This window comes from Kribbella sp. NPDC104740, assembly GCF_055583505.1.
In genome coordinates, this window is the sequence record NZ_JBVJNV010000005.1 from 281067 (window position 1) to 336385 (window position 55319).

Consider the following 55319-nt stretch of genomic DNA (forward strand, 5'->3'; position numbering starts at 1 on the left):
TGGGCGGCTCGGGCGTCATAGTGACCAGAGCAACTAAACACCCCATCCTCTCAACCTCCCCGTGGCTATGGCCCCCACCACAGCATCCCCCCCCCCCCCCCCCCCCCACCTGGGTGGTGTCCGGGGACTGAGGAGTGTCCCGGACCTTTCCGTGCACTGCTCCCTGAACGTGAGGAGACTCCAGGGCGCAGCCGCTCGGGTCTGAGGAGGACCCGAGCAGGTCTCAGCTGTCCGAACCGTCCTGCGGCCCGAGGAGGTCGTTGGTGACCCGGAGGCCGGCGAACCGGCGGCGCATCGCCTGCTCGTAGCGCGCCGCCAGCGGCGCCTCGGCGACGTACTGCGCGATCACGTGCTCGCCGAACCAGACCCGCACCCGGCGGCGGTGCTGCCTCGACGTCATCTCCGCGACTGTCACTACTCGCTCACCCCGTAACTCTCAGGCCTTGCAACCAGTTGGACTTACTGGTTGTCATGGCAGTAATGGTGCACAACCCGAGCGTGACCGCTCTAGGACCTGCGGCGGACCTTTGCCGGACCTCTTCAGGACCTCTCGCGGACATCTGGGTGACTGCACCTTGTCGTGGGGCATGAGTCGAGACAACGTCTGAACTGACGTGAACGGGAGGAACGATGGCGGGTAGGTATGCGCCAAGAACGGTCCTGGCGCACCTGATCCAGCGCCGGAACCAGACCTACTCCGAGATCGTCGCCGAGTTCGTCGAGCTGGGTGGAACCATCACCGAGCGGCACCTGCGGCGCCTCGCATCGGGCGAGCGTGCAGGGACCACTCCTCAGACCCGGCGCACCCTGCAACGCATGTTCGGCAAGCCGGTCGAGGAGCTCCTCGCCCCGTACGTCCCCGAGCAGGCAGCCCAGGTGGTGCCGGCACCTGCCGCGAGTGGACGGATCACGACAGGGAATGAGATGGAGGTACTCGACATGGCTGCCAGCCGTGCGCGGGCGTTCGCCCTCGCGGCCCAGACCGGTCTCGGGAGCGAGGCCATGGAACAGGTGTACGACGACGTGAGACACGTCGCGAAGGCCTACCCGCAGCGTCCGCTGCCGGAGATCCTCGGCCAGCTGGTCGAGACCCAGGACCTGGTCTTCGCGTTGCTGGAGAGCCGGCAGCGTCCGGAACACCTGCGGCAGCTGTACTTCCTCGGTGGCGTCACCGGCGGTCTGCTGGCCAAGGCGTCGCACGACCTGGGCAACCCGCACGCCGCCCTGACCCAGGCCCGGACGGCGTTCCTGTGCGCCGACAACGCCGACCACCACGGCCTGCGCGCCTGGGTCCGCGGCCTGCAGTCCCTGGTCTCGTACTGGGCCGGCAACCCGCACGACTCGGTCCGGTACGCCCAGCTCGGCGCCGGGTACGCCGAGCAGGCGAACAGCACCACCTCGGTCTGGCTCCCGGTCAGCGAGGCCCGCGCCTGGGCCGCGCTCGGCAACCCCGACGCCACCCGCGCCGCCCTGGAGCGCGCGGAGAACGCGTGGAACTCGGTCCGCAACGACGAGCTCGACGAGATGGGCGGCCTGTGCACCTTCGGGCGCAACCGGCAGCTGTACTACGCGGCCGACGCGCTGGCCTGGCTGCCCGGTGAGATGGAGACCGCCGAGCGGTACTCCAACCAGGCCGTCGACGCCTACACCGACCAGTCGCACCCCGAGTGGGCCTTCGGCGACGCGGCCGGCAGCCACGCCGCGATGGCGATCACCCGGATCGCGAGCGGTGAGCTGGACGGCGCGGCCGACGCGATCGCGCCGGTCCTGGGGCTGCCCGCCGAGCGCCGGATCAACGGCGTGGTGCACTCGGCCCGCCGGGTCCACCAGGCGCTGCGGCAGTCCGGGCGCGCCGACGACGCCCGGGAGCTGCAGGAGGAGATCGAGATGTTCACCCGTACGCCGATCCAGAGCTTCCCGCGGTAGCCTGCGGGATGGATCCGCTCACCGGCGACGGCGTCAGCCTGCGGGAGTTCCGCCCCGACGACTTCGACGACTTCTACTCCGTCGTCGGTGACGAGCGGGTGACCGCCTGGATGGCCTTCGCCACCCACACGCCGGAGTCGGCGCGCAAGATGCTCGACGGGATCGTCGAGCGTTCCGCCCAGGAGAGCCGGCCCGACTACATGCTCGCCGTCACCCGCCTTGACGACGACCGTGTGCTCGGGTTCATCCGGCTCGCGCCGGGCGTTCACAAGGGCGCCAAGCTCGGCTACGGCATCGGCGCCGACCACTGGGGTCACGGCTACGCCACCACCGCCTGCCGGCTGATCCTCGACTTCGCCTTCGGCCCGCTCGCCCTGCACCGGGTGACCGCCGCGATCGGCCCCGAGAACGCGGCCTCGATCGCCGTCGTCCAGCGCCTCGGCTTCAGCTACGAGGGCCTCCTGCGCGACCACGTCTTCACCAACGACGCCTGGCGCGACTCCGTCCTGTACTCCGTCCTCGCCGACGAGTGGACCGCTCAGCAGCCCTGAGCCCGGCGTTCACCTGCCGCACACACCTGCTTCACCGGCGGCCCCGACAGTGTCGTGGACACAGGGAGGTGGCGGGATGCAGTTGCCGGAGTGGGCCGACGTGGAGGTCCCCGAGGAGCGGCTGGATGCTCAGGGGGTTTCGCGGCGGGGTGTGCTGCGGGGTGCTGGGCTGCTGGGTGGGGCCGGGTTGCTAGGTGTGGCCGGTGCTGGGGAGGCTGCCGCTACGTCCGGGGGTGATCCGGAGCTGGTGTGGCTGGTCGGGGACCACCATGTGCACAGCCGGTACAGCCACGACGCGAAGTACGGGTTCGGGCAGCTGGCGCAGCGTGGGGCGCAGTTCGGGCTGGACTGGATGGCGTTCACCGAGCACAGCAACTTCGGGCACGCGGACAAGGGCGCCGCGGCCGAGCAGGACAAGGTGCTGAAGGCTCGCGCCGAGAATCCGCGGATGCTGATCTTCCAGGGGCTCGAGTGGTACATCCCGGCGGCCGAGCACGGGACCGTGCTGGTCGCGCCGGGGCCGAACGTCGTACCGCTGCTGCAGGCCTTCGAGCGCCAGTACGACGGGAAACTGACCAACCGGTCGGACAACACACCCGAGAACGAACAGCACGCGGTCGAGGCGCTGCGCTGGCTGGCCGAGCAGAAGCGGCGCGGGTACGTCGACGACGTGCTGGTGCTGGCCAATCATCCGCTCAGGCTCGGGATCGACTCACCGCACGAGGTGCGCGCCTGGCGCGACACGGGCGTGCTGATCGGTATGGAGGGCGCTCCCGGTTCGCAGGGCGACGCCGACCCGGCGTGGGTCGCGTATCGCGGGGTGACCGCGGCGCAGCGCGGCGAGTACGTGAACGCCCCGAGCGCCGCCAGCTTCCCCGGGTACCCGGCCGACGCGTACCGCACGTACGGCGGCTTCGACTGGGCCACCGCGACCGTCGGCGGGCTCTGGGACTCGCTGCTCGCCGAGGGCCGGCTGTTCTCGATCACCTCGAACAGCGACAACCACCGGACCATCTGGGACACCTGGAAGGACGGGGAGTTCCCGCCCGGTGAGAACTTCGACTCGCTCGGCTGGAAGCCTGCTCCGACCGACGCCGGTACGCCGCAGGCCGGCAGCGACTTCTGGCCCGGCCAGTTCAGCCGGACCCACGTCGGCGTGACCCGCTACTCCTACCTCGACGTGATGGCCGGGCTGCGCGCCGGCCGGGTCTGGGTCGACCACGGGCAGCTGGTCGACGGTCTGGACGTCCGGCTCAGCACTGCCGGTTCCAAGCGCCGCGGCGTCACGCTGGGCGGCCGGCTGAAGGTCAGCCGCGGTGAGCGGCTGGAGCTGACCGTCACCGTCACCAGTGCGACCCGGCCCAACTTCCACGAGCTCCTGCCGCGGCTGGCGCACCTGGACGTCATCCGCGGCGTGGTGACCGGTCCGGCGCACGACCGGGACAGCTGGAAGGCTCCTGACACCCGGGTGGTCGAGCAGCTCGACGTACGCCGTAAGTCGGGCACCTACACGCTCCGCATCCCGCTGGGCCGGGCCGAGCGCAGCCACTACCTCCGGCTGCGCGGCAGCGACGGCCGCCGCAACGGCCCGGGCTACCTGGGTCGCGCGATCGACCCGGCCGGCCCGATCCAGCACCCGGTGAACGACGGCGACCCGTGGCTGGACACCTGGCTCTACACGAACCCGATCTTCGTGGACGTCGGGAAATGATCGAGGGCTTGGAGTGGTGGGCAGACTGGCCGTATGACCGCCACGCTGCCGACCACCCTGCTCGACCCGGTGAGGGACGGACTGGCCCGGATGATCATGACGAAGGTGGCCGGCCCGGATCCGCGCGCCGAGCGGAACCGGGTCCACAACACCCCTGGGCCTAGGTGGTTCGCGCCCGACCGGCCGATCCGGCGGGTGCACGGCGACGCGTCGATGTTCGCCGGCGGGCTGCGGGCGCTGCTGCTGCAGTCGCTGCACCCGCTGGCGATGGCTGCCGTGTCCGCGCACTCCGGCTACCGCGGCGACCCGTGGGGGCGGCTGCAGCGGACCAGCTTCTTCCTGGCGATCACCACGTACGGCGCCGAGTCCGACGCCGAGGCGGCGATCGCCAAGGTCAAGTCCGTCCACGAGCGCGTCCGCGGAACCAGCCCGGACGGTACGCCGTACCGGGCCGGCGATCCGCACCTGCTCAAGTGGGTGCACCTGGCCGAGATCGACAGCTTCCTGGCGGCCCACCAGCGCTACGGCGCCAACCCGCTCGACGCCGCCGAGCAGGACGGCTACGTGGCCGACACCGCCCGGGTGGCGAAGGCACTGGGCGTCATCGAGCCGCCGACGACGATGGTCGAGCTGCGGCAGATGCTCGACGCGTATCGCCCCGAGCTCCGCGGTACGACGGAAGCGCGGCAGGCAGCGCGCTTCATCCTGATCCACCCGCCGGTGCCGCTGGCCGCGCGTCCGGCGTACGGCGTACTGACGGCGGCCGCCGTCGGGCTGCTGCCGTTCTGGTCGCGCTGGCCGCTGCGGCTGCCGTACCTGCCGCTGGCGGAGCAGACCGTCGTCCGGGCCGCCGGGGACGGGCTGACCCGCACGATCCGTTGGGCCCTGACCTCGCCGATCCTGGGAAATGTCGATATATCTACCGCGTGAATGCGCTTTCTTGCGCGCACCCACCCGGTCAGCGCGCTGAAACGGCCTCCACGCCGGTAGTTTGCTCTCATGCCCCCACGCCCGAACCGACCGCTGCCGCTGGCGACGCCGGCCGGGATCGAGGTCCTCACCAAGATCCTCACCCAGGGTCCGATCCCGCGGGTCGAGATCGCGCGCCGGACCGGGCTGTCCCAGGCGGCGGTCACCAAGGCGGTCGCGCCGCTGATCGACGCCGGCTTCGTCACGGACCAGCCGGTCACCCCGGACGAGCACGTCGAGAGCCAGCTCGGGATCGGGCGCCCGGTCAGCCCGCTGACCGTGGTCGCGAACAGCGTCTCGGTGATCGGGCTCAAGGTGACGCCGACCGACCTGATCGGCGTGACCACGGACTTCACGGCCGGGATCCGCGCCGTACGGCACCGCCGGCTGTCGGAGACCTCGGCGGACACCGTCGCCGCGAACCTGGTCGAGCTGGCCCGCGAGCTGATCGCGGAGATCGAGGAGAGCGACGCCGGGCCGCTGGCCGGGATCGGCGTCGCGGTGTCGGGCGATGTCGATGCGGAGCACGGGGTGGTACGGGACTCGCCGTTCATGGGCTGGCGGGACGTGCCGCTGGCGGCCGCGCTGACCGCGAAGCTCGACGTACCGGTGGTCGTGACGAACGACGTCCGGGCGCTGACCGTGGCCGAGCACTGGTTCGGGGTCGGGGTGAACGCCGACTCGTTCGCGGTGGTGACGATCGGGTCCGGGGTCGGGTGCGGGCTCTACATCAACGGCGAGGTGGTGTCGGGGGCGCACGGGGTGTCGGGTGAGCTCGGGCACTTGCCGCTGGCACCGGGTGAGCTGGTCTGCACCTGTGGGCGGCGGGGCTGCGTCGAGACGGTCGCGTCGTCGGACGCGATCCTGGCGCGGGCGCGGGAGACGACCGGGCAGAGCGACCTCGATCTGTCCGGGGCGATCGAGCTGGCGCACGCGGGGAACGAGGACGCCCGCGAGGCGTTCGACCGGGCCGGCGAGGTGATCGGGTCGGCGCTGGCCGCGATGGTGAACCTGGTCGGGCCGGAGCTGGTCGTGATCGCGGGTGAGGGCGTCGCGGACTACGACCTGTACGAGCAGCGGATGCGCGAGGCGTTCGCGGCGCACGCGTTCGGAGCGGCGGGCGACTGCCGCTTGATGCTGAGGTCACACACTTTTGATGACTGGGCCCGAGGGGCAGCAGCCACAGTCATTCGTTCGTACGTACGAGGCGAGCCGCCGCTCCAGCGCTGACCGCTCGCATCGCCCTGCGGGCGATGCGAGCGGGAAAAGAAGGGGCCGAGCGAGCTCGACGCTTCCGTTCAGCTGCGGGCTGCGGCCAGGATCTTGCGCCAGACCTTCTTGTAGGACTCCAGGCCGTCCTCGGCCAGTGGTCCGGTCGGGCCGGCGGTGATCGAGACGCGCTCGGGGATCGAGCCCCAGACCGGGATGTTCTCCTCGGCGTACTGCTGCATGGTCTCCTGGTACGCGCGGGTGTAGGTGCGCGCCGAGCAGATCACCAGGCCGACCGGCGTGCCCTCGGGGACCAGCTCGAGCACGGCCTTCACGCGGGGCGTCTCGACGCCGCCGACGCGGGTCGGGATGACCACGATCCGGGCCCGTTCGAGGGCCTTGTTGAGCAGGCGCTCGTGCGACGGTGGCATGTCGACGACGCCGATGCCCTCCGGTGGCACCTTGTCCAGCGCCTTGGTCAGCAACCGCTCCGTCGGCGCCTCGGCGATCTCGATCCGGGCCAGGTGGTCGTCGTCCGACGTCTCGATCCAGTCCGCGGCGGAGCCCTGCGGATCGGCGTCGACGAGGGTGGCGGTCCGGCGGTTCGACGATGCCAGCGCGGCGAGGTACACCGACGTGGTTGTCTTGCCGACCCCGCCCTTCAGTGCAGCTGTCACGATGATCATGAACCGAACCTACCCGGTTCTGTCCGATTTCCGGCGTGTCATCGGCGTTGCAAACCGGCGTCATGATAGTTGCCGACGGCCTCGGGGTGGGTACCGAGGCCGTCGCAGGGGGTTACTTCCCGAGCCAGGCGTCGACCTTCGCGCGGTTGTCGTTGACCCACTTCTCGGCGGCCGCGTCGGGCGTCATCTTGTCCTCGGCGATGTACTTGGCGACCACGTTCTGGTCGTCGTTGGTCCAGCTGAAGTTCTTCACCAGCTCGTACGCCGGGCTGCCGGAGTCGGCGAACTTCTTCGACACGATCTTGTCCAGGTCGTACGCGGGGTAGTCGCAGGCGACCTTGGCCGGGTCGGCGTCGCAGCCGGCCTTGTACGCCGGGAGGTCGACCTTGACCAGCTTCAGCTCGTTGAAGAACCACTGCGGCTCGTAGAAGTAGCCGATCACCGGCTTCTTGTTCTTCTCCGCGTCGCGGAAGGCCTGGATCAGCGCGGTCTCGCTGCCGGCATACACGACCTTGTAGTCGAGCTTCAGGTTCTTCACCAGCGCCTCGTCGTTGGTGACGAACGACGGGTCGCCGTCGAGCAGCTGGCCCTTGCCGCCGGATTCCGACGTCTTGAACAGGGCGGCGTTCTTGTTCAGGTTGTTCCAGTCCTTGAGCTCGGGCTTCTCGGCGGCCAGCCACGGCGGCAGGTACCAGCCGATCACGCCCTTGTTGCCGGACGGGCCGACCACGACGGCGACCTTCTGCTCCTCGACGTACTTCTTCTTCAGGTCCTCGTGACCCCAGTTCTCCAGCACGGCGTCGACCTCGCCGGTGCCGAAGCCCTGCCAGGAGATCTCCTCCTTGAGGTTCTTCTTGGTCACCTTGCAACCGAGGTCCTTGGTCGCGACGTAGGCGACCACCGCGGCGTTCGCCTCGTAGCCGACCCAGGGGCTGACGGCGAGGTTGAAGGTGCCGCACTCCTTGCCGCCGTCGGCCGGCTTCTCGGCCTCGCCGACCTTCGCGCCCCCGCACGCGGTCAGGGCCAGGGCCAAGGCGGTCAGCACTCCAGCGGTCCGGAGCTTGTTGGTCACCACAGGTTGTCTCCTCTGACTGTTCCTCTGAACTTCCTCGTACGCCGGGCCGCCGCCTGCGTGATCCGGTCGAGCATCACGCCCAGCAGCACGATCGCCAGCCCGGCGGCCAAACCCTTGCCGTACAGCTCGCTCTGCGCGAAGCCGGCGGCCACGTCGTACCCGAGCGCGCCCGCGCCGACCAGACCGCCGACGACGACCATCGACAGCACGTAGATCAGGCCCTGGTTGACTGCGAGGGTGATCGCCCGCCGGGCCACCGGCAGCTGGACCTTGCTGATCACCTGCCAGGTGCTGGAGCCGACCGAGTTCGCCGCTTCGACGGTGGCCACCGGTACGGCGCGGATGCCGTCGGCCACGATCTTCGTCGTCACCGGTACGGCGAACACGACCGCCGCCGCGATCGCGGTGAACCGGCTGGTCCCGAACAGCGCCAGGAACGGCACCAGGTACACGAACGGGGGCATCGTCTGCCCCGCGTCGAGGACCGGCCGGACCCAGCTGTCGACGCGCTGGTTGCGCCCGGTCCAGACGCCGAGGACGATGCCGACAGCAACCACCACGACGGTGGCCAGCAGCGTCGACGCGAGCGTCACCATCGCGTCCTGCCAGACGCCGGTCCCGACCAGGAGCAGCAGGCAGACCGTCGCCGGGAGCGCGGCCCGCCAGCCGCCGAGGATCAGGGCGAGCGCGACGACGACGCCGGTGACCAGCCACCACGGCGAGTCGGTGAGCAGGTCCTGGAGCGGGTTGAGTACGCCGAACGTGACCGCGTCGCGGACGCCGTACGTGAAACCGCCGAAGACGTCCTGCACCCAGGTCGTCACGTCGGCCGCGGCGACGGCGATCCGGGAGCCGACGTTCACGTCGGTGGGGAACTCCGCGGCCCAGACGTAGGTGCGGGAGAACCAGATCGCGACCAGGACGCCGAGCGCGCCGAGGCCGAGCAGGATCTTGCGGCGCAGGCTCGCGATCCGCCACGGCCGGTCGCCGGCGGCGGTGGTCACGCGGTCGAGCACGATGGCCAGGACGACGATCGCCAGGCCCGCGTTGAACGCGACGCCGACGTCGAGCGTCTGCAGCGCCTTGAGCACGGTCTGGCCGAGGCCGGGTGCGTCGATCAGCGCGGCGACGGTGACCATCGAGAGCGCGGCCATGATGGTCTGGTTGATGCCGACCACGACCGTGCTGCGCGACATCGGCAGCAGCACCTTGGCCAGCGTCTGGCCGCGGGTCGAGCCGAGCGACCGGGCCGCTTCGACGCTCTCGGCCGGGACCGAGCGGATCGCGTGCGCGGTCAGCCGGACCACCGGCGGGGCGGCGTAGATCAGTGTCGCGATCGTGGCCGCGGCCGGGCCGATCGCGAAGAAGAGGGTCAGCGGCGCGAGGTACACGAACGTCGGCAGCGTCTGCATCAGGTCGAGGACGAGCGTCGCGACCTTGAAGAAGCGGTCGGACAGCCCGGCCCAGATGCCGAGCGGGATGCCGGCCAGCAGCGCCAGTACGACGGCCGCGATGGTCAGCGAGAGCGTGTCCATGCTCTCCTGCCACAGCCCCTGCAGCCCGAGGAACGTGAACCCGGCCGCGGTCAGCAGCGCGACCTTCCAGTTGCCGAACGCCCAGGCCAGGAACGCCGCCACCGCGACCACGCCGAGCCAGCCGACGACCGGCACCGGCCGCCCGTACGACGGCTGGGCGATCACGCTCTGGAGCAGCACGACGAGCTGGTCGACGACGACCCGGATCGCGTCCGAGACCGCGTTGCCACTGCCGACGACGCCGGCCTGCTCGGTCAGCCAGCGGTGGAACGGCGTCGTGTCCTGCCCGCCGAGGGCGAGCGTGTGCACTCCGCGCAGGACGAACCAGAGCGCGAGCCAGACGACCAGCAGCCCGCCGACGAGCACGAGCTTGCGGGGCTTTCGTACGTGCAATTCCAGAGAACCAGTGATTGAGGCCATGTCAGGCGTCCGCTACGACGGCGAGGATCTCCTCGTCGCCGATCACGCCGAGCAGCTGGCCCTCGGCGACGACCTTCACCGGGCGGTCGGACTCGAGCACCAGCCGGGTCGCCTCGCGGACCAGGACGTCGGGGCCGAGCTCCGGCCCGTCCAGCTGCTCGCCGTCGCGCGGCGGCCGGACGATCCAGCGCAGCGTCAGCACGTCGGCGCGCGGGATGTCCCGGACGAACTCGCGCACGTAGTCGTCCGCTGGTGCGCCGACCAGCTCGTCGCCGGTGCCGAGCTGGACGGCGGCGCCGTCGCGCATCAGCAGGATCCGGTCGCCGAGCTTGAGCGCCTCGGACAGGTCGTGGGTGATGAAGACCATCGTCTTGCCGACCTCGCGGTGCAGCCGGACCACCTCGGTCTGCATCTCGCGGCGGATCAGCGGGTCGAGCGCGGAGAACGGCTCGTCGAAGAGCAGCACGTCGGGGTCGTTGGCCAGCGCGCGGGCCAGGCCGACCCGCTGCTGCATACCGCCGGACAGCTGCTCGGGGTACATGTTCTCGTTCCCGGACAGGCCGACCAGGTCGATCACTTCCTGGGCCCGGCGCTTGCGGTCCGGCTTGCTCTCGCCGCGGACCTCCAGCCCGTACGAGACGTTGTCGATCACCTTGCGGTGCGGGAGCAGGCCGAAGTGCTGGAACACCATCGAGAACTTGCTCCGGCGCAGCGTCCGCAGCCGCTTCTCGTCGGCGGCGCGCAGGTCCTCGCCCTCGAAGATCAGCCGGCCCGCGGTCGGCTCGACCAGCCGGGTCAGGCAGCGGACCAGCGTCGACTTGCCGGAACCGGACAGGCCCATCACCACGAAGACCTCGCCCGGGGCGACGTCGAAGCTCAGGTCGCGGACGGCCGCCGTACAGCCGGTGCGGTCGTAGAGGGTGGCCCGGTTGAGCTCGGCGAGCTCGGGGCGGCGGGGGACGCGGGCGGCCTTCGGGCCGAACACCTTCCACAGCCCCTGGACCGACAGCAGCGCCTCGGACTCCTGCGGTTCGGGGTACTCGAGCTGAGCGGTCACGGCGGTTCACCCTCGGTTCGTCGGAACGGCGACTGTATCGAATGCCCAGTCTCTCGGTGTCGAGTAGTTGCCGGATACATGACGATTGTGCGGTACGCGCCGGACAATCAAACCTGTGTCCGACAGCAGATACACCTACGACAACGCCCAGGAGCACGCCCGCCGCCAGGTCCGGCTGCTCGGTGAGATCCTCGACGGCCACGCCCGCGATGTGCTGTCCGGCGTCGGTCTCCGGCCCGGCTGGCAGTGCCTGGAGATCGGGCCCGGCGCCGGCACGATCACCCAGCTGCTGAGCGAGCAGGTCGGCCCGGACGGGCACGTGACCTCGGTCGATCTCGATCCCCGGTACGTCGAGCCCGGGCCGAACATCGACGTCCGCACCGACGACATCCGCACGATGGATCTGCCCGAGGGCCGGTACGACCTGATCTACGCCCGGCTGGTGCTGATGCACGTGACCGGCCGCGACGACGTCGTACGCCGGCTGGCCGCTGCGTTGCGGCCGGGCGGCGTACTGGTGCTGTCGGACTGGGACTGCACGTGGCGCGACTGGGTCGCGCACACGGCGACGCCGGAGGCGGCTGAGGCGTTCGTCACGCTGCAGGACACGCTGCTCGGGCTGATGGAGTCGAACGGGACCGAGCTGGCCTGGGCCCGCCGCGCGCCGGTGGCGATGCGGGCGGCGGGGCTGGAGGTCGAGACGACGGTGTTCAACAAGCTGTTCGCCGGGGACGAGGCGGGAGCGTTGCTGCAGCACAACAACACGTACCAGTTGCAGGACGCGCTGCTCGGGCGCGGGATGACGATGAAGCAGCTCGATCTGGTCCGGGAGGCGATGGTCGATCCGGAGACGCTGGTCTACACGTACTTGATGTTCAGCTCGGTCGGCCGGAAGGCCTGATCCTCGGCAGGCCGGCGGCCGGCCCGCCGGTCAGCTCGGCTGGTACGGCGGGGCCTCGCCCCAGCCCCAGCGCGGGACCGGCGCCTCCGGCGGCGGGGTCGCGCCGGGCTGGGAGTTGTCCAGCGCGATCCGCGTCCCCCACTCGACGTACGCGACGAACGCCGAGCGGAACTCCGGATCGCTGGGCAGCCCCGCCGAGTCGGCGCTGGCGGCGATCAGCGCCGCCCAGCGAGCGCGCTGCTGCTCGGTGAGCCCGAGATTCAGGTGGTGCGCGAGCATCGACGGGTACCCGCCGAGCTCGTCGGTGTACGTCTTCGGCCCGCCGAACACCTCTCCCAGCCAGAGCGCGACGTGCTCGCGATGCTTCGGGCTCATGTGCGCGAACACCGGCGCGAGCAGCTCGTCCTCGAGCACCCGGTCGTAGAACACCTCGGTCAGCCGCCGCAGCGCCTTCGCGCCACCGGCCCACTCGTACACCGTCGGGGTCGTCATGCCGGTAATCATGTAATCATCCCCGCCGCTCCGACAAGGCATTAACGATCGCGATCTGCACCGGCTCGACCGCGGTCTCACCGTCCTCCAGGTCCCAGAGCACGTTCTGCAGCACCCGTCCGAGCGTCCAGCCGACCGCCCGGTCCCGGTCGAGATCCAGTACGTCGACCAGCAGGTCGAACCGGCGGCGAATCGCCCGCGGCAGGTCGCCGGTCGCGACCAGATCGTCCCAGCGGTTGTTCAGCGCCGGGAACAGTTCGAAACCCGGGTCGCCCGCGAGCGGCTTCGGGTCGATCACCAGCCAGGGCGCCCGATCGGCGGCGAGCACGTTGTCGTAGTGCAGGTCCCAGTGCAGCAGGCGGTCGCCGGGCTCGCCCAACAGCTCAGCGACCCTCGCGGTGCAGCCAAGCGCGAGCTGCTGCTCTGTCCGATCGCCGAGTCGCGGGATCAGACCGGGAGCGTCCTCGACCATCGCGGCGGCCAGGTCTGCGAGCGTTCGGAGATTCTCCGGCGCCGGCGTGCTGCTGAGCCGCGCGAGCAGCCCGGCGAGGATCCGGGTCGCCTCGACGTCGTCCGCGACGGTGCTGAGCGTCTCCGGGCGCAGACGTTCGAGCAGCAGCGTCGCGGACTCGTCGTCGTGGTCGAGGACGCGCACGACGTCGGCGGCGTCCCAGGTCCGGAGCGCGAGGGCCTCGCCGGCGTTCTCGTCGTTGCGGGGCTGGAGTTTGAGGATCGCCGGCTCACCGTCAGTGCGCCGTACCGGCAGGACGAGCGACGCGGCGCCGTGCATCGGAGCGCCGTCGAGGGTCAACTGCCAGCGGCCGAGGTAGTCGGCAGCGATCGACGGGAGCTCCCGCAGCCAGCGCAGGCCGGGCTCGTCGGTGTGGGCGTCGTGCAGCGTTCGCGGGATCGTGAAGTCGGCCATCGGTCAGCACAGTAGGTCGCCCGGGGGTTTGTGTGCTTGGGTTTTCCCGTGAACGGCGAACTGGCGCGACGGCATCGCAAGGTCCAACTGGTCGTGGGCGTGATCTACCTCGGCCTCCCGGTGCTCACACTCGGCGTCAGCCTGGCGACAGCGGGCCTGGCCGGCGCGGTGGTGCCGGCCGTGCTGCTGGTGCTCGGCGGGCTGCTCTTCCCCCGGCAGCGCTTCCGCCCGCAGCGCTGGCGGATGACCGGCGCGTTCTTCGGGGCGATCTCGGCGGTCTACCTGACGCTCGTCCCGGACAACTTCGGGCTGGTGTTCATCCTGCTCGCGGTACTGGTGATCTGGTGGCTGGGCGCGGGTGTCGGCGTCGCGCTCGCGGCGTACGCCGAACGCACGCTGCTCGTCCCGGTCGATCCGGAGCTCGCCGGTACGCCGTACGAGCTGGCCTTCCGGCTGCGCGGCCTGTGGGGCACGACGCTGGTGCTCGGCACCGACACGGTGTCGATCCACACTGTTCCGCGCAAGCTGCGCGGCGCGAACCCGGAGGACCTGCGCCGCACGTACCCATTCACCAAGGTGACAGGCGTGCACGAGGTCGACCTCACCGGCTCCGAGCGCCTGCGCTTCCCGATCCCCGTCGCGGTCGTCCGTACGCCGGGCCCGGCCGTCATCCTCCAGGCCGCCGGCGACGACTGGGTGCTCCCGACCAACCTCGCCCCGACCCTCACCCAGCTCCTGAACCACCGCGTCGAGGACGCGAAGCCGGGTGAGAGTCGCGGCTGAGTTTCAGCCCTTGAACTGAGCGGGTCGCTCCGGGGACGCCTCCGCGAGCGCGGCCCGTACGCCGTCGCTGTCGAAGTCGGTCGTGTAGACCGGCGTCGCCGGCTGCTGCCGCCAGCTCTCCGCGATCGACCCGGCGTCGACCGGGTCGAACCCGAGCTCGTCCACCAGCGCCAGGACCTTCGCCTTGGCGTCGGCGTCGTCCCCCGCGACCGGCAGCGCGATCCGGCCCGCCGTACCGGCCGGAAGTCCGTTGTTCAGCAGGTGATCGGCGTAGATGTTGTTGAACGCCTTCACGACCGGCTGCCCGAGCTGCGCGGACACCCACGCACTCTCCGTCTTGCCCTCGTCCTCGATCCCGGCGATCCGCCCGTCGCGCTGCTGCGGGTAGTAGTTGCCGGTGTCCACGATCACGAACCCCGGCGCCGCTTCGTCGAACACTCCGGCCGGCAGGTCCGGGACCTTGCCCTGCGGGATGGTGACCACCACGATCTCCGCGTCCTGAGCCGCCTGCGTCGCCTCGACCGCGGTCGCGCCGGTCTCCTTCTCCAGGTCACGCAGGGACTCGGGGCCGCGGGAGTTGGCGACGCGCACGTCATGGCCGAGCGCGGTCAGCCGCCGGGTCAGGGTGCCGCCGATGTTGCCGCTTCCGATGATGCCGATCTTCATGGGTAGTTGCTCCTCTCCTTCGCCACAACGCGGGAGAGGCCGCGGATCATCCGGCGCGTTCGGATCAGACCGGAGCCTCGCGGCGTACGGCGTCCTGGCGGTCGCGGCCTTCGAACAGCTGCCGCAGTTCCGGTACGACGATCGCGCGCGGCCCGGCGACCGCGACCCGGTAGGTGCCGATCGCGTGCTCCCGCAGCGACCGCCGGACCTGCCGTCCGTACGCCGTGAGCCGGCCCGGGAGCCATCGGCTGAGCAGGCCGCGCTCGACCAGCGACGCCTTCAGCTCGGCCATCGCGGGCAGGCCGGCGACCGTGGTCAGCAGCGTCGAGAGCGGCAGCCCGGCGGCGGGCAGCGCGGCAACGACCGCGCGCTCCAGCTGGTTGCTGCCGTCGGGGCCGAGGGCCTGGACCTGGCGGCCGGTGAAGCCGATCACGCGGTCGTCGCGCAGCGCGAGGACCGCGACCAGCGCCGCCCGGCGACGGCCGCCGCACAGGTAGGCGGCCTGGGTGAGGTCGAGCGGGTTCTCGGTACGCATCGGGCCCTCCCTGATCGTCGTTCTCACCGGCTCAGACGGGGCGCACGCCGTACTGGTTGCATCGCGTAGCAACCGGTACGGACAGTGATCAGTTGCCTGCGGCTGCGCGCTCCTTGCGCGCGGTCTCCGCCTTCTCCGCCTGCCAGCCGTCCTCGTTCTTGCCGAGCCGCCAGTACCCCGACAGCGACACCCGGTCCCGCGGCAGCCCGCGCTCGGCGAACAGGTTGCGCCGGATCTGGAAGACGAACCCGGCCTCGCCGTGCACGAACGCGTGCACGTCGTCGGACGGGAACTCCAGCCCGGCGACCGCCGCGACCAGCCGCTCGCCACGGCCCTCCGCAGCGCCGGCCCGGTGGAACCAGACCACCTCGACGTCACCCGAGCCGCCGAACTTCTGCTCCTCGGTCGCGTCCTCGACCTCGAGGAACACCTTCGCCGTCGCACCGGCCGGCAGCGCCTCGACCGCCGCACCGATCGCCGGCAGCGCGCTCTCGTCGCCCACCAGCAGATGCCAGCCGGCCGCCTCGTCCGGCGTGTACGCACCGCCCGGCCCGTTGAACCAGAGCTTGTCGCCCGGCTTGGCGTTCGCCGCCCACGGCCCGGCGATCCCCTCGTCACCGTGGTGCACGAAGTCGATCGTCAGCTCCTGCGCGGCCTCGTCCCAGCCGCGGACCGTGTACGTCCGCATCGTCGGCCACTGCTCCGACGGCAGCTGCTCGCGGACCACGCCCATGTCGAGCGGCTCCGGGTACTGCACGCCGTCCTGCAGGAAGAGTAGCTTCACGTACATGTCGGTCATGTCGTTGCCGGTGAACTCGTCACAGCTCAGCACGACCCGGACCATGTGCGGCGTGACCCGCTCGGTCCGGCGGACGACACCGAGCTTGGCACGGCGACTACGGGGTGCGGGGGTGCTCACCAGGGTTCCTCTCGGGCGGACTTAGGTATACCTAACTGACCATAGCGGACCGGTGCAACCCGCCACCGGGACGCGGCCCGCCGTTCACCTGGTGGTTGCCCAGGGCACGCTTGTGGGGACGAGCCTGCGGGGATGGATCCGATCTTCGGTACGCCGCAGCGCCCGGCCGCGCCGGTCACCCGGATCGACGCGAGCGGGCGGCCGCTGTCGCTGGAGCTGCGGGCGCCGGAGCGGAACACGGTGCTGTTCACCGGCGGGCCCGGGATGGGCAAGAGTTTCGAGCTGGACAAGGTGCAGGACTTCGCGCGGGCGAACGGCTGGCCGTGCCTGAAGGTGGAGGCCTCGCCGCGGGAGCCGCTGGAGAGCCGGTTCGTGCGGGCGGCGAACCGGTCGCTCGGCGGGTTGCGCAAGCAGTACGGGTTCCTGGCGCTGCGGAAGCTGAAGAAGACGATCAAGAACCTGACCCAGCGCTCCCGCAACCAGCAGAACGGCGCCGAGGTCCGCGTCGGCGTCGCGCCGGTGCAGCTGGTCGCGAAGCGGCAGTGGGACGCACCGGGCGGGACCGGGCTGGGCTCGACACTCAACGAGCTCGCGACCGAGCTCGGTGACCTGGCCGCGAAGAAGCGCCGGCCAGTGGTGCTGCTGGTCGACAACCTCGACGTCGCCTCCGACCGCGACCTGGCCGCGCTGACCGAGCTGTCGACGCACCTCGAGCGCGCCGGGCGGCCGGTCTACCTGGTCGGGGCAGGCAGCGAGATGGCGATGACTCGGCTGATGGCGGCGTCCGGTGGGCACTCCGGTATCGCGACCGCGGCCGCCAGCCGGTACGACGTACGGGTGTGTGGTCCGCTGTCCGGCGACGAGCTGCGGCCGACGCTGACCGAGCCGCTGCGTCAGGCCGGCATCGCGTACGGCGGGGACGCGATCGACCAGCTGCTGCACGCCTCTGGCGGACACCCCGGCCGGCTGCGCGATTTGTCGGAGAAGGCGGTCGGCCTGATCCGGGACCCGCAGACCGGGCTGACCGCAGACGTCGCGAAGGCGGCGGTCACGCAGGTCAACGCGGACTCCCGCGTCGTCTACCAGGCCGAGTGGAACTCGTGCTCGGACGCCGAGAAGGAACTGCTCGCGAAGACGGCCGCCCGCGGCGCGCGCGGCCTGTCGATGCCGGCCGAGACCCAGGCCGCGGGTCCGGGCAACTGGCCGGCCGTCGACACCGCCCGGCAGATGCTGGTCGCCCGCGGCCTGGTCCGCGAGAACTCCACCGGCGACCGGATCACCGTCGCCGACCCCGGGATGCGCGACTGGGTCGAGATGCGCCTCGGCAAGACGGCGGCCACCGCGGGCGTCGCCCTGCCCGGCTCGGCCACGCCGTCGATCGCTCCCGAACAACGCGTCGGCCGGCACGCGGAAGGCCCGAACACCCGCAGCCGTCAGGTCGGCGGCACGACCTTCACCGTCAACCGTTAGGTCGCGAAGATCTGCGCCTCGTCCGCGAACGCCTTGAACTCCAGGGCGTTGCCGGCCGGGTCGAGCAGGAACATCGTCCACTGCTCGCCGGGCAGCCCCTCGAAGCGCAGGTAGGGGTCGATCACGAACGTCTTGCCGGCCGCCTTGAACCGGTCGGCCAGCGCGTGGAACTCCGGGATCGGCAGGATCAGCCCGAAGTGCGGAACCGGCACGTCGTGACCGTCGACCGGGTTGTGGATGCCCTGCGAACGGCCCGGTGCCAGGTGCGTGACGAACTGGTGGCCGTGCAGGTTCCAGTCGATCCAGGTGTCGGACGACCGGCCGCGGTCGCAGCCGATCACCGCTCCGTAGAACTCGGCGGCCGCGGCCAGGTCGTCGACCGGCATGGCCAGGTGGAAGCGCGGAACAGAAGTCATACCGCCAACCTACGGCCAGATCGACGCGACCCACTCCGGGTGGTCGACGAACGGGTTCCGGTTGTGCTGCCAGTTGTCGTAGATGACCTGGTTGCGGCGCTTCTCGAACGCGTCCGGCGGGTCGGCCTGGCTCCAGGCCTTCAGCACCGACAGCTTCCCGATGTACGGCGCGGAGCCGTTGTTCACCGAGTTGTTCGGCTCCAGGTTCGGGAAGCCGTCGCCGCCCTCGTAGCGGACCGCCATGTAGAAGATCATCCGGGCGACGTCACCGCGGACCGCCGCCCGCGGGGAGAACGAGTCGCCGTCGACCGCGCAGCCCGAGCACTCCGCGACCGTGCCGCCGCCGTTGTCGAAGTCCAGGTTGCCGCGGACGCCGTTCACCGAGACGTCCTCGGGCCGCAGGTGGTGCACGTCGGTCCCCGGTCCGGTCGCGGTGCCGAAGTCGCCGTGCGACTTGGCCCAGACGTGCTCGCGGTTCCAGTCGTTCGGGTTGCCGCCGTTGGTGCTCTTGGCCTGCGAGCGCCCGGAGTACAGCAGGATCACGTTGTTGGCGTTGTTCGGGTCCTGGTCGGTGTCCTTGAGCGCATTCCAGACCTGGTCGTAGCTGAGCTTGGTCTGGTTGCTGATGATCGTGTGCAACGCCGCCTTCAGCGCCGGCCCGGTCTTGCCCGCGGCCCCGGCGTAGTAGTCACCCGGGTCCGGCGGGTCACCCGGGTCGCCCGGGTCCGAGCCGCCGCCACCGCTGAACGCGGTCGCCCCGGTCAGGCCGGCGTGCGAGAAGTACGCCGCCAGCTTGCCGGTCACGGTGATCTTCTGCCCGACCAGCCCCGGGTTCGACTGCAGCCCGTACGCCGAACGGAAGCCGCTCGGGATCTGCACGTACAACATCGAGGAGGTCGCGGTCTGCCCGGCCGAGTCGGCCAGGGCCAGCGCGTAGTCGTTCGGGAAGTTGCTGCGGACCACCGTGTTGGTGGCGGTCGGCTGACCGACGACGTACCCGGAGACGGTGCCGGTGGCGCCGTTCTGCTGCTGGATGGCGGCGGCGACGGTCAGCGTGGCACTGGTCGCGGCCGGCGCCGGGGTGATCCCGAAGCCGATCAGGGCGAGCAGTACGCCGATCAGCACGACCGGACGGGCTTTGCGGATCACTGTCACGGCGGGTCTCCCACGGGGCGGTGTGGAACGGCGTCGCAGGTCAGTCTGCCCCGTCACAGCCGCCGCCGAACGTCGCGCCGCGGAAACCTGTGAGGCCGTAGGGTGACCGCGACATTGCAGGATGTTGCCTTCGAGCGGCGAGCGGCCCCGGAGTTCGGCAGACTGCAGGGGTTCAGCACCCGAGTCTGGGGAGTAACGCATGCGCTTGAAGAGGAGATCGCTGTCGATGGCGATCGCCGCGGTGTCGGTCGGTGCCGGTGGGCTCGCGCTCACCGTCCAGCCGTCGGTGGCCCAGCCACTCGACGTCACCGGTGTCGCGGCACCTTCGGCAGAGGGGGCCGCGCTGGCGGCCGCCCGGGCACAGAAGGAGGCAGCCGCCGCCGAGGCACCCGAGGGGCCGCAGACGGCCCAGGAGAAGAAGTTCAGCCAGGTCGACGACTACGCGACCAGGACCGGCGGCCTGGGCGTGTACTACGACCAGGCGACGGGCAAGTACGTCGTCCGGACGCCGCGTACGGCCAAGGCCCAGGCGGCCCGGTCGGTGCGGGTCGCCGGCGCCGACACCACGGTCCAGCCGAGCCGCACCACGAAGGCGGAGCTGACCTCGATCCGGACCGTGCTGGAGAGCCGGCAGTGGAAGGCCGACGCGAAGAAGTACAGCTACGCCTTCCACTACGACGCACAGCGCGACGCCATGTCGGTGACGACGGACGCGCCGGCCGCGACGATGCAGCCGCTGCTGGCCAAGTACGGGTCGGTGCTGCAGACCAAGCAGGGCGACGTCAGCCGGGACTCCCGGCAGAGCGACCCGGCACCGCACCGCGGTGGCGCGTCGATCACCAACGGCTCGTCGGTCTGCACCAGCGGGTTCACGATCACCTCGACGGCCCGCTACATGGTCACCGCCGGGCACTGCTTCGCACTCGGCCAGCGGGTCTTCTCGACCGGTGGCGAGCAGCTGTGGGGCACCGTCCGGAGCCGGCCGAGCTTCCCGTACTACGACTTCGAAGCGGTCGGCGGCGGGACGTACGGCTCGGTGATCTACCGCGGCGGCGCGGCCGGGACCACCATCCTGGTCAGCGGCGCCTCCGACCCCGCGGTCGGAGCCGCCTACTGCCGCAGCGGGCAGACGACCTACGAGCAGTGCTCGCAGGTCGTCACCAGCCTGCACGGGCAGTTCTGCGACGAGGCCGGCTGCACGGTCGAACTGATCGTCTACCGCGGTCCGGACGGCCAGGGCGGTGACTCCGGCGCACCGCTGTTCCAGTACGTGAACGGCACCGTGCAGATCCGGGGCATGCACATCGCCCACGCCGGCGACGACCAGTACGCCGAGCGGTGGACCACGATCCGGTCCGTCTTCAAGGCGAACATCGCGATCAAGTGATCACTTCAGCTCGACCGTCCAGGGTCCGCCCTGGGCCTCGATCGGCTGGCCGCCGTCGGTCGGGCTGAACAGCTGGGTCGCGTAGAACTGGTAGCTGCCCGGCGCGAGTTTCTCCCCGGCCTGCGTCGTTGCCTCACCGCAACGGCGCAGGCTGACGGTCGAGGTGATGATCTCCCGGCCGCCCGGTACCAGTGTCAGGTTGACCCCTTGGTCCCGGACCGGCGCCGGCGTCGCCACCACCTTGCCCTGCTGGGCCACCGTCAGCGCGGCGCTCTTGCCGATGGTCACCTCCAGCACCTTGTCGGTCGTGTTGGTCACCACGACATCGACCGTGCCGAAGTCGGTCGTCCCGTTGATCGGCTTCACCACCGTCGCGGCGCTCAGCTCCAGCGGCTGCCCGGCCCGCGGCTGCCCACCCGCCGTCCCTCCGCAGTCGCCGATCGCCAGCCCGCTCGCCGCGGCCGGCCCGGCCACCGGGGCGTCCTGCTCGCCGACCAGGTTCGGTACGACGGCGACCGCCGCGACCGCGATCACCGCGGCCGTGCCGAGGCTCGCCGCGCCCGCGACCAGCGCGTTGCGCCGGCGACGGCCCTTGATCCGGCCGGCCACCGCCTGCTCGTCCAGCGTGACGGTCTCCCGGCTCTCGTCCGCCACCGCGCCGAGAAGGTCCTTCAGGTCCTTCGACGTCATTGCACACTCTCCTCTGTCACGCCGAGCTGCGCGGCCAACCTCGATCTCGCATCGGCTAGATGGCGTTTCACCGTGCCCTCGGCGCATCCGAGCTGGTCCGCGATCTCCGGGACCGTGAGGTCCTCGTAGTACCGCAGCACCACACAGGCGCGCTGCTTGGGTGACAGGTCGGACAGTGCGTGGCGGACCGTGTGCGTGGTCGCGTGGTCCTCGGTGCTGGAGTCGGGCTCGACCAGCAGGTGCCTGGTCTCGCGCCACTTCTTCGCCCGCCGCCGGTCGTCGACGTACAGGTTCAGGATCGTGCGGCGCACGTAGGCCTCGAGCTGCTCGATGTCGCTGCCGACGCGGAGCCGGCCGAACACCCGCAGCAGCGCCTCCTGGACCAGGTCGGCGGCGGTCGCCGCGTCCCCGGTCAGCAGGTAGGCGTGACCGCGCAGCGCCGGGCCGCGCACCGCGACCAGCTCGTCGAACGTGCTCTTCCAGTCAGCCACCGGCACCGTCCTTCGGTTTCCCTGTCGCCAAGCTAGACGACGGACAAGTGCGGAGCGTTGGGGGTCGGACCAGGAGTTTCTCCGGTGCCCTCGACGGTGGTGCCGACTTGTAGTTCTTTCAAGTCGGCACCACACCAGACAGTCGGTCGACGCGAGAGTCGAGCGACTGATGCTTGAGTCGGTGGGGCGGGGAAGCGCGATGGTCGGACGACCGCGCTGCACCCGCCCCACCTAGGTGTCCGGGCCCCCATCAGACCCCGGCTGCTACCGGGGTCTGCTCGCCCAGCCACCAGTGAGGCGCTACTGGCGGGCAGCACCTCACCGACCGGTGGGAGGTCGGGCTCAGAGCCCTCCCTCAGGTGGTGGCGTGGTGCGGACGCCGTAACGGACCGTACTCAGTCGGGGACGGAAAGTCCATGGGTCACCGGGGGCCGTCTCACCGTACTGACCATTAACTGTTTCAGCAGCTGATCGTGTCCGCGTGCGCCGTCCCGGCCGACCGGTACGACGCCACCCGCGCGGCCGCCGCCGAGGGGCTCAGGACCTCGTTCTTCGCGTAGTACACCCAATCCGCCGACTGCGCCCAGACGCTGGTGCCGCCGGAGTGGCCGTTCAGGTCGATGAACCACTGGTTGTAGTTCAGCGTCATCGCCTGCCGTGGGTAGACCGTCCGGCCCGCGTCGTCGGTCGTGTGGTCGGCGACCAGCGCGCCGTCGACGTAGTACTTCACGTGCCCGCCGGAGACCGTCGCGACCAGCGTGTGCCAGCCGGCGTGGCTCTGCCGCCGCGCGGTGGTCGCGCGCCAGCCGTCGAAGGGGTCGGCCTGGTAGGTGTTCCAGCTGGTGAAGAAGTTCGTCGCGCTCGTCTCACCCCAGCCGCCGTTCGGCAGGTACTCCGAGATGTCGAGCTCGGAGTAGATCGGGTCCCAGTCGTAGCGCAGCGGCGAGATCGTGTAGAAGGTCTGGTTGACCGTGTCGCCGTCGTTGCCGCTGACCGGGGTGTCGCTGAACTTGAAGCGGGTCGCGTAGGTGCCTTCGAAGAATCGCTGCCGGTTCTGCTGGACCTGGGCGTGCGTCGTACCGCCCGCGGTGCCGTTCGTGGTCGCGCGCAGCTGCAGCGACTTCTGGCCGTCGACGGTCGGGAAGCTGATGTTGCTCGCCGCCCAGGTCGCGCCGCCGACGCCGGGGCCGCCGGCCGACGTACGGATGCTCCAGTCGTGGGCGGTGAACGCGGGGTCGGTGCGGGAGCTGTAGCTGAAGTCGTCGAAGAAGGCTCCGCAGGCGGCGGCCTTCTCCGGGGCAGTCCGGGCTGACGCCGGTACGGCGGCGGTGCCGGCCGCGACGGTCGCCAGGACGGCGACGGCGGCAGCGAGGCGGGATCGAGCCATGGTGAACACCTTTCTCGGGGCGGAGAGGGTGTGACCACTGGGTCACTCCTGGCAATCTGACGCGTTCAACTGGTTAAGTCAAGAGCTTGGATAAACCGTGGTATCGCTCTCAATGGTCGGACCACTGGTAAGGTTTCGGGATGCGACGGACCGAGGCGCGCGACCAACTGCTGGCCCTGATCGACTCCAGCGGACCGGGCCAGGTGCTGCCGTCGGAGCGCAGCCTGAGCGAGTCGCTCGGCGTCTCCCGGCCGACCCTGCGCGCCGCCCTCGACGACCTGGCGCGCGAGGGCCTGGTCGTCCGCGAGCACGGCCGCGGCACGTTCGTCAGCGCCCACAAGATCCACCAGGAGCTCGAACCGACCGAGACCGGCGACTTCGCGCTCCCGCCCGCCGAGGGCAGCCCGTGGCAGAGCCGGCTGATCAGCTTCGCGGTCGAGCCCGCCGGCGCCCGGATGGGCCGCCGGCTGGAGGTCTCACCCGGTGCCGAGCTGCTGTCCGTGGTCCGGCTCCGCCTGGTCGACGCGATCCCGATGTGCGTCGAACGCATTCACCTCCCGGCCGCGCTCGTCCCCGGCATCACCGGCTGCGACTTCGAGACCGGTTCGTTCTACGCCCTGCTCCGCGACCGGTACGGCGTACCGCCGAAGGACGCGGTCCAGGTCACCGAGCCGACCGTCACCGACCACCGCGAGTCCGCCCAGCTCGACGTCCCGCTGCACTCGCCGGCGCTGCTGATCGAGCGCACCACCCGGTCCGCCGAGCGGACCGTCATCGAGTACACCCAGGCCGTCTACCGCGGCGACCGGTACCGGATCACCACCAGATTGACCTTCCCGGACTGAAATCCTGGGCCCTCGGCCGACATAAGAGGGTCATGACGCAGAACAGTCCACCGGACGACGACCGGTTGCAGCGGTTCGAGCGCATCTTCTCGGACTGCTACGACCCCCTGGTCGCCTACCACCTCAGAAGAGTCGCCAACCGCGGCGACGTCGACGACCTGGTCGCCGAGACCTTCCTGGTCGCCTGGCGCCGCCTCGACGACGTACCGGCCGGGCCGGAGGCGCTGCCGTGGTTGTACGCGGTGGCCCGCAACACCCTGGCCAACCACCGCCGCCGGGAGGACCGCCGTACGGCCCTCACCGCGCAACTCCGCGCCGCGCCCCGCTCCCAGCCCTCGTCCACCTCCCCGGAGGCGACGGCCCTCACCGCGGCAGCCTGGAACGAGCTCCCCGACCGGGACCGCGAAGTCCTCGCGCTGATCGCCTGGGAGGGCCTGGACGTCGACCAGGCCGCCGTGGCGCTCAACTGCTCCCGCAACGCCGTCCGCATCCGGCTCCACCGAGCGCGCCGGCGCTTCGAGCGCCTGCTCCGCTCGGAACCAGCCCTCGCCACCCCGCTGGGCGCCGCTCACGAAGGAGGATCGGCATGAACACGATGGACAAGATCCGGGCCCTCGACCCGGTCACCGCTGAAGACGTCCAGCAGGCCACCCGCAACCGCGAGGGCGCCTGGCAGGGTCTGCTCGCGCGCACGTCGCTCGAGGAGCCGAAGGGCGCGGCCGGGTCCGACGAGCTGTCGGCCAGGCGCCGACCGGTCGTCCGCCGCCTCGTTCCGGCGCTCGTCGCCGCGAGCCTGATCGGCGGGATCGCGTTCACGGCGTACGAGCGCTCGGACGACGCGCGCACAGAGGCTCTCAGCCCGGCGCTCTCCTTCGCCACCGAGAAGGACACTCTCAAGATCACCGTCATCGACCTGTACGCCGACACCAAGCGTTTCAACCGCGAGCTCAAGGACCACGGGATCAACTTCGAGCTGAAGCTCCAGCCCGCGACGCCGTCCGTGGTCGGCAAGGAGGCCGCGGCCGGGTTCAGCGACGGCTCGTACGCGCGCTTCGTGACGGTCGGCGAGACGCCGGCCGGTTGCACGATCGGTGGCCCGGCACCGTGCAACATCACGATCGCCGTGAACACTGCCTTCAAGGGAGAGGGAGTCCTCGAGATCGGTCGTCCGCTCCGGCAAGGCGAGGAGCCCCTCTATGCCGGAGACCTCACCGACCGCGGCGAACCGCTGGAGGGCGCCAAGTACAGCGTGCTCCGTGTCGGCGAGGCGAAGGAGATGCTGAAGCAGAAGGGCATGCACATCAGCGGGTACACCGCGGAGTACGACGACCGCAACTTCAGCGAGGAGCGGGACTCCGTCCCCGACACCTGGTACGTCCGTGACGGTTTCCAGCTCGGCGCCGACGACGTCCGGCTGCGGGTCTCCGAGAAGCCGTAGCTGAGGAGCCGGTACGCCGCTGGTTCGGCGTACCGGCTCTTTCGTCAGCCCTTGACCGCCCCCGCCGCAACCCCCGCGGTGACCCGCCCCTGCAGCACCAAGAAGATCAGCAGCACCGGCAGCATGAACAGCGTCGCCGCCGCCATCGTTGCGCCCCAGTCGGTGCCGAACGTGTTGCTGAACGACGAGAGCCACACCGGCAGCGTTCGCTGGTCCTGGTTCTTGATGATCAGCAGGTTCGCGAACGCGAACTCGTTCCACGCGGTGATGAATCCGAACAGCGACGTCGACAGCAATCCCGGCGCGAGCAGCGGGAAGACCACTCGCCGGAACGCCTGGAACTGGTTGCAGCCGTCGACCTGGGCGGCTTCCTCGAGCTCGACCGGGATCGCGTTCAGGAATCCGCGCAGCGTCACGATCGTGAACGGCAGTGTGACCATGAAGTAGATCAGGGTCAGCATGGTGAGCTTGTCGAGCATGTCGGTGTCGCGGGCGATCACGTACATCGGGATCAGCAGCGCCTCCCACGGCGTCATCTGCGCGATGAACACCATCAGGATGAACGCCTGCCGGCCGCGCCACTTCATCCGCGCGACGGCGTACGCCGCCAGGCACGCGACCACCAGCGCCATCAGCACCGCGGACACTGCGACCAGTGCGCTGTTGCGCCAGAACAGCCAGAAGCCGTCGGCGTTCACCGCCGTACTGAAGTGCGTGAAGGTGATGTTGGTCGGGAAGAACGACGGTGTCTCGGCCTGGATGTCCTTGGTCGGCTTGAACGCGGTCAGCACCATCCAGTAGACCGGGAACACCGAGAAGGCGAACACGATCAGCGCCAGCACGTTGAGCGAGATCTTGCGCCCGATCCGCGGCCTCACAGTTGCCCCTCCTCCTTGAACATCTGCCGGAAGTAGGCCAGCAGCGCGACCGCCAGGATCAGCACGGTCACCATCGAGATCGCGGCGCCGAGGTCGTACCGGTTCAGCGACTGCGCGACCTGGAACGCCCAGACCGGCAGCGTCAGTGTCGCGTTACCGGGGCCGCCCTGGCTGATCGCCCAGATCTGCACGAAGCACTTGAAGACCCAGATGATCTCCAGGCACAGGATCAGCCCGAACATCGGCCGCAGGATCGGGAAGGTGATCAGCGTGAACGTCTTCACCCCGCCGGCGCCGTCGATCTGGGCCGACTCCGACAGCTCCTTCGGCACCGTCGTCATCGCGGCGTACAGGGTGAGGGCGGCGAACGGCACCGACTGCCAGACGATCAGCACGACGATGATCGCGAACGTCGAGGTGCCGTTCGCGAACCAGGCGTAGCCGTCGAACTGCTCGAAGCCGAGCGCGACCAGGACCCAGTTCACGACGCCGAGCTGGGACTGGAACAGCCACTGGAACACGGTCGTCGCCGCGATCACCGGGATCGCCCAGGCGACCACGAGACCGCCCATCACGGCCAGCCGCATTCGCTTGCCCAAGGCACCGATCAGTAGGGCGATCAGGGTCGCCAGCACCATGATCAGCGAGACGTTGATCGCGGTGAAGACGAAGGTGCGCAGGACGACCGACCAGAACATCCCGTCGGACAGGATCTGCTGGTAGTTGTCGAACCCGACGAAGTCGGCACCGCCGCGGATCAGCTGGGCGATACCGAACTTCTGGAACGAGATGATCAGGTTGCGGATCAGCGGGTAGACCAGCAGGTACGCCGTACCGAGCACGGTCGGCGCGACCAGCAGGTACGGCAGCAGACGCCCCGGCAGGGAACGCCCCCGCCGCCCGGGGGCCGGCGTACCGGTCCGGGCGGCGGGGGCGTCTTCCGCCGTGCGATCGACGTGGGTGACAGCCACGGCTACTTGGTGTTCAGGGCCTGGGTGATGATCTCGTCGGCCGCCTTCGCGGCGGCCGCCGGGTCACCACCGGTCAGCACCTTGGTCTGGTACTCCTTGATCGGGTTCTTGGCCTCGACCGCGGCCCAGTTCGGCGAGTTCGGGGTCGCCTTGCCGTTGGCGGCCCCGGCGGCCATCGCCGCGACGCCCTCGTCGGCACCGACCGAGCCGGCCAGCCCGGTCCGGTTCGGCACGTACTTCATCGTCTTGGCCAGGTCGGTCTGCCACTGCTCACCGGCGAGTTCCTTGATGAACGTGTACGCCGCGTCCTGCCCGTCGGAGGCCTCCGGGATGATCAGGTCCGAGCCGCCGGTGAAGACCGCGCCCGGCTTGTCGGCGGTCTTGCCCGGGATCGGGAAGAAGCCCAGCTTGTCCTTCAGCGCCGGGTTGGCCTGGGCGATCAGCTCGGCCGCGCCCGGGACCGCGATCATCTGCGCGATCTTGCCCTGCGCGAAGACGTCGGTCTGGGTCGGCTTGGCCTCGTCGGAGTCCTTCGGGCCCTTGCCGAGCGCCTGGATCTGCTTGTAGAAGTCCATTCCCTTGAGCGCCTCGGGGGAGGACAGGCCGCCCTTCCACTGGTCGCCGTCCTTGACCGCCAGGTCGCCGCCCTCGTCCCAGATGAAGCCGGACAGCACGTAGAAGTTCTGGCCCGGCAGGTAGATGCCCTGGTTGCCGCCGGTGTTCAGCTTCGCCGTGGTGGTCAGCCATTCCTCGCGGGTCTTCGGCGGGGTGACGCCGGCCGCCTGGAACAGGTCCTTGCGGTAGACGACCACGCGGTTGGCGGCGTAGTACGGGATGCCGTACTGCTTGCCCTCGTAGTTGCCCGGCCCGGCCAGACCCTCGATCCAGTCGTCACCCTTGAGGTCGGACTTCTTGTCGGACAGGTCCTTGACGCCGCCCGAGGCCGAGTACTGCGCGACCTGGGTGTTGCCGACCTCGATCACGTCCGGCGCGTCCTTGCTGGCCAGCGCACCGATGATCTTCGGCCCGATCCCGTTCCACTCCTGGATCTGGACGTTCGCCTTGACGTCCGGGTGCTTCGCGGCGAAGTCGTCGGTGAAGCGCTTGAGGAAGTCGTCGGAGACGCTGCCCTTCATCAGCCAGACGTCGATCGTGGTCGGGCCGTCGGCGGCGGCGTTGTCGCTGTCGGAGCCGCCACCACAGGCGGCCAGCGTGGTCAGGGAGAGCGCCGCGACCGCGGCCACGGCTAGGGAACGGAACTTCATCGGATCACCTCTGGCGGAGTAGCCGGACCAGGCCCGGCTGACTGGTATGAACCTGTCGTTCAGTGGCAGTGAGAATTGCGGACTCCGCCAGGAGCGTCAATAGTTCAGTAGGTTCCGTTACTAAGTCGTGAGAGCGTGTACTGCGCTGGTTTCGGGCCGATGTGCGCAATTGACAGCGTTATCTGCAGTCTGCGTTGCACGGTGCGCAACAGACCAGTTCGGCCGCTGGTCAGGGATTTACCGGACCAGTTGAATTTTCGGGCAACCGCTTGCTGTTACCTGCCGAACGCAGTGAGTACGGCGGAGGCCGTCGCGGCGTCCTGGACGCCGAGGCCGGTCAGGTCGGCGATCGACCTGTTCTTTGTGCGCGTGAACCCGTCCCGGAGCACTTCGCCGACCGACAGGTCGAGCTCTGGAGCGATCACTCCGGCTCGTACGGCGTTGCCGTAGTCGCCGTGGTCGAGGCACTGGCCGCGATCGTCGGTGACGACGGTCGCGTCTACGAAGACCTCGGCCGGCAGTTCGCCCTTGCCCGGCATGTCGGTGCCGACGCCGGTGATGTGCTCGGCGTCGAGGAAGAGTTCTCGGGGAAGCGGTGAGGTAGCGGGAGTAGTGCTGATCACGCAGCGAGCCCCCATGCCGATGTCAGTTGCTGCACTGACTGCAAGTCCCTTCGCACTCAGTTTGGCAACCAACCGGTCGATTGCTTGCGGGCGCCAGCCCCAGATCCGGAACGTCACCTGCGGCCGGAGCCGGCTGAGCCAGATCGCCTGCAGCCGCGCCTGGTCGCCGGTCCCGAGGATCAGCACCTCCTCGACATCCGCCGGCGCCATCGCGTCCGTGATCAGCGCCCCCGCCGCAGCCGTCCGCCACGCCGTCAGCCGCCCTTCGTCCGCGAGTACGGCGGCCGGCTCGCCCGTGGTCGCGTCGACCACCAGCATCAGCCCGTTGTTCACCGACGCGAACGTGCTCGCGATCTTCACCGTGAAATGCGCCGACCCGTCGACGTACCCGGCCTTCACGTGACAGTCACCCGACGCCCCCGGGAAGTCGAGCACCATCGGGTGCGGCACCTGCGTCCGCCCCTCGGCGTGCGCGATCAGCGCCTCCCGGACCGCACCGAACACCAGCTCCGGCGTCACCACCGACCGGATCTCGTCGATCCCGACCAGCCTCACCGCTTCTCCAACCAGTTGCTCCAGGCATCGATCGCCGGTTCGGGGTCGAGCCGCCCGAGCCCGACCCGGAACCGGTCGGTGGGCGTCGCGGTCAGCTCCGACGAGTAGATGCTCGCCGGCAGCAGCAGGACTCCCGCCTGCTCGACGAGATCGGCACACATCGCTTCGACACCATCCGGACCGGCGTACCGGGGGAAGCAGACGCACCCGCCCTGCGGCGCCTCGAACTCGAACAGCTCCGGATGCTGGCCGAAGAACTCCGCGAAGACCGGGAGATTGCGCGCGACGATGCCGCGATTGCGCTCCAGCAGCCGATCGCGAGCCCGCAGGCCGATCAGCGCGAGGACCTCGCTCGGCGCGGAGTTGCAGATCGAGGTGTAGTGCTTCGCGCGCTCCAGCTTGTCGAGAACGCTTCGGTCGCGGCAGGCGATCCAGCCGATCCGCAGCCCCGGTAGACCGTACGCCTTCGACATCACGTTCAGCGACAGCGCGGTGGCCGACAGATCGGTTGCCTGAGGCAATGACTCCCGATCGAGCTCCAATCCGCGGTAGACCTCATCGCTGAACAGCCTGATCCCCCGCGAGTCGCACAGCTCGACCAGCCTCTTCCAACTCTCCAGATCCGGTACGGCGCCCGTCGGGTTGTTCGGAAAGTTGACCGACACCATCCGCGTGTTCGGCTTCAGGGCTTTCTCGATCGCGTCGATATCCAGCGCCCACCCGTCCTCGGCCCGCAGCGCGACGCCTGACACCTCGCAGGTATCCAGCGGAACCGTCTCCGCCGCCTGGTAGTTCGGCGTCAACACCACAACGTGATCCCCAGGCTCCAGCAGCACCCGCATCGCGAGGTAGATCCCCTCCTCGGCCCCCGCGAAGCACATCACGTCATCCGCCGACACCCCGTCGTACGTGCTCGCAATCTCTTCCCGCAACGCCGGCAGCCCCCGCGTCTCGGTGTACCCGAGCTGCAACTCCTCCCAGCGCTTCCGCCCGTCGTCATCAGCCATCGCGAGCAACTCACCCATCGGCAACGACTGCGCGTCAGACGCGGTCAGATGAAACCGGGCGCTGAACTCCCACCGCGAGAAGTACGTCTCCAACCGAAAATCCGGAAGCATCACTCAGCCACGTCTTTCCGGGCCTCACCCAACAGTTGGTACAGCGCCGACCGACTCACCTTCAACGCCCGAGCCACCGCCGGCACCGACCGCCGCTGACTCAAAACCCCCGCCGTCTCCAGCCGCCCCAGCACCTCGACCCGCTCATCCCGCCCCCACCGCTCGACGGTCACCCCCCGCTCCCGAACGAACTCCCCGACGACGTCGTTCAACGTCTCCATCCAGTCCCGCTCGAACAACACCCGAGGCTGCCCACTCACCGGCGCCGCGAACGCCGCGAGAATCCGCCCGGCCTCCTCGAACGCCGTCCGATCCACGTTGATGCAAAGCACCAACCCGGCCGTCCCATCGGCGCCCCGCAACACCGCACTGACACTCGACAGCCGCCGCCCGTCCGCCAGCGACTTCGGATAGGGCCCGTAGACGTCCCGCCCACTCTCGACGATCTCGTCCAGTTCCCCGAGCAACGAGGGAGCCCCGACCTGCCGCTCCGACAACGCATTCCAGATCGCCACGACGCGATCGGTCGCGGGGTCGTGCAGCACCACCTCGGCATGCGGCGACAGCAGCCGAGCAATCGCCTCCCCGATGGGAGCGAGCCGATCGACCTCGGCCTTGATCTCAGGACTGGACATGCCTTGGACAATACGTCCATGGCAAACAAGATGTCCAGATCCTTCCGGTCTGAGACCATCGCCGCGTGCCGCTGCCGTACGTCCACAAGGTGACGAAGTACGACCCGACCGACTGGAACTCCGAGGGCCGGTACGTCGGGCCAGAGGACGAATCCAGCGACCGCGGGCCGCGGGAGGCGGCGTACCTGGCGGCGGTCGAGGCCTTCGCCCAGGAGAGCGGAGTCACCGAGCTCAGCATCCGGGAGCCGGCCGCCTTCGGCCCGGCGAAGCTCGGGCTGATCGCCGGAGGCAGACTGGCAGGTCTGTCCCTCGCCGAGTACCACGACGGTGCCGTCGTACCGCTCGCGGTCGCCGTCGAGCTGGTGCGAGAGATGCTGCGAGACAACGGGGCCTGGTGCCGCCTCGAGGCCGAGGGCCTGTTCGCGGTCCACATCGGCTGGGATCAGTACATGTACATCGGCAGTCACCTCCCGTGCGACGCGGCCGTCGCGACCGCCGGACAGCTCGGCCTGTTCCCGGTCCGCCTCGACCGTTCCCCCTGGGACGTCGACGACGAACCAGGTCCACCCGCCGACGCCGTGTTCTGGACCCAGGTCGCCGAGCTCGTCGCGTTGCACGGAACAGTCCTGCTCTGCGAGTCCCCGTTCGCGCACCACTCCCGCTGGCACCGGCTGACCACGGGCTTCGAGGTCGCCGACCTCCACCTCGTACCCCGCGCCCGGTTGACCGTCTGGCCCGACCTCTCAACCGACCTCGAAACCGTTCACGCGACCACCGACGACTCGGTCGAGTACGTGTGGGAGAACCAGGCCGGAGTTATCCAGAGCGTCCTGATGCACGACCGGCCCCCAAGGGACTACCCACCCGACGCAGTCGCGGCCGCAGCCATCCCCCTCACGGAACCCGACTACAACCCGCTGCTGAGCGGCGTCCTGGTCGACCCCGACGGCGTACTCCGAGCCCGCTGGCCAGCCTGACCTCACGCCCCGCCCTCGCGGCAGGCGTCAGCCCGCCGCACGAAGCGGGCGAAGCACGCGCACCGAACCCAGGGCGGGTGGGAGCAGGCACCGCGGTGAGCGCCAGCGAACGGAGGAGTCCGTGTGGGGAAACCTAGGCCGGGGTGTCTTGTTTGCGGGCGTGGCGGAGGCCGAGGAGGAGCAGGCCGATGGAGATCGCGCCGACGACGGCGTAGGTGATGCGGCCGCCGAGGCCGTCCCAGGTGGTGTGGAGGGCTACGGCGAGGGCGTACATGCCGGCGAAGCCCGCGAGGTGTTTGCCGGTGGGGTTGACGACGAAGCGCCACAGGCCCCAGCAGGTCAGACCCGTCCAGGCGGCGTGGCCGGCGGGGGAGAGGAGGCCTCGGATGAAGAGGGTTTGTTCGGCGGCGCCGACGTTGCCGCCGGACTGGAGGAGGGCGACGAAGGCGTAGCCCATGGTTTCGAGGACGGCGAAGCCGGTGCCGACGGCGACGCCGATGATGATGCCGCTGCCGATGGAGTGCCGGTAGCGGGTGCCGAAGAAGATCACCAGGATCACCGGGACGACGAGTTTGGCGGCTTCCTCGATCAGGCCGACGCCGACCATCGGGAGGGTGCCGAGGCGCCGCATCGCGTCGTACTCGAGCAGGCCGGCGACGGCGACGCCGACGACTCCGCCGAAGAGCAGGCAGCCGCCGAGGGTGGGGCCGTCGATCAGCCAGCGCCCGGAGCGCCCGGCGGCGAAGGTGACGAAGGTGAGCGGGACCACGAGCGCGCCGAGCAGGATCAGGGTCGGGAAGAGGTTCGGGTTGTTGGTGTCGGTGAGCACCGCGAGCACGGCCAGGTACAGCGCCGCTCCGATCACGAACGTCCCGACCCACGCCCACCGCCGCGCGACCATCTGTGCCGTCATGCGCTGATCCTGCACCTCACCCGGCGTCGCGCACAGCACATGCGCCGGACATGTCTTGTGAACGCTGCGTTACAACGTTGGTGGCGTCCATGCGCCATGTCACACGGAGGGCAGGGATGGACAGGGCACAAAGGCGGCGCGGGACCGCAGACTCCTCAGCACGAGGTGCCTGCCCCTAGCCTCCGAAGGAGTCCGCTCATGTCCTCAAGCAAGCGCCGTGCCGCCATCCTCGCGGCCGCACTCGCCCTGGCCGCCACGTCGAGCCTGACCGCTACCGCGGCACCACCAGGCCCGCCCGGCGCCCAACCGGCCACCACCCAGGCCGGGAAGTCCCAGAAGGTCACGCTGATCACCGGTGACGTCGTCGAGGTGACCGACGCCGGTGCCGGCAAGAAGGCGGCGACGGTGCAGCCGGCACCGGGCCGCGAGCAGGTCGCGTTCCACACCGTCGAGGTCGACGGCGGGCTGCGGGTGCTGCCGAGCGACGTCGTCCCGTACGTGTCGACCGGCATGGTCGACGCCGACCTGTTCGACGTCGACGAGCTGATCGCCGACGGGTTCGGCGACGCGTCCACGCAGTCCCTCCCCCTGATCGTCCGGTACGACGGCGCAACCGCGCGCGTCCAGTCCCTCCCCGGTACGTCGAACGCCCGCGCCCTCCCGTCGATCGGCGGCGCGGCGGTCACCGCGAGCAAGGCCGAGCTCCCCGCCCTCTGGAACTCCCTGAAGCCCGCGACGAAGACCGCGCGCACCCTCGACGAGGGCGTCGCCAAGATCTGGCTCGACGGCAAGGTGAAGCCGGTCCTCGACAAGAGCGTTCCCCAGATCGGCGCCCCCGCCGCCTGGCAGGCCGGGTTCGAGGGCAGCGGCGTCGAGGTCGCTGTGCTCGACACCGGGGTCGACGCGAACCACCCGGACCTGTCCGGCAAGGTGCAGAAGGCGGAGGACTTCTCCGGGAGCCCGACCGGCACCGAGGACCACTTCGGCCACGGCACGCACGTCGCGGCGACGATCGCCGGGACCGGCGCGGGTGCGGGCGGGACCCGGAAGGGTGTCGCGCCGAAGGCGGACCTGCTGGTCGGCAAGGTGCTCGGCGACGACGGTTCGGGGTACGAGTCCTGGATCATCGCCGGGATGGAGTGGGCGGCCGCCGAGGGCGCCAAGGTGGTCAACATGAGCCTGGGTGGTGGCCCGACCGACGGCACCGACCCGCTCAGCCAGGCGGTCAACGACATCACCGCGGCCTCCGGCACCCTGTTCGTCGTGGCCGCCGGCAACGACGGCGCGGACGAGTCGGTCGGCTCGCCGGGTGCGGCCGCGGCCGCGCTGACGGTCGGTGCGGTGGACCGTAACGACGCGCTGGCGGACTTCTCCAGCCGTGGTCCCCGCGTCGGCGACTCCGGCCTGAAGCCCGAGATCACCGCGCCGGGCGTCGACATCGTCGCGGCCCGCGCGGCCGGTACGGCGATGGGCCAGCCGCTCGACAACCTGTACACCGCAGCCTCCGGTACGTCGATGGCCACGCCGCACGTCGCCGGCGCCGCGGCGCTGCTCGCGCAGCAGCACCCGGATTGGAAGGCCGGCCGCCTCAAGGACGCGCTGACCAGCACCGCGAAGACCACCCCCGACCTGAGCGTCTACGCCCAGGGCACCGGCCGGGTCGACGTCGCCCGCGCGGTCACCCAGAAGGTCGACGCGACCGGCGTCGCCGACTTCGGGCTGACCCTCGTCGGCGGCAGCGCCGCCACGCGGACCATCACCTACCGCAACGACACCGCCGCGGCGATCACGCTGAACCTCGCCACGGACATCGACAACCTGGACAGCCACCAGCCGGAGACCGACGCGTTCGGCGTACCGGCGACGGTGACCGTCCCGGCCGGCGGCAGCACCGACGTACAGCTCGCACTGGACCCGGCGAAGCTGGACCGCGGCCTGTTCAGCGGCTGGATCGTCGCCACCGGCGCGAACGGCGTCAGCGTCCGGACCGCGGTCGGCGCGCTCAAGTCGGGCCCGAAGCACAAGGTCACCTTCCGCGGGATCGGTCTCGACGGTCAGCCGACCGCCGTCCCGGTGGTCGCCCTGTACGGCGACAACGCCCGCTCGGACGTGCTGGGCTGGCTGGACGACGGCGAGGTCGCCACCGCCGAGGTCGAGGAGGGCACCTACCTGGTGCACGGCCTGGTCGAGTCCCGGGACGCGCAGGTCGAGAAGGCCACGCTGATCACCGACCCGAACGTGGTGGTCACCGGCGACCGTGAGCTCGTCATCGACGCCCGCAAGGCCGCGCCGATCACCATCCACACCCCGAAGCCGTCCGAGCAACAGGCGGTGCTCAGCTACTACGTGCACCGCGAGTACCCGAACGGCCGCAAGATCACCCACGGCGTGATGCACTTCAGCACGGTCAGCCAGGTGCTGGTGACGCCGACGAAGCCGGTCCAGGGCGGCAGCTACGAGTTCGCCTCGCGCTGGCAGCTGGTCGCGCCGCTGGTGCAGGCGTCGGTGCCGGGGATCTCCGGTCCGATGGACATCAACCTGCTGCACCAGTCGCCGTCGTACGAGGGGAAGAAGCGGTTCAGCCTCGTTGTCCCCGGCCCTGATCTGAAGGGCGTCAAGGGCGCGGTCGCCGTCATCCCGTCGAGCGAGGACGGCTGGGGCAACGGCAGTGAGCAGGACCAGATCGCGGCGGCGGCGAAGGCCGGTGCGGCCGGCATCATCCTCTACCGTCCGGCGGACTGGTCGGCGTGGACGGTCTGGCGCCCGGTCGGCGACCGCGAGCCGATCCCGGCGATGGTCACCACCGCCGCCGACGGCGCGAAGCTGGTCCAGCGGGCCAAGGCCGGTCGCGCGACGATCGACCTGACGCTGACCACCTCGAGCCCGTACCTGTACGACGTGTTCCAGGTGTCGAAGGGCAACGTCCCGGCCAAGATCGACTACCACGTGACCGCGGCGAACAGCGCCCGCGTCAACACGTCGTACGCCGACAACGGCGGCTTCGGCTGGGCCAAGGAGCAGCGGTTCGGCTGGCGCCCGTGGCAGGACTACTCGTGGAACGACTCGCAGCGCTTCGTCGAGACGCCGAAGGTCCGCGAGGAGTGGGTGAGCTCCGGTGACACGCTCTGGCAGCACCGGGTGCACCACCTCTACACGTGGGACACGATGAACCCGCTGCAGGGCGGTATGACCTCGGTGCCGCGCTCGTACAAGACCGGTACGTCGAGCGAGAGCTGGTTCGAGCCGGTGGTCCGTCCGGCCGCCGCGCCGGGCCTGGTGTCGACCCGGACCGCTGACCGGTTCTCGCTGCGGGTGCCGTCGTTCGTGGACGCTGCCGGGCACTACACGCTCGGTGAGACGACCTCCTCCTCCGCAGTGCTGAAGCGGAACGGTGCTGTCGTCGCCGAACTGCCGGACGCGTGGCAGGACGTCACCACGACCAGTGGCGACGCGGCGTACCGGCTGGAGCTCAGCACCGAGCGGCAGGACCCGGAGGGCGAGTGGAACTGGGCGACGAAGACCCAGACCGCGTGGGACTTCCGGTCGAAGAAGGCCGGTGAGGACAAGGCGACGGCGCTGCCGCTGCTGCAGGTCGGGTACGACGTACCGACCGACCTCACCGGGCGGGTGCCGGGCCGGACGCACGTCGTCGGCTTCACCGTGCAGCAGCAGGCCGGGGCTCCGGCAGCGCGGTCGACCTCGCTGCAGGCGGAGGTGTCGTTCGACGAGGGCAAGAGCTGGCGACGGGTCATCGCCGTCGGTGCCTTCGGCCACTACGTCGCCGTCGTCCCGGCGGGCAAGGGCACGGTCTCGCTGCGGGTCTCCGCGGCGGACAGCGCCGGCAACAAGGTCACCCAGACGGTGATCCGGGCCTACGGCCTCAAGTAGGACACGGTGCGGTCCGGGCGACGAGGCCCGGGCCGCACTACAACCACTTCCGCTTGGCCGCCTGGTACGCGAGCCCGGTGCGGGTGTCGACGCCGGCCAGGTCCATCATCCGGTCGAGCCGCCGCTGCACCGTACGACGGCTGATGCCCAGCTGCGACGCGATCGACTTGTCCGGTACGCCGGCCACCATCAGCGACAGCAGGAACCGCTCGGAGCCGTCCAGCCCCTCGCCGCCCTCCTCCGCCTCGTCTGGCTGCAGCTTGACCGGCGTCGCCGCCTCCCAGTGGCTTTCGAACAGCGCCAGCAGCGCATCCAGCAGCTGCCCCCGGCCGATGATCGCCGCGGTCGGCTCCCCGATCGCCGCCTCGTCGTCGCGGACCAGCGGGCAGATCGCGGTGGCCCGGTCCACGATGGCCAGGCGGACCGGCAGCGTCGGCAGCGTCCGGGCCTCCTCGCCCCAGCCGACGCCCTCCGCGATGGTGTCCAGCTCGCCGGGTGTCTCCAGCAGCGCCCGCTCGTAGATGGCCCGGTAGCGGACGCCGCGGCTCAGTGCGCCGTACTCCTCGGTGTTCTCGGCGCCCTGCATCGCCAGCGGGTTGGCCCGGCAGAACCAGAGGATCTCCTCCCGCGCCGACTCCTGCAGGTCACGCAGGCGGTCGCGCAGCGCGTCCGCGCCGACGATCACCTCGACCAGGTGGTGGGCATCCCGGCGGCTCGCGCTGGCGCGGAACTCCTCGCTGAGCGACGCCACGGTCTGCCGAGCCGACTCCAGCGACTCCTGGCGGCGCAGCAGCGTCGTACCGAGCGCTACGTCGGGCGGCAGCGGCCGGAACACCGGGTCGTCGCCCGGCAGCACAGCGACCAGTCCTTTCGCCTGCAGCCGCTGCAGCAGCTCGTCCGCCTCCTGCTGCGGCAGCTCGGCGACCTCCGCCAGCTCGGCAGCCCGCGCCACCGACAGCCCGACCAGCAACCGGTACGCCTGCTCCTCCCGGGCGTCCAGCAACGCACCGTCCATGCCGCCCCACCTCCAGTGCTCGAAGCTCCACCTAAGCAGGCGGTACGGCGCAGTGGCGAGCAGCCCCCGCTCCACATCCGGCACTGCTGCGCCATCCGAAGGCCCTGGCACTCGTGGCACGAGAGTGCCATCACGTTCCGCGCAGCGCGCCGTCACTACCGGTGTACCGCCAGTCGCTCCCCGCCCGAGCCCGTGAAGAGAGATCGCCATGACTGTCACCGACTTCGCCGGAATCCTCGGCCTGGTTGCCGCCGCCGTCCTCGCCGCCTGGATGCTCCTGGGCGCCAACACCACCCCGCACCGCGGCGACCCCCGCCACTCGGCCCCGAACGCCGAACCCCGCCCGGCCCGGCACCGGGCGACCTCAGGAGGCCGGCTGCACCGCCTCTTCCGGTGACTCCACGGCTGGGACGGTGAGCTTGCTGGCGCGGTAGTAGGTCGCTGCGCCGTAGCTGTACATGCCGAGGCCGAGGAGGGCCATGGCGATGATCACCGGCCACTGCCACGGGCCCGGGGCGTACAGGGCGAGGAACCACACCCGGGCGGGGTTGTCGGTGAGCTTGAAGATCGCGGGGACGACCGCCTGCGGGAAGAGCGGGATCGCGCCGAAGCCGAGGCAGAAGAAGGTCAGGTAGCGCTGCCACTTCGGCAGCAACTCCATCTTCGCGGACAGCGTCGACGAGCTCGCCTGGTCGCTGGTCGTGCGGCCGTGCCGGAGCAGGGTGAGGAGCTCCGGCCCGCGCGCGTCCAGCCGGGCAACCGCGAGCTCGCCGAACCACCACCACGCCAGTACGCCGGTCGCCAGGCCCACAGGCAATCCCCACCAGCCGGCAAGCAGCGCGACCACCAGAGCGGGCGCGGCGGCCAGCGAGATCAGCACGAGCATCACGTAGACGAGGCCCATCGCCTCGCCCTCGTTGCCGCCGGTGTTCAGCGGGTTGCCGGAGCGCTTGTGGGCGTCGGTGGTCGGCACGGTGGCGTACACCGAGGCCAGCACGATCAGCCCGGCCGCGCCGCCGAGCAGCGCCGGCAGCAGGCTGACCACGATCGGCCAGGCGTCGGTGCCGGACCACCAGGTGAACAGCACGGTGATCACCACCGCCGGCGGGCCGAAGACGAGCAGGAACGCGCGCTGGCGGGCGCGGATGTCCGGCCGGGCCGAGCCGGGCACCATCAGCGTCGACCAGTACGCCGTACCGTCGGCGCCGTACAGGTTGGCGAACATCGCGCCGCCCATCACCACGGTCGCGGCGCCGGCGTACGGGAGCATGCCCTTCCAGGCGACGGCGAGCGGCATCAGGCAGAAGAAGAGCCCGTAGCCGAACGCGAAGACGACCTGGTGGCCGTAGAGCAGGTCGCGGCTCCAGGTGCGGATCTCCTTCGCGTTGGCCGCGCTGCGGGCGTCGGAACCGGTCAGCGGCCGCCGCGGGCGGACTCCGGCGCGGGTGGCGGTCGTCCGGCGTACGAGCAGGGCGGACCAGGCGACGAACATCGCTCCGGCCAGCGCCACCAGGCCGGCGAGGGCCAGCAACACCTTCAGCCAGTCGCCACGACCGGCGGCCTCGACGGCGACCAGACCCCAGCCAGACGGCGCGATCCGGGCTCCCTGAGCCATCGCGCCCTGCACGTCCGTGGTGATGTACGCCGCGATCAGCGCCCAGCCCTGGGCAGTGAAGGCGAGGATGAACGCGTTGACCAGGGCAGCGAGCACGGCACCCGACCTGACCTGCAGCAGTACGCCGTACACGGCGACAGCGAGCCGGGAGGCCAGCACGAAGCAGAGCAGCTGCAGGAGCAGCGCAGGCACCGACACCAGTACGGCGACCAGCGTCAGCTGCGCGCCGACCACCACCAGGCTGAGCAGCGCCAGCAGGCTCACCACCGGAGCCGCTCCGGCCATCGCGGCCGCCAGGAGCCCACCGGACAACGCCCTGGGCGGCAGCGGCAGCATCGTGAAGTACTCAGGCTTCAAGGTCTCGTCGCCGCCACCCGCGAACAGCGGACCGATCACCCAGCCCAGCATCCAGACCGCGATCGCCACTGCCACCACGTCGTGGTCTCCGCGAGACGCGAGCCACACCGTCCCGCCCGCCAGCACCACACCGACGAAGACGCCGCTGGCGAACCAGCCCGCCTTGCTCTGGTCGCGCAACGAGTGCCGCAGCGCGGCCAGCCGCATCCGGACCAGCGTGCCGCCGGTCGCGACGGTCAGGCCGAGAGCCACGACAACCCCTCCGCGCCGCGCGTCGACGCGCCGACCAGGGCGACGAACGCGTCCTCCAGCGACCCGCCCGCGCGCACCTCCGAAACGGTGCCGGAGGCAACGACCTTCCCGGCGGCGACCACCGCCACCCGGTCGCAGAGCTGCTCGACCAGCGCCATCACGTGGCTCGACATCACCACCGACCCACCACCGGCGATGAACCTGTTCAGGATCGTCCGGATGGTCGCGGCCGAGACCGGATCGACCGCCTCGAACGGCTCGTCGAGCACCAGCAGCCGCGGCGCGTGCAGCAGCGCGACCGCCAGCCCGAGCTTCTTCCGCATGCCGGTGGAGTAGCCGATCACCTGCTTGTCGTCCTCCTGGTCGAGCTCGAGGACCTCCAGCAGCTCCTGCGTCCGGGCTTCCACCTCGGCCCGCTCCAGCCCGCGCAGCAGCCCGAGGTACGTCAGCACCTCACGCCCGGTCAGCCGCTCCGGCATCCCGAGCCCGTCCGGCAGTACGCCGACCAGCGCCTTCGCCCGGACCGGATCAGCCCAGACGTCGACGCCGAAGATCCGCGCCGTCCCGCTGTCCGGCCGCAGCAGCCCGACCGCCATCGACAACGAGGTGGTCTTGCCGGCGCCGTTCGGCCCGAGCATCCCGAAGAACGACCCGCTCGGCACGGTCAGCGCCAGTTCGTCGACGGCTCGCTGGTCCCCGAAGGTCTTGGTGAGCCCAGTCAGCTCGAGTGCGTCCATGGCAGAAGGTATCCCCGGCGCCGGCTCCTGTGACACAGGTCTCGCGGCCCGGAACGGTAAATCTGGGCAAACAAAAAGTCCCGGTCGGGTGAGACCGGGACTTCGGTACTGCTTGTGCGCGAGGGGGGAGTTGAACCCCCACGCCCTTTCGGGCACACGGACCTGAACCGTGCGCGTCTGCCTATTCCGCCACCCGCGCGCTGGCTGTTTCCGGCCTCTCGAAGCGCCATCCCCAACCGAGGGAAAACACTAGCATGCAATCTGACGGACTCTTGCATTGCGGGTTGGGTCGAACCTCCCGATACGATCGATCGTCGTACCAGGTGTGCTCCCCGGCCGTCCGGGGAACACCGCGTACGGCGAGCCTGCCGAGGGCGCCGAACGGCAAGCCCGATGGTTGGTGCCGAAGCAGGGACCAGTCGAGGACCGACTTGGAGGAGGACGCGTGCGACCGCTGCAGCGCTTCGAACGACGCCTGGAGGGCATCGTGAGCGGTGTCTTCGCGCGCGCTTTCAAGGGGGACGTGGAGCCGATCGAGCTGGCCGCCGCGCTCAAGCGTGAGATCGACAACACCGCCCGGATCCTGTCCCGGGACCGCCGGCTGGTGCCGAACCACTTCACCGTCGAGCTCGGCCCGGAGGACTTCGAGCGGCTGAACGCCTACGGCCGCACCCTGAACCACGAGCTCGCCAACGAGCTCCGCGACCACGCGGACATCCAGCGCTACACCTTCTCCGGACCGATCGAGATCGAGTTGACCCAGCAGGACGACCTGCCGACCGGCAAGTTCCGCGTCGTCAGCCAGACGGTCGGGACGCAGCAGCGCTCCCGGCCCCAGCCGCCCCCGCCCCCGCAGGAGTACGACGATCCGTACGCCGGACAGACCGTGATGCAGAGCGCACCCCCGCCGCCCCCGGAGCCGGCGCCGATCCGGCGCGGGCACCCGCAGGTGATGCTGGAGGTGAACGGCCGCCGCCGCCCGGTGAACCCGCCCGGCGTCGTGCTCGGCCGCGGCACCGACGCCGACATCCAGATCAACGACCCCGGGGTGTCGCGCCGGCACGCCGAGATCCGGCTGATGCCGGAAGGCCCGGGCGGGGTCCGGGTGGTGCTGGTCGACCTGGGCTCCACCAACGGCACGCTGGTCAACGGCCGCCGCGCGGCCGAGGCCGAGCTGGTCGACGGATCGACGGTGCGGATCGGGAACACGACGATGACGCTGCGCCTGGCGGACGAGCCGATCGCCCAGCCGCCGAGCAGCGGGTGGTGACCGGACTTCCATGTCGGAACTGACGCTGACCCTGATCAAACTGGGGTTCCTGGCCCTGCTCTGGATGTTCGTCCTGGCGGTGCTGTCCGTGATCCGCTCGGACCTGTTCGGCGCCAAGGTGGACAGCCGCGCGCTGGCCCCGGCCGCGCCGGCGCCCGGCCGGACCCCGAAACCGGCCAAGCCGAACAAGAAGAAGAAGGGCCTGCCCGGTTCGGTGACGATCGCCGACGGGCCGCAGGCCGGGGTCGGTGCGACCCTGCACGAGGACCAGGTGGTGATCGGCCGCGGCTCGGACTGCCAGATCCGCCTGGACGACGACTACTCCTCGACCCGGCACTCGCGGCTGTTCCTGTCCGAGGGCCAGTGGTGGGTCGAGGACCTCGGCTCCACCAACGGCACCTACCTGGACGGCCAGCGCGTGACCCGGCCGGTCCCCGCCGAGATCGGCGGTTCGATCCGGATCGGCCGGACGACGTTGAACATCGCGAAGTAGGCCCGATTCCATGACCTTGTCGCTCGACTACGCCGCACTGTCCGACGTCGGACGGGTCCGCCGCAACAACGAGGACTCCGCGTACGCCGGCCCGAACCTGCTGCTGCTCGCGGACGGGATGGGCGGCGCCGCGGCCGGTGAGGTGGCCAGCGCGGCCGCCGTCCAGGTGATCCGCCGGCTGGACACCACGACGATCACCGGCGAGGACATGATCGAGGCGCTGGCCGGTGCCGTGCACCGCGCCAACGAGCGGCTCTCGGAGCTGGTCGAGGAGGACCCGGAGCGCGAGGGCATGGGTTCCACCGTGACCGCGCTGATGTTCGACGGCCAGCAGCTCGGCCTGGCCCACCTCGGTGACTCGCGCGCCTACCGGATGCGCGACGGCCGGCTGCAGCAGCTCAGCCACGACCACACGTTCGTCCAGTCGCTGGTCGACGAGGGCCGGATCTCCCAGGAGGAGGCCTTCACCCACCCGCACCGGAACCTGATCCTGCGGGTGCTGGACGGCCGTCCCGACTCCGACCCGGACCTGCAGATCCTCGACGTCCAGGCCGGTGACCGGTTGCTGCTGTGCAGCGACGGCCTGCCGGACTACGTGAGCGACGACGTGATCGCGGCCTCGATGGCCGACGGTACGCCGGACTCCGTGGTCGTCGAGCTGATCACGCACGCGCTCGAGGCGGGCTCGAACGACAACGTCACCTGCGTCGTCGCCGACGTGGTGGAGACCGACCCGGCCAGCGGCGACCGCGCGCAGTTGGTCGGCGCCGCGGCCGAGCTGGCCCAGGGCGGGTCCGGCGAGCAGACCATGGTCGTCCGCACCACGGCGGCCGGCGAGGGCGGCGGCGGAGGAGGCGGAGCCGGCGGTCACGTCGACCCCGAGGAGCTCCGGTACGCGCCGCGCCCGCCGAAGCGCTTCCTCTGGCTGCGCCGCCTCGGCGTCGCGGTGGTGGTGCTCGCGATCATCCTCGGCGGCGGCTGGTTCGCCTACAGCTGGACCCAGAAGCAGTACTACGTCGGCACCGACGGCGACTACGTCGCGATCTTCAAGGGTGTCGACGAGCAGATCCCCGGGCTCACGCTGACCCGCGTCTACGAGCAGAAGACGCTGCAGGTCGACAAGCTGCCGACGTACAACCGCGAGCAGGTCGAGGGCAACATCCAGGCCGACGACCTGACCGCCGCGCAGAAGATCGTCGAGGAGCTGCAGCGCGCGGCCGACGAGTGCGCCGCGCAGCAGAAGCCCCCGGTCAAGCCGAGCACCCCGCCGGCCACCGGCCGCCCGGTCACCACTCCGCCGAAGCCTCCGGTCAGCACGCCCGCGTCGACCCCGACCACGCCCGGCAACGGGACGGCCGACCCCGGCGACTGCGACGGGGTCCGATGAGTATCGCGTCCACCTCCGTCATCCAGATCATCCCGCGGACCCGCCGCGGGGTGGAGCTGATGCTGCTGATCATCGCGATCGCGGTCTCGGTCGCGGCATACGTGAACATCGGCCTGACCGTGCAGAACAAGGTCCCGGCCAGCACCGGGTACTACGCCGCCGGGATCGGCCTGCTCGCCCTGATCGCGCACCTGGCGCTGCGCTACCGCGCGCCGTACGCCGACCCGGTGATCCTGCCCTGCGCCGTGCTGCTGAACGGGCTCGGCGTCGCGATGATCCACCGCGTCGACCTCGGCCTGCAGGCCGCCGCCGAAGCCGCCGGCACCAAGCCGCGCGGACCGGCCGCGCCGCAGCAGATCACCTGGACCGCGGTCGGCATCATCCTGTTCCTGGTCGTGATCCTGCTGGTCCGCGACCACCGGCGCCTGCAGGCGTTCACCTACACCGCCGGTCTGGCCGGTCTGGTGCTGCTGGTGCTGCCGCTGATCCCCGGCCTGGGCGCCGACATCAACGGCGCGAAGATCTGGATCCGGCTGGCCGGGATGTCGTTCCAGCCCGGTGAGTTCGCGAAACTCTGCCTGGTCGTCTTCTTCGCCGGCTACCTGGTGGTCAAACGCGACGTGCTGACCCTGGCCGGGCACCGGTTCCTCGGGCTCGACCTGCCCCGGGCCCGCGACCTCGGCCCGATCCTGATCGCCTGGGGCGTCAGCCTCGGCGTCCTGATCTTCGAGAAGGACCTCGGCTCCTCGCTGCTGTTCTTCGGCCTGTTCCTGTTCCTGCTGTACGTCGCGACCGAGCGGGCCGGCTGGCTGATCATCGGTGGCCTGCTGTTCGCCGGCGGCGCGTTCTTCGCCGCGCAGACCTTCAACCACGTGGAGAAGCGGGTCGCGGACTGGCTCGACCCGTTCCACGAGGTCGGCGGCCAGGTCTCGACCGCACTGATGGGCCAGGCCTGGGGCGGGCTGCTCGGCCGCGGCCTCGGCCAGGGCCGGCCGGAGATCCAGCCGCTGCGCTTCTACGGCCAGAGCGACTTCATCATCTCCTCGTTCGGCGAGGAGCTCGGCCTGACCGGGCTGATCGCGATCATCCTGGTCTACACGCTGATCATCGAGCGCGGCCTGCGGACCGCGCTCGGCTGCCGGGACATCTTCGGCAAGCTGCTCGCCACCGGTCTGGCGATGTCGTTCGCGCTGCAGGTTTTCGTGATCGTCGGCGGTGTCACCGGGCTGATCCCGCTGACCGGTCTGGCCACCCCGTTCATGGCGCTCGGCGGGACCGCGCTGATCGCCAACTGGGCGATCATCGCGCTGCTGCTGCGGATCAGCGACCAGGCCCGCCGGCCGCAGACCCCCGCGGCGCCGGTGTCCGACGAGACGATCGCGATGGCGGTGCAGAAGCAGTGAACTCAGCAATCCGGCGGCTCGCCGTGGCCGCGATCGTCCTGATGCTCGCGCTGATGGCGAACTCGACGTACCTGCAGGCGTTCCGGGCCGGCGAGATCAACGGGCGCAACGACAACCGGCGGGTCCGGGACGCGCAGTTCTCGATCGACCGCGGCCCGATCCTGATCGGCAACACCCCGATCGCGGAGTCCAAGCCGTCCAACGACCGCTTCGACTTCCAGCGCAGGTACGCCGTCGGCCCGGAGTACGCGCCGGTCACCGGCTACTACTCGTTCCTGTACGGCCGGCTCGGCATCGAGCTGACCCAGAACTCCCAGCTGAACGGCTCCGACCCGTCGCTGGCCTTCCGCCGGGTGGTCGACGTGATCACCAACCGCAAGCAGCAGGGCGCGGCGGTGGCGCTGACGCTGAACGCGAAGGCGCAGATGGCGGCGTACGCCGGGCTGGCCGGGAAGAAGGGCGCCGCGGTCGCGATCGAGCCGAAGACCGGCAAGATCCTGGCGCTGGTCTCACGGCCGTCGTACGACCCGAACGAGCTGGCCGCGCACGACCTGGACAAGGTCGGGGCGTCGTGGAAGAAGTTCACCGAGGACGAGGACAAGCCGATGTCGAACCGGGCGGCCCGCGAGCTGTACCCGCCGGGGTCGACGTTCAAGCTGGTGACCGCCGCGGCGGCGCTGTCCAGCGGCAAGTACAACCCGGACACCAAGGTCCGGTCGCCCGCCCAGCTCCCGCTGCCGCAGACGACCACCCCGCTGATCAACGAGAACCGGAGCAACTGCGGCGGCAGCGACAACGCGACGCTCACCGTCGCGCTGCGGCTGTCGTGCAACACGGCGTTCGGCTCGGTCGGTCTGGACCTGGGTGCCGACGCACTCCGCGAGCAGGCGGAGAAGTTCGGCTTCGGCGAACGGCAGCTGCCCGAGCTGGGCGCGGTCGCCAGCCAGTTCCCGGCCGACCCGAACCCGCCGCAGACCGCGCAGTCCGCGATCGGCCAGTTCGACGTCCAGGCCACCCCGCTGCAGATGGCGATGGTCGCGGCCGGGATCGCCAACCAGGGCGACGTGATGAAGCCGTACCTGGTGCAGAGCGTCCGGACCGCGGACCTGAAGACCGTCTCGGAGACCAAGCCGGAGTCGCTGCACCAGGCGGTCACGCCGGAGGTCGCGGGCCAGCTGACCCAGATGATGATCGACGTCGTCCAGAACGGCACCGGCAAGCCGGGCCGGATCAGCGGCGTCCAGGTGGCCGGCAAGACCGGTACGGCGCAGACCGCCAAGGACCGCCCGCCGTTCGCCTGGTTCACCGCCTTCGCCCCGGCCAACGACCCCCAGGTCGCGGTCGCGGTGATGATCGAGGACGCGAACGTCCCCCGCGACGACATCGCCGGCGGCAAGCTCGCCGCCCCGATCGCCAAGGACGTGATGGAGGCGGTGCTCGGCCGATGACGACGATGCGGAATGATTCCGTGACGGTGAGTCGAACCAGCGGGGGCTCGCTCGTGGCGTTGGCTACGGTGGGCGAAATGTACGTGTTGTGGCCAGGCAGGATCCGCGCAGGTTGGAAGGCAGAGCAATGACATCGCAGGCACGTCTCGTCGGCGGGCGCTACGAGGAAGGCGAACCGCTGGGACGGGGAGGCATGGCCGACGTCCGTCGGGGCGTCGACAACCGGCTCGGCCGGGCCGTCGCGATCAAGCGGCTCCGGGTGGACCTGGCCAGTGACTCCACCTTCCAGGCCAGGTTCCGGCGTGAGGCGCAGTCCGCGGCCTCGCTGAACCACCCCACCATCGTGTCGGTCTACGACACCGGCGAGGAACCGGACCCGAACGGCTCCGGCATCACCATCCCGTACATCGTGATGGAGCTGGTCACCGGCAAGACGCTGCGCGACCTGATCCGCGAGGGCCGCAAGATCATGCCCGAGCGCGCCCTGGAGATCACCTCCGGTGTGCTCGAGGCGCTCGACTACAGCCACCGGGCCGGGATCGTGCACCGCGACATCAAGCCCGGCAACGTGATGCTGACCCCGCAGGGCCAGGTCAAGGTGATGGACTTCGGCATCGCCCGCGCGGTCGCCGACACCACCTCGGACATGACCCAGACCGCGGCCGTGATCGGTACGGCGCAGTACCTGTCGCCCGAGCAGGCCCGCGGCGAGACCGTGGACGCCCGCTCCGACCTGTACTCCACCGGTTGCCTGCTCTACGAACTGCTCACCGGCCGGCCGCCGTTCGTCGGCGAGTCCCCGGTCTCGGTGGCCTACCAGCACGTCCGGGAGCAACCGGTCCCGCCGTCGTCGTTCGACCCCGACATCCCGCCGGAGGTCGACGCGGTCGTACTCAAGGCGCTGGCCAAGCCGCGCGAGGAGCGCTACCAGAGCGCCGCCGAGATGCGGCAGGACATCCACCGGGTGCTCGCCGGGCAGCAGGTGACCGCGCCGATGGCCGCGGTCGCCGAGACCCGTGCGATGGCGCCGACGGCGGTCGCGCCGGCCGCGGCCACGCAGGCGTACCGGCAGACCCAGTCCGACGACCTGCTGCCGCCGGACGACGGGATGGACGAGGCCGAGGCCGCGCGCGCCCGGCGCAACCGCGGGCTCGCGTACTTCCTGCTCGGGCTCGCGATCGTCGCGGTCGCGGTGCTGGTCTACGTGCTGATCAACAACGGGAACAAGGACAACAACGGCGGCGGTACGCCGGACGTCACCCAGGTCGCGGTGGCGAACGTGGTCGGGCAGAACGTGCAGCAGGCGACGGCGACGCTCGCGGCGCAGGAGCTGAAGCTGACGTCGACCGGCGCGGCGAACCCGACCGTCCCGAAGGGCCAGATCGTCAGCCAGACCCCGCCGGCCGGCCAGCAGGCCGACAAGGGCACGACCGTCTCGGTGGTGGTGTCCAGCGGACCGACGTCGTTCTCGGTGCCGAACGTGATCGGCAAGACCACGAGCGAGGCCCGGCAACTGCTGCGGGACGCACCGGGCGACTTCAAGGTCGCCGAGAAGGTCAACACCGTCGACGACGAGTCCGCGAAGGGCACCGTGCTGGGGCTCGACCCCGACGCCGGCGGCAAGTACCCGAGCGGCCAGACCTTCACGCTGACCGTGTCCAGCGGCTCGGTGAAGGTGGCCGTCCCGGACGTCACCAAGCAGAACCAGGACGACGCGGCGAACGCGCTCAAGGCCGCGGGTTTGCAGGTCGGCTACGAGAACGCGCCACCCGGCTCGAACCAGCCGGAGGGCACGGTCGTGTCGCAGAGCGTCGCGCCGGGCACGAAGGTCGACAAGGGTTCCAAGGTGATCATCCGGATCGCCGGGCCGCAGCAGCCGACCGGCGACCCGACGGACACCCCGACCGGTGACCCGACCGACCCGGAGGACCCGACCGACACCCCGCCGCCGACCATCGGCTTCCCCGGTGGCGGAGGCGCGGTCGCGGGCCGGCTTCCGTAGTACGGACGAAAAGACCGCGGTACCCGAGGTCGGGGTACCGCGGTCTTTTGTTGTTCGTCAGCTGACGACGGGCGCCATGCCTGCCGAGCGGGCGACCGCGTCCGGGTCGCCGCAGATCGACAGCCAGTTGGCGAGCATCCGGTGGCCGCCCTCGGTGAGCACGGACTCGGGGTGGAACTGGACGCCCTCGACCGCGACGTCCTTGTGCCGGGCGGCCATGATCACGCCGGCCTCGGTGCGGGCGGTCACCTGGAGCACGTCCGGGACGCTGTCCTGGACGATCGCGAGCGAGTGGTATCGGGTCGCGGTGAACGGCGACGGCAGCCCGGCCAGCACGCCGGCGCCCTCGTGGAACACCTGGCTGGTCTTGCCGTGCAGCAGCTCGTCGGCGCGGCCGACGACACCGCCGTACGCGACGCCGATCGCCTGCAGCCCGAGGCAGACGCCGAAGATCGGGACCTGGCCGCCGGCCTGCTTGACGATGTCGACGCAGGCACCGGCCTCCTCAGGCGTGCCCGGGCCGGGCGACAGCAGGACACCGTCGTACGCCGTGGCCTGCTCGGGGGTCACCTCGTCGTTGCGCAGGACCGTGGTGTCGGCCTGCAGCTGCTGCAGGTATTGCACCAGGTTGTAGACGAAGGAGTCGTAGTTGTCGACGACGAGGATGCGCGGCATGACAGGAGTTTACGGGCGAAGTCAGCGGCCGGTGCTGGACGGGCTCACCGTGGGCGTCTTGGCGAAGCCGGGCACCGTCGCACTCTGCAGGTCCAGCGTCCCCTCGTACGCCGGCATCGCGATGTTCGACTGGTTCTTCACCTCGTACCCGAGCTGGAACTTCACCACGTAGTCCTGCAGGTTCTCGATGTACTTCGAGTCGTCCAGCGACTGCTGCAGCTTGCGGCGGTCGCCGATCGCGGTGATCCGGTACGGCGGCAGGTACGGCACGCCGTGCAGGACGACCGAGTTCCCCACGCACTTGATCCCGGTGGTCGAGATCACCCGGTGGTCCTGGATCGAGATCGCGTCCGCGCCGCCGGCCCAGAGCGCGTTCACCACGGCCTGGATGTCCTGCTGGTGGATCACCAGCCAGTCGGCGTCGACGTCCGGGTTGTCCTTGACCACCTCGGGCGGCGCGTCCTTCAGCGTCACGGTCAGCCCGGGCCCGGTCACCGGTGTCGTCCCGACCGCGACCGACAGCTCCTCGAGCTGCTTGGTCAGCTTGGGCGGGAACGAGCCCTGCTGGGCGCGCAGCTTGTCGATGTCACCGCTCAGCGCGGCGTGCTGCTTGGTCAGGCTGGCGCTGCGCCGGCTCTGTTCCTCGACGAGGCCGGCGAGCGTAGTGTTGCGACTGGGACGGAGGTCGGTGCCCCGCGCGTTGGTGGCACTGGTCGCGAACAGCAGCCCGGCGCACAGCAGCGCCACCGGCGCACCCGCGCGCCAGAGCGAAAAACGCCGCCACCTGCTCACGTGACCCCCATGCTCCCGTCTGCACTACGCTAACCGAGGCCAGACCCGTCGGTGTGGCTGGTGGCAGCCTCGCGAACCGAGGGACCACCACTCACCTTAGTGTCCGCTACAAGGAGCCCAAGTCGTGCCCGAGTCGAGCAGTCGCGAAAAGAAGAAGAAGTCGGCCGCGGAGAAGCCGCAGAAGACTCCGAAGAAGCCCCGCACCTCCAGCCGCCCGTGGGTCGCGCCGCTGATGCTCGGCTGCTGGCTGCTCGGGCTGATCTGGCTGGTGGTCTTCTACGTGGCGGGTCAGGACATCCCGTTCATGAACGACCTGGGCAACTGGAACCTGCTGATCGGCATGGGTCTGATCGCGGTCGGGTTCGTCGTCTCCACACAGTGGATCTGAGCCGTCCGACCCGAAGTTATCCACATCGGTATCCCCAGCTGTGCACAGCTTTCGGTGGACTTCTCCCCAGGTTTTCCCCGGGTTGTGCACAGTTTCAGGCCGAAAAAGAGCCAAATCTGTGGATTGTTGAGGTTTGATCACCATGTTGTCCACAACTGGGGAAGACGGCTTCCCGGTCCCGGCGGAGCATCGCGCGCTGCAGGTCGAAGAGCTCGTCGGACGGCTCCAGGCCTAGCTCCTCACGCAGCACCCGCGCCGCCCGGGACCAGGTCCGCAGCGCGCCGGCGACGTCGCCGGCCAGGTAGCGGGCCCGGACCAGGTTGGCGTGCGCCCGCTCCCGGAAGGGCGCGGCCCGCAGCACGTCGTTGAGGTCCGGCACCACCTCGGTGGTCCGCCCGAGCAACAACCCCACCTCGGCGCGCCGCTCACAGACCGTCAGCCGCAGCTCGTCCAGCGGCGCCACCCGCCGCCGGAACCGGTCCGACGCGGTGCAGTCCTGCCCGACCGGCCCGCGCCACAGCTCGAGCGCTGTGGACAACGTCCGCTCCGCTTCGTCGTACCGGCCGTCCGCCCGCTCCGCGTCCCCTCGTACGGCGAGCCCGCGGAAGACCGCCAGGTCCAGCTCCTCCGGCTCGGCCCGCAGGCAGTAGCCGGCTCCGCCGTCGGTCCGGACGGTGACGAGCCGGTCCTGCAGGCTCGGGGAGATCGCGCCGAGCTGCCGCCGCAGGCGGGTGACGTGCAGCCGGAGGTTGTTCTGCGCGGAGCGCGGTGGCCGGTCCCACAAGGCCTCGAGCAGCTGCTGCACCGGGACGACCCGTCCTTCGGCCAGCATCAGCGCCGCCAGGACGCCGCGGACGGGGGCCGACGAGACCTCCGCGACGCGGCCTCCTGCTTCCACTTCCACTCGCCCGAGCATGCGGAAACGCACCAGGTGCCCCCCTTGGATCCGACCGGTTGCAGACGTCCCCCGACGCCGGTGATCTCAACGCGTCCACTCTGCGCCACGGAGGGTGACGAGCGCCAGCCTTTTCTCCCTGGTGACAACGATCGCCAGGTGACCCTCGGCCGGTCCCCATGCGGAAGTCATGCCGGCCGGATGCGGCCGGCTCCTAGGTTCGGCGCCGTGGCGATCGCCACGAACCGCTGACCGAAGGAGACGGCAGATGCGAAACCTGACTGTGCTGACCGACAAGCTGGTCGGACTGGTGGTGCCGAAGGTGACCGCCGAGGCGCAGGCCCAGGCCTGTTACGAGGTCCGCAGCTACTGCGACCCGGACTGCTCGTTCTGGTGGTGGCGCCGGGCGCACATCATCTCGTGCAACGGCGTCCAGCACATCGAGTTCGAGTGCTGCGGCTGCGGCTGCTGATCACCGCACGGTGAAGGCCGGGTGCCGCGCCCTACGGAACAGGGCGCGGCACCCGGTGCCCGCATCGTAGCCATCCGGAAGGTGCTGCCGTGTCCCGCTACGTCCTGCTCTGCTGCCAGTTCCTGTTCGGTGCCGCCTTCGCGGTCTCGCTCTGGTCCAAGGTCCGCAACCGCCGTGCGTACGCCGAGTTCGCCGCCGCGATCCCGCAGCTCGCGCCGTGGGCTCCGGCCCGCCTGGCCGGTCCCGGCGTCGTGCTCGCCGAGGCCGCGATCGTGGGCCTGGTCGTCGTACCGGCGTGGGCTCCGGCCGGGTTCGCGCTGGCGACCGCGCTGCTCGCCGCCTTCACCGTGGCGATCGCCGGCACCGTACGCCGTCAGCGCGCGGTCACCTGCCAGTGCTTCGGCACGTCCACGACCCCGGTCGGGCCCGCCCACCTGATCCGCAACGGCGCCCTGCTGCTCTTCGCGGTCGCCGGCCTGCTGACCGGTCTGGCCGCGGACCCGGGCCCGGTCGTCCCGGGGATCCTCGCGGCCGCTGCCCTCACCGGGCTGGTCGCCGCCGCCGTGGTGGTGCTGACCGACCAGATCGCAGAACTCTTCCGCTCGACCGTCTAGCTCGCAGGAGGTATCCCAGATGTCCGTCGCACTCGCTGTCGCCGTCCTGGCCGGACTGCTCAGCACCCTGAACCTGGCCCTGACCGTCGGGATCGTCCGGCGCCTCCGCGAGCAGGCTGCCCAGCCGGCCTCCGCACCGAAGCCGATCACCGTGAAGGTGATGGCCCAGCCCGGCGACCGCCCGCAGCCCTTCACCGCGGTCACCACCGACGGCGAGAGCGTCGACCAGTCGCTGCTCACCGGTGGGCGGACGCTGGTCGGCTTCATGGCCAACGGCTGCTCGTCCTGCGAGGAGCGGCGCCCGGAGTTCATCCAGTTCGCGCAGCGGTTCGCCGGCGGTCGCGACCGGGTCCTGGTCACCGTGGTCACCAACACCGAGGACGTCTCGGCCGAGGTCGGGATGCTGGCGCCGGTCGCGCGCGTCGTCCTGCAGGACCGGCCGGGGACCGAGGTGGCGGCCGCGTTCGGGGTCACCGGCTACCCGGCCTTCGCGGTCCTCGACGCCGACGGCACGGTGATCACCTCCGGCACCTCGGTCCAGGACCTCGACCTCACCCCGGCCCTCGTGGGGCTGTGATGCGCGGGATCGGCCAGGCTCTGCGGCTGACCTGGCAGACCAGCCGCCTGCTGACCTGCGGGTACGTCGTCGTCGCGCTGCTCGGAGCGCTGCCCGCGCTGGTCACCGCCTGGCTGACCAAGGACCTGATCGACACCCTCACCGCCGGTGGCGCGCAGACCGGCGAGGTGGTCCGGATCGGTCTCGCGCTGGCCGGCTCCGGTCTCCTGGTCGCGCTGCTGCCGGTGCTGACGATGTTCGTCCAGAAGGAGACCGAACGCCGCGTAGGCCTGGTCGCGCAGGACCAGCTCTTCCGCGCCACCGAGCGGTTCACCGGCATGGTCCGCTTCGAGGACCCGGCCTTCCTGGACAAGCTCCGGCTCGCTCAGCAGTACGGCGGCGCGACCCCGGGCGTGGTCGTCGGCACCACCCTGTCGACGGCGCGGACCGGGCTGACCGCGATCGGCTTCCTCGGTTCGCTGCTCATCCTGTCGCCCTGGCTGCCGGTGCTGGTGCTGGCGTCCGCCGTACCGGTGCTGCTGGCCGAGTTGTCGGTTGCCCGCCGCCGGGCGGCGTTGCAGGGGAGGCTCGGGCCGGTCGAGCGGCGTGAGTTCTTCTACCGCGAGCTGCTGACCAACGTGCAGGCCGCCAAGGAGATCCGCCTGTTCGGGATCGGGACCTTTCTGCGCGACCGGATGTCGGCCGAGCGCCGGCACGCGAACCGGCGGCTGACCCGGATGGACCTGCGGGACACCGCGATCCAGACCGGTACCGGCCTGCTGACCACGCTCTTCACCGGCGCCGCGCTGCTCTGGTCGCTGGCGGCCGTGCTCGCGGGCCGGATCTCGATCGGCGACATCTCGCTGCTGATCGCGGCGATCGCCGGGGTCCAGACCGCCGTGGTCGGCCTGTTGCGCGACGTCGGCAACGCGCACCGGCAGCTGCTGCTGTTCCGCAACTACCTGGACGTCGTCGGCAGCGAGCCGGACCTGCCGGTCCCGGCGAACCCGCTGCCGGTGCCCGCACTGCGCGGCACGATCGAGTTCGACGACGTGTGGTTCCGCTACGGCCCGGACCAACCGTGGGTGCTGAGCGGGGTGACCCTGCGGATCGCCGTCGGCGAGACTGTCGGCCTGGTCGGGCGCAACGGAGCCGGCAAGAGCACGCTGATCAAGCTGCTCTGCCGGATGTACGACCCGGTCCGCGGCGCGGTCCGGTGGGACGGCGTCGACCTGCGGCAACTGGACCCGGTCGAGCTGCGCCGCCGGATCGGCGCGGTGTTCCAGGACTACATGACCTACGACCTGACCGCGGCCGAGAACATCGGGATCGGCGACCTGGACCGGATCACCGACCCGGCCGCCGTCGAGGCCGCCGGGCGCCGGGCCGGGGCGCACGACTTCGTCACCGCGCTGCCCGACGGGTACGGCACGCTGCTCAGCCGGGTCTTCTTCCAGGGCGACGATCCGGACAACCCGATCGCCGG

At 70.4% G+C, this 55319-nt stretch carries 54 protein-coding genes and 1 tRNA gene (1 of these 55 only partly in view); 26 read left to right on the top strand and 29 right to left on the bottom strand.

The annotated features are described in order from the left end of the window. Positions 1–223 precede the first annotated feature (223 nt). A complete protein-coding gene (locus ACZ6Z4_RS26925; protein ID WP_363676760.1) occupies positions 224–400 on the bottom strand; it encodes a hypothetical protein in 177 nt (58 codons plus the stop codon). A gap of 230 nt (positions 401–630) precedes the next feature. Here ACZ6Z4_RS26925 and ACZ6Z4_RS26930 point away from each other — a divergent pair, with 230 nt between their 5' ends. The 5 genes from ACZ6Z4_RS26930 (at position 631) to ACZ6Z4_RS26950 (ending at position 6387) form a co-directional block, all read left to right on the top strand. After that, a complete protein-coding gene (locus ACZ6Z4_RS26930; RefSeq protein ID WP_363676761.1) occupies positions 631–1926 on the top strand; it encodes an XRE family transcriptional regulator in 1296 nt (431 codons plus the stop codon). Positions 1927–1934: 8 nt separating this feature from the next. Further along, entirely contained in the window at positions 1935–2477 is a 543-nt protein-coding gene (locus ACZ6Z4_RS26935; protein WP_465569763.1) for a GNAT family N-acetyltransferase, read from the top strand. Positions 2478–2553: 76 nt separating this feature from the next. Beyond that, positions 2554–4188 (top strand): PHP domain-containing protein, encoded by a 1635-nt coding sequence (locus ACZ6Z4_RS26940; RefSeq protein ID WP_465569766.1) that lies wholly within the window; start codon positions 2554–2556, stop codon positions 4186–4188. Between the two features lie 33 nt (positions 4189–4221). Further along, a complete protein-coding gene (locus ACZ6Z4_RS26945; RefSeq protein WP_465569768.1) occupies positions 4222–5118 on the top strand; it encodes an oxygenase MpaB family protein in 897 nt (298 codons plus the stop codon). Between the two features lie 69 nt (positions 5119–5187). Then, positions 5188–6387 carry an ROK family transcriptional regulator gene (locus ACZ6Z4_RS26950; protein WP_465569770.1) on the top strand — a complete coding sequence of 400 codons (1200 nt, stop codon included), beginning with the start codon at positions 5188–5190 and terminating at the stop codon, positions 6385–6387. A 68-nt stretch (positions 6388–6455) separates the two neighbouring features. Here ACZ6Z4_RS26950 and ACZ6Z4_RS26955 read toward each other — a convergent pair whose 3' ends face one another. The 4 genes from ACZ6Z4_RS26955 to ACZ6Z4_RS26970 form a co-directional block, all read right to left on the bottom strand. Beyond that, positions 6456–7052 carry a ParA family protein gene (locus tag ACZ6Z4_RS26955; RefSeq protein WP_184800949.1) on the bottom strand — a complete coding sequence of 199 codons (597 nt, stop codon included), beginning with the start codon at positions 7050–7052 and terminating at the stop codon, positions 6456–6458. Positions 7053–7164: 112 nt separating this feature from the next. After that, the gene (locus ACZ6Z4_RS26960) at positions 7165–8124 is read right to left on the bottom strand and encodes an ABC transporter substrate-binding protein (RefSeq protein WP_465569773.1); all 960 of its coding nucleotides are present in this window, start codon (positions 8122–8124) and stop codon (positions 7165–7167) included. Further along, positions 8121–10055 carry an ABC transporter permease gene (locus ACZ6Z4_RS26965; RefSeq protein WP_465569776.1) on the bottom strand — a complete coding sequence of 645 codons (1935 nt, stop codon included), beginning with the start codon at positions 10053–10055 and terminating at the stop codon, positions 8121–8123. The genes ACZ6Z4_RS26960 and ACZ6Z4_RS26965 overlap by 4 nt, the downstream gene beginning before the upstream one ends. A 28-nt stretch (positions 10056–10083) precedes the next feature. Then, positions 10084–11139: a quaternary amine ABC transporter ATP-binding protein gene (locus tag ACZ6Z4_RS26970; protein WP_363676768.1), complete on the bottom strand. Its 1056-nt coding sequence runs from the start codon at positions 11137–11139 to the stop codon at positions 10084–10086. Positions 11140–11254: 115 nt separating this feature from the next. Here ACZ6Z4_RS26970 and ACZ6Z4_RS26975 point away from each other — a divergent pair, with 115 nt between their 5' ends. Further along, the gene (locus ACZ6Z4_RS26975) at positions 11255–12040 is read left to right on the top strand and encodes a class I SAM-dependent methyltransferase (protein WP_465569779.1); all 786 of its coding nucleotides are present in this window, start codon (positions 11255–11257) and stop codon (positions 12038–12040) included. A gap of 30 nt (positions 12041–12070) precedes the next feature. On the opposite strand, the gene ACZ6Z4_RS26980 is transcribed toward ACZ6Z4_RS26975, so the two are convergent. Further along, a complete protein-coding gene (locus ACZ6Z4_RS26980; protein ID WP_465569783.1) occupies positions 12071–12532 on the bottom strand; it encodes a group II truncated hemoglobin in 462 nt (153 codons plus the stop codon). 16 nt (positions 12533–12548) lie between these two features. Then, positions 12549–13457, bottom strand: a complete 909-nt coding sequence (locus tag ACZ6Z4_RS26985) for an aminoglycoside phosphotransferase family protein (RefSeq protein WP_465569785.1) — start codon at positions 13455–13457, stop codon at positions 12549–12551. A 48-nt stretch (positions 13458–13505) separates the two neighbouring features. Here ACZ6Z4_RS26985 and ACZ6Z4_RS26990 point away from each other — a divergent pair, with 48 nt between their 5' ends. Beyond that, positions 13506–14240: a hypothetical protein gene (locus ACZ6Z4_RS26990; RefSeq protein WP_465569787.1), complete on the top strand. Its 735-nt coding sequence runs from the start codon at positions 13506–13508 to the stop codon at positions 14238–14240. 3 nt (positions 14241–14243) lie between these two features. On the opposite strand, the gene ACZ6Z4_RS26995 is transcribed toward ACZ6Z4_RS26990, so the two are convergent. The 3 genes from ACZ6Z4_RS26995 to ACZ6Z4_RS27005 form a co-directional block, all read right to left on the bottom strand. Then, positions 14244–14906: an NADPH-dependent F420 reductase gene (locus tag ACZ6Z4_RS26995; RefSeq protein WP_465569792.1), complete on the bottom strand. Its 663-nt coding sequence runs from the start codon at positions 14904–14906 to the stop codon at positions 14244–14246. 64 nt (positions 14907–14970) lie between these two features. Continuing rightward, on the bottom strand, positions 14971–15441 hold the full coding sequence (locus tag ACZ6Z4_RS27000) for a TIGR04222 domain-containing membrane protein (protein WP_465569794.1): 471 nt from the start codon (positions 15439–15441) through the stop codon (positions 14971–14973). Positions 15442–15529: 88 nt separating this feature from the next. After that, a complete protein-coding gene (locus tag ACZ6Z4_RS27005) occupies positions 15530–16360 on the bottom strand; it encodes a siderophore-interacting protein (protein ID WP_465569796.1) in 831 nt (276 codons plus the stop codon). Between the two features lie 132 nt (positions 16361–16492). Here ACZ6Z4_RS27005 and ACZ6Z4_RS27010 point away from each other — a divergent pair, with 132 nt between their 5' ends. After that, positions 16493–17830: an ATP-binding protein gene (locus ACZ6Z4_RS27010; protein WP_465569798.1), complete on the top strand. Its 1338-nt coding sequence runs from the start codon at positions 16493–16495 to the stop codon at positions 17828–17830. Here the strand turns inward: ACZ6Z4_RS27010 and ACZ6Z4_RS27015 are convergent. Together ACZ6Z4_RS27015 and ACZ6Z4_RS27020 are read right to left on the bottom strand one after the other, a co-directional pair. Beyond that, complete coding sequence (locus tag ACZ6Z4_RS27015) at positions 17827–18246, bottom strand: VOC family protein (protein ID WP_465569801.1); 420 nt, start codon at positions 18244–18246, stop codon at positions 17827–17829. The genes ACZ6Z4_RS27010 and ACZ6Z4_RS27015 overlap by 4 nt on opposite strands. 9 nt (positions 18247–18255) lie before the next feature. Continuing rightward, entirely contained in the window at positions 18256–19401 is a 1146-nt protein-coding gene (locus ACZ6Z4_RS27020) for an endonuclease (RefSeq protein WP_465569803.1), read from the bottom strand. 199 nt (positions 19402–19600) lie between these two features. On the opposite strand from ACZ6Z4_RS27020, the gene ACZ6Z4_RS27025 reads away from it, so the two are divergent. Further along, the gene (locus tag ACZ6Z4_RS27025) at positions 19601–20788 is read left to right on the top strand and encodes a chymotrypsin family serine protease (protein WP_363676779.1); all 1188 of its coding nucleotides are present in this window, start codon (positions 19601–19603) and stop codon (positions 20786–20788) included. Here ACZ6Z4_RS27025 and ACZ6Z4_RS27030 read toward each other — a convergent pair whose 3' ends face one another. The 3 genes from ACZ6Z4_RS27030 to ACZ6Z4_RS27040 all read right to left on the bottom strand — a co-directional run bounded on the left by ACZ6Z4_RS27030 (position 20789) and on the right by ACZ6Z4_RS27040 (position 23356). After that, a complete protein-coding gene (locus ACZ6Z4_RS27030; protein ID WP_465569805.1) occupies positions 20789–21478 on the bottom strand; it encodes a hypothetical protein in 690 nt (229 codons plus the stop codon). After that, complete coding sequence (locus ACZ6Z4_RS27035; protein WP_465569807.1) at positions 21475–21969, bottom strand: RNA polymerase sigma factor; 495 nt, start codon at positions 21967–21969, stop codon at positions 21475–21477. Before ACZ6Z4_RS27035 ends, ACZ6Z4_RS27030 begins: the two co-directional genes overlap by 4 nt. A 460-nt stretch (positions 21970–22429) precedes the next feature. After that, positions 22430–23356: a glycoside hydrolase family 16 protein gene (locus ACZ6Z4_RS27040; protein ID WP_465569809.1), complete on the bottom strand. Its 927-nt coding sequence runs from the start codon at positions 23354–23356 to the stop codon at positions 22430–22432. Between the two features lie 140 nt (positions 23357–23496). On the opposite strand from ACZ6Z4_RS27040, the gene ACZ6Z4_RS27045 reads away from it, so the two are divergent. From ACZ6Z4_RS27045 to ACZ6Z4_RS27055, 3 genes are read left to right on the top strand one after another with little or no spacing between them, the layout of a single operon-like run. Further along, complete coding sequence (locus ACZ6Z4_RS27045) at positions 23497–24201, top strand: GntR family transcriptional regulator (RefSeq protein WP_465569811.1); 705 nt, start codon at positions 23497–23499, stop codon at positions 24199–24201. Positions 24202–24233: 32 nt separating this feature from the next. Then, positions 24234–24791: an RNA polymerase sigma factor gene (locus ACZ6Z4_RS27050; protein ID WP_465569813.1), complete on the top strand. Its 558-nt coding sequence runs from the start codon at positions 24234–24236 to the stop codon at positions 24789–24791. Further along, a complete protein-coding gene (locus tag ACZ6Z4_RS27055) occupies positions 24788–25639 on the top strand; it encodes a hypothetical protein (protein ID WP_465569815.1) in 852 nt (283 codons plus the stop codon). Before ACZ6Z4_RS27050 ends, ACZ6Z4_RS27055 begins: the two co-directional genes overlap by 4 nt. Before the next feature lie 44 nt (positions 25640–25683). On the opposite strand, the gene ACZ6Z4_RS27060 is transcribed toward ACZ6Z4_RS27055, so the two are convergent. The 6 genes from ACZ6Z4_RS27060 to ACZ6Z4_RS27085 form a co-directional block, all read right to left on the bottom strand. Beyond that, positions 25684–26517, bottom strand: coding sequence for a carbohydrate ABC transporter permease (locus ACZ6Z4_RS27060; RefSeq protein ID WP_363676786.1), 834 nt, complete (start codon positions 26515–26517; stop codon positions 25684–25686). Then, a complete protein-coding gene (locus ACZ6Z4_RS27065) occupies positions 26514–27488 on the bottom strand; it encodes a carbohydrate ABC transporter permease (protein WP_465569819.1) in 975 nt (324 codons plus the stop codon). The genes ACZ6Z4_RS27060 and ACZ6Z4_RS27065 overlap by 4 nt, the downstream gene beginning before the upstream one ends. Before the next feature lie 2 nt (positions 27489–27490). Continuing rightward, on the bottom strand, positions 27491–28753 hold the full coding sequence (locus tag ACZ6Z4_RS27070) for an extracellular solute-binding protein (RefSeq protein ID WP_465569823.1): 1263 nt from the start codon (positions 28751–28753) through the stop codon (positions 27491–27493). Between the two features lie 275 nt (positions 28754–29028). Then, positions 29029–29931: an ornithine cyclodeaminase family protein gene (locus tag ACZ6Z4_RS27075; RefSeq protein ID WP_465569826.1), complete on the bottom strand. Its 903-nt coding sequence runs from the start codon at positions 29929–29931 to the stop codon at positions 29029–29031. Then, positions 29928–31049: an aminotransferase class I/II-fold pyridoxal phosphate-dependent enzyme gene (locus ACZ6Z4_RS27080; RefSeq protein WP_465569829.1), complete on the bottom strand. Its 1122-nt coding sequence runs from the start codon at positions 31047–31049 to the stop codon at positions 29928–29930. Before ACZ6Z4_RS27080 ends, ACZ6Z4_RS27075 begins: the two co-directional genes overlap by 4 nt. Next, entirely contained in the window at positions 31049–31684 is a 636-nt protein-coding gene (locus ACZ6Z4_RS27085; protein ID WP_465569831.1) for a helix-turn-helix transcriptional regulator, read from the bottom strand. The genes ACZ6Z4_RS27080 and ACZ6Z4_RS27085 overlap by 1 nt, the downstream gene beginning before the upstream one ends. Positions 31685–31749: 65 nt before the next feature. On the opposite strand from ACZ6Z4_RS27085, the gene ACZ6Z4_RS27090 reads away from it, so the two are divergent. Further along, positions 31750–32661 (top strand): hypothetical protein, encoded by a 912-nt coding sequence (locus tag ACZ6Z4_RS27090; protein WP_465569833.1) that lies wholly within the window; start codon positions 31750–31752, stop codon positions 32659–32661. Positions 32662–32794: 133 nt separating this feature from the next. Here the strand turns inward: ACZ6Z4_RS27090 and ACZ6Z4_RS27095 are convergent, their stop codons facing one another. Continuing rightward, positions 32795–33574, bottom strand: coding sequence for a PrsW family intramembrane metalloprotease (locus tag ACZ6Z4_RS27095; RefSeq protein WP_465569837.1), 780 nt, complete (start codon positions 33572–33574; stop codon positions 32795–32797). Between the two features lie 198 nt (positions 33575–33772). On the opposite strand from ACZ6Z4_RS27095, the gene ACZ6Z4_RS27100 reads away from it, so the two are divergent. Continuing rightward, complete coding sequence (locus ACZ6Z4_RS27100) at positions 33773–37462, top strand: S8 family serine peptidase (RefSeq protein ID WP_465569839.1); 3690 nt, start codon at positions 33773–33775, stop codon at positions 37460–37462. 37 nt (positions 37463–37499) lie between these two features. On the opposite strand, the gene ACZ6Z4_RS27105 is transcribed toward ACZ6Z4_RS27100, so the two are convergent. Next, positions 37500–38477 carry a helix-turn-helix domain-containing protein gene (locus ACZ6Z4_RS27105; protein ID WP_465569842.1) on the bottom strand — a complete coding sequence of 326 codons (978 nt, stop codon included), beginning with the start codon at positions 38475–38477 and terminating at the stop codon, positions 37500–37502. Between the two features lie 208 nt (positions 38478–38685). Here ACZ6Z4_RS27105 and ACZ6Z4_RS27110 point away from each other — a divergent pair, with 208 nt between their 5' ends. Continuing rightward, positions 38686–38874 carry a hypothetical protein gene (locus ACZ6Z4_RS27110; RefSeq protein WP_465569844.1) on the top strand — a complete coding sequence of 63 codons (189 nt, stop codon included), beginning with the start codon at positions 38686–38688 and terminating at the stop codon, positions 38872–38874. Here the strand turns inward: ACZ6Z4_RS27110 and ACZ6Z4_RS27115 are convergent. The 3 genes from ACZ6Z4_RS27115 to ACZ6Z4_RS27125 form a co-directional block, all read right to left on the bottom strand. Continuing rightward, positions 38842–40701, bottom strand: coding sequence for a hypothetical protein (locus tag ACZ6Z4_RS27115; protein WP_465569846.1), 1860 nt, complete (start codon positions 40699–40701; stop codon positions 38842–38844). The two genes, ACZ6Z4_RS27110 and ACZ6Z4_RS27115, sit on opposite strands and share 33 nt — an antisense overlap. Beyond that, complete coding sequence (locus ACZ6Z4_RS27120; protein WP_363676798.1) at positions 40686–41438, bottom strand: ABC transporter ATP-binding protein; 753 nt, start codon at positions 41436–41438, stop codon at positions 40686–40688. Before ACZ6Z4_RS27120 ends, ACZ6Z4_RS27115 begins: the two co-directional genes overlap by 16 nt. 115 nt (positions 41439–41553) lie before the next feature. After that, positions 41554–41637 (bottom strand) — tRNA-Leu (locus ACZ6Z4_RS27125). Between the two features lie 246 nt (positions 41638–41883). Here ACZ6Z4_RS27125 and ACZ6Z4_RS27130 point away from each other — a divergent pair. From ACZ6Z4_RS27130 to pknB, 6 genes are all read left to right on the top strand, one after another. Then, positions 41884–42708 carry a DUF3662 and FHA domain-containing protein gene (locus ACZ6Z4_RS27130; protein ID WP_363676799.1) on the top strand — a complete coding sequence of 275 codons (825 nt, stop codon included), beginning with the start codon at positions 41884–41886 and terminating at the stop codon, positions 42706–42708. Between the two features lie 10 nt (positions 42709–42718). Next, positions 42719–43201 carry an FHA domain-containing protein FhaB/FipA gene (locus ACZ6Z4_RS27135; RefSeq protein WP_363676800.1) on the top strand — a complete coding sequence of 161 codons (483 nt, stop codon included), beginning with the start codon at positions 42719–42721 and terminating at the stop codon, positions 43199–43201. Positions 43202–43211: 10 nt separating this feature from the next. Continuing rightward, positions 43212–44588 (top strand): PP2C family protein-serine/threonine phosphatase, encoded by a 1377-nt coding sequence (locus ACZ6Z4_RS27140; protein WP_465569849.1) that lies wholly within the window; start codon positions 43212–43214, stop codon positions 44586–44588. Continuing rightward, positions 44585–45991, top strand: coding sequence for an FtsW/RodA/SpoVE family cell cycle protein (locus tag ACZ6Z4_RS27145; protein ID WP_465569851.1), 1407 nt, complete (start codon positions 44585–44587; stop codon positions 45989–45991). Before ACZ6Z4_RS27140 ends, ACZ6Z4_RS27145 begins: the two co-directional genes overlap by 4 nt. Next, entirely contained in the window at positions 45988–47439 is a 1452-nt protein-coding gene (locus ACZ6Z4_RS27150; protein WP_465569853.1) for a peptidoglycan D,D-transpeptidase FtsI family protein, read from the top strand. Before ACZ6Z4_RS27145 ends, ACZ6Z4_RS27150 begins: the two co-directional genes overlap by 4 nt. Before the next feature lie 127 nt (positions 47440–47566). Further along, positions 47567–49441, top strand: a complete 1875-nt coding sequence (gene pknB / locus ACZ6Z4_RS27155) for a Stk1 family PASTA domain-containing Ser/Thr kinase (protein WP_465569857.1) — start codon at positions 47567–47569, stop codon at positions 49439–49441. A 57-nt stretch (positions 49442–49498) separates the two neighbouring features. Here the strand turns inward: pknB and ACZ6Z4_RS27160 are convergent, their stop codons facing one another. Further along, entirely contained in the window at positions 49499–50116 is a 618-nt protein-coding gene (locus tag ACZ6Z4_RS27160; RefSeq protein ID WP_465569859.1) for an aminodeoxychorismate/anthranilate synthase component II, read from the bottom strand. Between the two features lie 21 nt (positions 50117–50137). Further along, a complete protein-coding gene (locus ACZ6Z4_RS27165) occupies positions 50138–50863 on the bottom strand; it encodes a DUF881 domain-containing protein (protein WP_465569861.1) in 726 nt (241 codons plus the stop codon). Between the two features lie 169 nt (positions 50864–51032). Between ACZ6Z4_RS27165 and ACZ6Z4_RS27170 the strand changes: the two genes are divergently transcribed. Continuing rightward, the gene (locus tag ACZ6Z4_RS27170; protein WP_344177597.1) at positions 51033–51296 is read left to right on the top strand and encodes a cell division protein CrgA; all 264 of its coding nucleotides are present in this window, start codon (positions 51033–51035) and stop codon (positions 51294–51296) included. Between the two features lie 94 nt (positions 51297–51390). On the opposite strand, the gene ACZ6Z4_RS27175 is transcribed toward ACZ6Z4_RS27170, so the two are convergent. Beyond that, positions 51391–52200, bottom strand: coding sequence for an AfsR/SARP family transcriptional regulator (locus tag ACZ6Z4_RS27175; RefSeq protein WP_363676807.1), 810 nt, complete (start codon positions 52198–52200; stop codon positions 51391–51393). A gap of 259 nt (positions 52201–52459) precedes the next feature. On the opposite strand from ACZ6Z4_RS27175, the gene ACZ6Z4_RS27180 reads away from it, so the two are divergent. The 4 genes from ACZ6Z4_RS27180 to ACZ6Z4_RS27195 all read left to right on the top strand — a co-directional run. Then, positions 52460–52663, top strand: coding sequence for a hypothetical protein (locus tag ACZ6Z4_RS27180; protein ID WP_363676808.1), 204 nt, complete (start codon positions 52460–52462; stop codon positions 52661–52663). Positions 52664–52752: 89 nt separating this feature from the next. Continuing rightward, positions 52753–53277, top strand: a complete 525-nt coding sequence (locus ACZ6Z4_RS27185; RefSeq protein ID WP_465569864.1) for a MauE/DoxX family redox-associated membrane protein — start codon at positions 52753–52755, stop codon at positions 53275–53277. A gap of 19 nt (positions 53278–53296) precedes the next feature. Beyond that, positions 53297–53854 (top strand): TlpA family protein disulfide reductase, encoded by a 558-nt coding sequence (locus tag ACZ6Z4_RS27190; RefSeq protein WP_465569867.1) that lies wholly within the window; start codon positions 53297–53299, stop codon positions 53852–53854. Then, on the top strand, positions 53854–55319 hold the 5' portion of the coding sequence (locus ACZ6Z4_RS27195; RefSeq protein WP_465569870.1) for an ABC transporter ATP-binding protein. 346 nt of this gene lie beyond the right edge of the window; the window shows 1466 of its 1812 coding nt (coding positions 1–1466); the start codon lies at positions 53854–53856; the stop codon falls past the right edge of the window. The genes ACZ6Z4_RS27190 and ACZ6Z4_RS27195 overlap by 1 nt, the downstream gene beginning before the upstream one ends.

What these genes read in the sequence shown, in the direction of transcription:
- ACZ6Z4_RS27000 (WP_465569794.1), bottom strand. Translation starts at nt 15,441, where the DNA reads ATGCGTACCGAGAACCCGCTCGACCTCACCCAGGCCGCCTACCTGTGC.
- ACZ6Z4_RS27180 (WP_363676808.1), top strand. Translation starts at nt 52,460, where the DNA reads ATGCGAAACCTGACTGTGCTGACCGACAAGCTGGTCGGACTGGTGGTG.
- ACZ6Z4_RS27160 (WP_465569859.1), bottom strand. Translation starts at nt 50,116, where the DNA reads ATGCCGCGCATCCTCGTCGTCGACAACTACGACTCCTTCGTCTACAAC.
- ACZ6Z4_RS27070 (WP_465569823.1), bottom strand. Translation starts at nt 28,753, where the DNA reads ATGAAGTTCCGTTCCCTAGCCGTGGCCGCGGTCGCGGCGCTCTCCCTG.
- ACZ6Z4_RS27135 (WP_363676800.1), top strand. Translation starts at nt 42,719, where the DNA reads ATGTCGGAACTGACGCTGACCCTGATCAAACTGGGGTTCCTGGCCCTG.
- ACZ6Z4_RS26950 (WP_465569770.1), top strand. Translation starts at nt 5,188, where the DNA reads ATGCCCCCACGCCCGAACCGACCGCTGCCGCTGGCGACGCCGGCCGGG.
- ACZ6Z4_RS27105 (WP_465569842.1), bottom strand. Translation starts at nt 38,477, where the DNA reads ATGGACGGTGCGTTGCTGGACGCCCGGGAGGAGCAGGCGTACCGGTTG.
- ACZ6Z4_RS27145 (WP_465569851.1), top strand. Translation starts at nt 44,585, where the DNA reads ATGAGTATCGCGTCCACCTCCGTCATCCAGATCATCCCGCGGACCCGC.
- ACZ6Z4_RS27085 (WP_465569831.1), bottom strand. Translation starts at nt 31,684, where the DNA reads ATGTCCAGTCCTGAGATCAAGGCCGAGGTCGATCGGCTCGCTCCCATC.
- ACZ6Z4_RS27015 (WP_465569801.1), bottom strand. Translation starts at nt 18,246, where the DNA reads ATGACTTCTGTTCCGCGCTTCCACCTGGCCATGCCGGTCGACGACCTG.
- pknB (WP_465569857.1), top strand. Translation starts at nt 47,567, where the DNA reads ATGACATCGCAGGCACGTCTCGTCGGCGGGCGCTACGAGGAAGGCGAA.
- ACZ6Z4_RS27050 (WP_465569813.1), top strand. Translation starts at nt 24,234, where the DNA reads ATGACGCAGAACAGTCCACCGGACGACGACCGGTTGCAGCGGTTCGAG.
- ACZ6Z4_RS26925 (WP_363676760.1), bottom strand. Translation starts at nt 400, where the DNA reads ATGACGTCGAGGCAGCACCGCCGCCGGGTGCGGGTCTGGTTCGGCGAG.
- ACZ6Z4_RS27080 (WP_465569829.1), bottom strand. Translation starts at nt 31,049, where the DNA reads ATGCTTCCGGATTTTCGGTTGGAGACGTACTTCTCGCGGTGGGAGTTC.
- ACZ6Z4_RS26955 (WP_184800949.1), bottom strand. Translation starts at nt 7,052, where the DNA reads ATGATCATCGTGACAGCTGCACTGAAGGGCGGGGTCGGCAAGACAACC.
- ACZ6Z4_RS27190 (WP_465569867.1), top strand. Translation starts at nt 53,297, where the DNA reads ATGTCCGTCGCACTCGCTGTCGCCGTCCTGGCCGGACTGCTCAGCACC.
- ACZ6Z4_RS27095 (WP_465569837.1), bottom strand. Translation starts at nt 33,574, where the DNA reads ATGACGGCACAGATGGTCGCGCGGCGGTGGGCGTGGGTCGGGACGTTC.
- ACZ6Z4_RS27025 (WP_363676779.1), top strand. Translation starts at nt 19,601, where the DNA reads ATGCGCTTGAAGAGGAGATCGCTGTCGATGGCGATCGCCGCGGTGTCG.
- ACZ6Z4_RS27100 (WP_465569839.1), top strand. Translation starts at nt 33,773, where the DNA reads ATGTCCTCAAGCAAGCGCCGTGCCGCCATCCTCGCGGCCGCACTCGCC.
- ACZ6Z4_RS27140 (WP_465569849.1), top strand. Translation starts at nt 43,212, where the DNA reads ATGACCTTGTCGCTCGACTACGCCGCACTGTCCGACGTCGGACGGGTC.
- ACZ6Z4_RS27055 (WP_465569815.1), top strand. Translation starts at nt 24,788, where the DNA reads ATGAACACGATGGACAAGATCCGGGCCCTCGACCCGGTCACCGCTGAA.
- ACZ6Z4_RS26935 (WP_465569763.1), top strand. Translation starts at nt 1,935, where the DNA reads ATGGATCCGCTCACCGGCGACGGCGTCAGCCTGCGGGAGTTCCGCCCC.
- ACZ6Z4_RS26995 (WP_465569792.1), bottom strand. Translation starts at nt 14,906, where the DNA reads ATGAAGATCGGCATCATCGGAAGCGGCAACATCGGCGGCACCCTGACC.
- ACZ6Z4_RS27030 (WP_465569805.1), bottom strand. Translation starts at nt 21,478, where the DNA reads ATGACGTCGAAGGACCTGAAGGACCTTCTCGGCGCGGTGGCGGACGAG.
- ACZ6Z4_RS27120 (WP_363676798.1), bottom strand. Translation starts at nt 41,438, where the DNA reads ATGGACGCACTCGAGCTGACTGGGCTCACCAAGACCTTCGGGGACCAG.
- ACZ6Z4_RS27040 (WP_465569809.1), bottom strand. Translation starts at nt 23,356, where the DNA reads ATGGCTCGATCCCGCCTCGCTGCCGCCGTCGCCGTCCTGGCGACCGTC.
- ACZ6Z4_RS26940 (WP_465569766.1), top strand. Translation starts at nt 2,554, where the DNA reads ATGCAGTTGCCGGAGTGGGCCGACGTGGAGGTCCCCGAGGAGCGGCTG.
- ACZ6Z4_RS26945 (WP_465569768.1), top strand. Translation starts at nt 4,222, where the DNA reads ATGACCGCCACGCTGCCGACCACCCTGCTCGACCCGGTGAGGGACGGA.
- ACZ6Z4_RS27010 (WP_465569798.1), top strand. Translation starts at nt 16,493, where the DNA reads ATGGATCCGATCTTCGGTACGCCGCAGCGCCCGGCCGCGCCGGTCACC.
- ACZ6Z4_RS26930 (WP_363676761.1), top strand. Translation starts at nt 631, where the DNA reads ATGGCGGGTAGGTATGCGCCAAGAACGGTCCTGGCGCACCTGATCCAG.
- ACZ6Z4_RS27110 (WP_465569844.1), top strand. Translation starts at nt 38,686, where the DNA reads ATGACTGTCACCGACTTCGCCGGAATCCTCGGCCTGGTTGCCGCCGCC.
- ACZ6Z4_RS27045 (WP_465569811.1), top strand. Translation starts at nt 23,497, where the DNA reads ATGCGACGGACCGAGGCGCGCGACCAACTGCTGGCCCTGATCGACTCC.
- ACZ6Z4_RS26985 (WP_465569785.1), bottom strand. Translation starts at nt 13,457, where the DNA reads ATGGCCGACTTCACGATCCCGCGAACGCTGCACGACGCCCACACCGAC.
- ACZ6Z4_RS26980 (WP_465569783.1), bottom strand. Translation starts at nt 12,532, where the DNA reads ATGACGACCCCGACGGTGTACGAGTGGGCCGGTGGCGCGAAGGCGCTG.